Source organism: Deltaproteobacteria bacterium, assembly GCA_016930875.1.
Classification (GTDB): Bacteria; Desulfobacterota; Desulfobacteria; order Desulfobacterales.
Map to the genome: position 1 here is coordinate 1 of JAFGFW010000035.1, position 55,842 is coordinate 55,842.

45 protein-coding genes are annotated in these 55,842 nt (G+C 49.3%); 29 read left to right on the plus strand and 16 right to left on the minus strand.

All coding sequences use genetic code 11. The annotated features are described in order from the left end of the window. Positions 1-155: 155 nt before the first annotated feature. The 7 genes from JW883_03470 (at position 156) to JW883_03500 (ending at position 7,277) form a co-directional block, all read left to right on the plus strand. On the plus strand, positions 156-887 hold the full coding sequence (locus JW883_03470) for a UMP kinase (protein ID MBN1841327.1): 732 nt from the start codon (positions 156-158) through the stop codon (positions 885-887). Beyond that, a complete protein-coding gene (gene frr / locus JW883_03475; protein MBN1841328.1) occupies positions 880-1,437 on the plus strand; it encodes a ribosome recycling factor in 558 nt (185 codons plus the stop codon). The genes JW883_03470 and frr overlap by 8 nt, the downstream gene beginning before the upstream one ends. Continuing rightward, a complete protein-coding gene (locus JW883_03480) occupies positions 1,427-2,188 on the plus strand; it encodes an isoprenyl transferase (protein ID MBN1841329.1) in 762 nt (253 codons plus the stop codon). Before frr ends, JW883_03480 begins: the two co-directional genes overlap by 11 nt. A gap of 83 nt (positions 2,189-2,271) precedes the next feature. Next, a complete protein-coding gene (locus tag JW883_03485; protein MBN1841330.1) occupies positions 2,272-3,081 on the plus strand; it encodes a phosphatidate cytidylyltransferase in 810 nt (269 codons plus the stop codon). A 200-nt stretch (positions 3,082-3,281) separates the two neighbouring features. Continuing rightward, a complete protein-coding gene (locus JW883_03490) occupies positions 3,282-4,430 on the plus strand; it encodes a 1-deoxy-D-xylulose-5-phosphate reductoisomerase (protein ID MBN1841331.1) in 1,149 nt (382 codons plus the stop codon). Continuing rightward, positions 4,427-5,494: an RIP metalloprotease RseP gene (gene rseP, locus JW883_03495; GenBank protein MBN1841332.1), complete on the plus strand. Its 1,068-nt coding sequence runs from the start codon at positions 4,427-4,429 to the stop codon at positions 5,492-5,494. The genes JW883_03490 and rseP overlap by 4 nt, the downstream gene beginning before the upstream one ends. Beyond that, positions 5,487-7,277, plus strand: coding sequence for a glycosyltransferase family 39 protein (locus JW883_03500; protein MBN1841333.1), 1,791 nt, complete (start codon positions 5,487-5,489; stop codon positions 7,275-7,277). Before rseP ends, JW883_03500 begins: the two co-directional genes overlap by 8 nt. 6 nt (positions 7,278-7,283) lie before the next feature. On the opposite strand, the gene JW883_03505 is transcribed toward JW883_03500, so the two are convergent. Then, positions 7,284-8,489, minus strand: coding sequence for a geranylgeranyl reductase family protein (locus tag JW883_03505; protein MBN1841334.1), 1,206 nt, complete (start codon positions 8,487-8,489; stop codon positions 7,284-7,286). 602 nt (positions 8,490-9,091) lie between these two features. Between JW883_03505 and JW883_03510 the strand changes: the two genes are divergently transcribed. From JW883_03510 to JW883_03615, 22 genes are all read left to right on the plus strand, one after another. Continuing rightward, positions 9,092-10,321 (plus strand): GGDEF domain-containing protein, encoded by a 1,230-nt coding sequence (locus tag JW883_03510; GenBank protein MBN1841335.1) that lies wholly within the window; start codon positions 9,092-9,094, stop codon positions 10,319-10,321. A gap of 213 nt (positions 10,322-10,534) precedes the next feature. Further along, positions 10,535-12,409: a glycosyltransferase family 39 protein gene (locus tag JW883_03515; GenBank protein MBN1841336.1), complete on the plus strand. Its 1,875-nt coding sequence runs from the start codon at positions 10,535-10,537 to the stop codon at positions 12,407-12,409. Between the two features lie 109 nt (positions 12,410-12,518). Then, positions 12,519-13,076 carry a winged helix-turn-helix transcriptional regulator gene (locus JW883_03520; GenBank protein ID MBN1841337.1) on the plus strand — a complete coding sequence of 186 codons (558 nt, stop codon included), beginning with the start codon at positions 12,519-12,521 and terminating at the stop codon, positions 13,074-13,076. Positions 13,077-13,282: 206 nt separating this feature from the next. Beyond that, positions 13,283-15,199 carry an asparagine synthase (glutamine-hydrolyzing) gene (gene asnB, locus JW883_03525; protein ID MBN1841338.1) on the plus strand — a complete coding sequence of 639 codons (1,917 nt, stop codon included), beginning with the start codon at positions 13,283-13,285 and terminating at the stop codon, positions 15,197-15,199. Continuing rightward, positions 15,168-16,292 (plus strand): glycosyltransferase family 4 protein, encoded by a 1,125-nt coding sequence (locus JW883_03530; protein MBN1841339.1) that lies wholly within the window; start codon positions 15,168-15,170, stop codon positions 16,290-16,292. The genes asnB and JW883_03530 overlap by 32 nt, the downstream gene beginning before the upstream one ends. A 4-nt stretch (positions 16,293-16,296) precedes the next feature. Next, positions 16,297-17,109, plus strand: a complete 813-nt coding sequence (locus tag JW883_03535) for an ABC transporter permease (protein MBN1841340.1) — start codon at positions 16,297-16,299, stop codon at positions 17,107-17,109. A gap of 2 nt (positions 17,110-17,111) precedes the next feature. Beyond that, the gene (locus tag JW883_03540; GenBank protein ID MBN1841341.1) at positions 17,112-18,407 is read left to right on the plus strand and encodes an ABC transporter ATP-binding protein; all 1,296 of its coding nucleotides are present in this window, start codon (positions 17,112-17,114) and stop codon (positions 18,405-18,407) included. Continuing rightward, positions 18,394-19,218: a methyltransferase domain-containing protein gene (locus JW883_03545; GenBank protein MBN1841342.1), complete on the plus strand. Its 825-nt coding sequence runs from the start codon at positions 18,394-18,396 to the stop codon at positions 19,216-19,218. The genes JW883_03540 and JW883_03545 overlap by 14 nt, the downstream gene beginning before the upstream one ends. Before the next feature lie 50 nt (positions 19,219-19,268). After that, the gene (locus tag JW883_03550) at positions 19,269-21,143 is read left to right on the plus strand and encodes a hypothetical protein (GenBank protein ID MBN1841343.1); all 1,875 of its coding nucleotides are present in this window, start codon (positions 19,269-19,271) and stop codon (positions 21,141-21,143) included. Between the two features lie 270 nt (positions 21,144-21,413). After that, on the plus strand, positions 21,414-21,827 hold the full coding sequence (locus JW883_03555; protein ID MBN1841344.1) for a sulfotransferase: 414 nt from the start codon (positions 21,414-21,416) through the stop codon (positions 21,825-21,827). A 279-nt stretch (positions 21,828-22,106) separates the two neighbouring features. Then, entirely contained in the window at positions 22,107-23,144 is a 1,038-nt protein-coding gene (locus tag JW883_03560; GenBank protein MBN1841345.1) for a glycosyltransferase family 4 protein, read from the plus strand. Between the two features lie 288 nt (positions 23,145-23,432). After that, the gene (locus JW883_03565) at positions 23,433-24,443 is read left to right on the plus strand and encodes a hypothetical protein (GenBank protein MBN1841346.1); all 1,011 of its coding nucleotides are present in this window, start codon (positions 23,433-23,435) and stop codon (positions 24,441-24,443) included. Between the two features lie 17 nt (positions 24,444-24,460). After that, positions 24,461-25,279 (plus strand): class I SAM-dependent methyltransferase, encoded by an 819-nt coding sequence (locus tag JW883_03570; GenBank protein MBN1841347.1) that lies wholly within the window; start codon positions 24,461-24,463, stop codon positions 25,277-25,279. An 89-nt stretch (positions 25,280-25,368) separates the two neighbouring features. Then, positions 25,369-26,493, plus strand: a complete 1,125-nt coding sequence (locus JW883_03575) for a glycosyltransferase family 4 protein (protein ID MBN1841348.1) — start codon at positions 25,369-25,371, stop codon at positions 26,491-26,493. A 32-nt stretch (positions 26,494-26,525) separates the two neighbouring features. Next, the gene (locus JW883_03580; protein ID MBN1841349.1) at positions 26,526-27,341 is read left to right on the plus strand and encodes a class I SAM-dependent methyltransferase; all 816 of its coding nucleotides are present in this window, start codon (positions 26,526-26,528) and stop codon (positions 27,339-27,341) included. Beyond that, a complete protein-coding gene (locus tag JW883_03585; protein MBN1841350.1) occupies positions 27,334-28,347 on the plus strand; it encodes a glycosyltransferase in 1,014 nt (337 codons plus the stop codon). Before JW883_03580 ends, JW883_03585 begins: the two co-directional genes overlap by 8 nt. Beyond that, complete coding sequence (locus tag JW883_03590; GenBank protein ID MBN1841351.1) at positions 28,344-29,795, plus strand: glycosyltransferase; 1,452 nt, start codon at positions 28,344-28,346, stop codon at positions 29,793-29,795. Before JW883_03585 ends, JW883_03590 begins: the two co-directional genes overlap by 4 nt. Positions 29,796-29,872: 77 nt before the next feature. Next, positions 29,873-30,916, plus strand: coding sequence for a glycosyltransferase (locus JW883_03595; protein ID MBN1841352.1), 1,044 nt, complete (start codon positions 29,873-29,875; stop codon positions 30,914-30,916). An 83-nt stretch (positions 30,917-30,999) separates the two neighbouring features. Beyond that, complete coding sequence (locus JW883_03600) at positions 31,000-32,187, plus strand: glycosyltransferase family 4 protein (protein MBN1841353.1); 1,188 nt, start codon at positions 31,000-31,002, stop codon at positions 32,185-32,187. Then, complete coding sequence (locus tag JW883_03605; GenBank protein MBN1841354.1) at positions 32,156-33,649, plus strand: hypothetical protein; 1,494 nt, start codon at positions 32,156-32,158, stop codon at positions 33,647-33,649. Before JW883_03600 ends, JW883_03605 begins: the two co-directional genes overlap by 32 nt. Further along, positions 33,649-34,437, plus strand: a complete 789-nt coding sequence (locus JW883_03610; GenBank protein ID MBN1841355.1) for a hypothetical protein — start codon at positions 33,649-33,651, stop codon at positions 34,435-34,437. Before JW883_03605 ends, JW883_03610 begins: the two co-directional genes overlap by 1 nt. A gap of 37 nt (positions 34,438-34,474) precedes the next feature. Continuing rightward, the gene (locus JW883_03615) at positions 34,475-35,629 is read left to right on the plus strand and encodes a glycosyltransferase (GenBank protein ID MBN1841356.1); all 1,155 of its coding nucleotides are present in this window, start codon (positions 34,475-34,477) and stop codon (positions 35,627-35,629) included. A 25-nt stretch (positions 35,630-35,654) separates the two neighbouring features. Here JW883_03615 and JW883_03620 read toward each other — a convergent pair whose 3' ends face one another. The 15 genes from JW883_03620 to JW883_03690 all read right to left on the minus strand — a co-directional run bounded on the left by JW883_03620 (position 35,655) and on the right by JW883_03690 (position 55,472). Next, entirely contained in the window at positions 35,655-36,764 is a 1,110-nt protein-coding gene (locus tag JW883_03620) for a glycosyltransferase family 4 protein (protein ID MBN1841357.1), read from the minus strand. A 270-nt stretch (positions 36,765-37,034) separates the two neighbouring features. Further along, on the minus strand, positions 37,035-37,634 hold the full coding sequence (locus JW883_03625; protein MBN1841358.1) for a methyltransferase domain-containing protein: 600 nt from the start codon (positions 37,632-37,634) through the stop codon (positions 37,035-37,037). A 180-nt stretch (positions 37,635-37,814) separates the two neighbouring features. Next, complete coding sequence (locus tag JW883_03630; protein MBN1841359.1) at positions 37,815-39,233, minus strand: glycosyltransferase; 1,419 nt, start codon at positions 39,231-39,233, stop codon at positions 37,815-37,817. A gap of 95 nt (positions 39,234-39,328) precedes the next feature. Then, complete coding sequence (locus tag JW883_03635) at positions 39,329-40,519, minus strand: glycosyltransferase family 4 protein (GenBank protein ID MBN1841360.1); 1,191 nt, start codon at positions 40,517-40,519, stop codon at positions 39,329-39,331. A gap of 113 nt (positions 40,520-40,632) precedes the next feature. Then, complete coding sequence (locus JW883_03640; GenBank protein ID MBN1841361.1) at positions 40,633-41,580, minus strand: glycosyltransferase family 2 protein; 948 nt, start codon at positions 41,578-41,580, stop codon at positions 40,633-40,635. A 102-nt stretch (positions 41,581-41,682) separates the two neighbouring features. Then, positions 41,683-43,158 (minus strand): glycosyltransferase family 39 protein, encoded by a 1,476-nt coding sequence (locus tag JW883_03645; protein ID MBN1841362.1) that lies wholly within the window; start codon positions 43,156-43,158, stop codon positions 41,683-41,685. Positions 43,159-43,186: 28 nt separating this feature from the next. Continuing rightward, entirely contained in the window at positions 43,187-44,938 is a 1,752-nt protein-coding gene (locus JW883_03650) for a tetratricopeptide repeat protein (protein MBN1841363.1), read from the minus strand. Between the two features lie 58 nt (positions 44,939-44,996). Continuing rightward, positions 44,997-46,592 (minus strand): glycosyltransferase family 39 protein, encoded by a 1,596-nt coding sequence (locus JW883_03655; protein MBN1841364.1) that lies wholly within the window; start codon positions 46,590-46,592, stop codon positions 44,997-44,999. A gap of 10 nt (positions 46,593-46,602) precedes the next feature. Next, a complete protein-coding gene (locus tag JW883_03660; protein ID MBN1841365.1) occupies positions 46,603-47,337 on the minus strand; it encodes a glycosyltransferase family 2 protein in 735 nt (244 codons plus the stop codon). Positions 47,338-47,420: 83 nt separating this feature from the next. Beyond that, positions 47,421-48,398 carry a class I SAM-dependent methyltransferase gene (locus tag JW883_03665; protein MBN1841366.1) on the minus strand — a complete coding sequence of 326 codons (978 nt, stop codon included), beginning with the start codon at positions 48,396-48,398 and terminating at the stop codon, positions 47,421-47,423. A gap of 58 nt (positions 48,399-48,456) precedes the next feature. Beyond that, positions 48,457-50,226, minus strand: a complete 1,770-nt coding sequence (locus JW883_03670; GenBank protein ID MBN1841367.1) for a tetratricopeptide repeat protein — start codon at positions 50,224-50,226, stop codon at positions 48,457-48,459. After that, positions 50,219-50,980, minus strand: a complete 762-nt coding sequence (locus JW883_03675) for a glycosyltransferase family 2 protein (protein MBN1841368.1) — start codon at positions 50,978-50,980, stop codon at positions 50,219-50,221. The genes JW883_03670 and JW883_03675 overlap by 8 nt, the downstream gene beginning before the upstream one ends. Positions 50,981-51,093: 113 nt before the next feature. After that, on the minus strand, positions 51,094-53,163 hold the full coding sequence (locus tag JW883_03680; protein ID MBN1841369.1) for a tetratricopeptide repeat protein: 2,070 nt from the start codon (positions 53,161-53,163) through the stop codon (positions 51,094-51,096). A gap of 135 nt (positions 53,164-53,298) precedes the next feature. After that, positions 53,299-53,694 (minus strand): prepilin-type N-terminal cleavage/methylation domain-containing protein, encoded by a 396-nt coding sequence (locus JW883_03685; GenBank protein ID MBN1841370.1) that lies wholly within the window; start codon positions 53,692-53,694, stop codon positions 53,299-53,301. Positions 53,695-54,080: 386 nt separating this feature from the next. Beyond that, complete coding sequence (locus JW883_03690) at positions 54,081-55,472, minus strand: sigma-54-dependent Fis family transcriptional regulator (protein ID MBN1841371.1); 1,392 nt, start codon at positions 55,470-55,472, stop codon at positions 54,081-54,083. Positions 55,473-55,842: the final 370 nt, after the last annotated feature.

A 55,842-nucleotide genomic window follows, 5' to 3' on the forward strand; every position in this document is an offset into this window, starting at 1 on the left:
GGATAAATCAAAAAAGAAATCCTTATTATATCCAGTATCCAGTAACCAGCATCCAGTATCACGTGGCGCCTGGGTGGAATCATGAGGTTTTTCCAAAACTTGACATAAATTTTAAGATCTTCGTTTATGAAGACGTCTAGTGACCAATGACCAACATGTCCTCACCCAAGTACAAGAGAGTTCTAGTTAAACTCAGTGGTGAGGTCTTAACGGGCGACCAAGGTTTTGGTATAAGCCCTGAGATGCTCAACTATTTATCTGAGGAGATACGATCGGTTTACGATCTTGGGATTCAGATTGCCTTGGTTGTGGGGGGTGGCAACATCTTTAGAGGTGTAGCGGCCGCTTCTTACGGAATGGACCGGACCTCGGCCGATCACATTGGAATGTTAGCTACTGTTATCAATAGCATTGCCCTTCAGGATGCCCTGGAAAAGAAGGGGATTCAGACGAGAGTTCAGACGGCCATTGAGATGTCTGCTGTGGCTGAACCGTATATCTTAAGGAGGGCAACCAGGCATTTGGAGAAAGGCCGCACCGTGATCTTTGCAGCGGGCACCGGAAATCCGTACTTCACCACGGATACAGCGGCAGCGCTCAGAGCCCAGGAGATCCGCGCTGATGTGCTTATCAAGGCCACAAAGGTCGATGGGGTTTACGATGCCGATCCGGTTGCCGATAAGCATGCAAAAAAGATAGACAGCATCAGTTACCTTGAAGTTCTAAGGCGGCAGCTCAAAGTCATGGATTCAACCGCCATTTCCCTTGCCATGGACAACCGACTTCCGGTGGTTGTCTTTAACTTGAAGGTGAAAGGAAATCTTAGAAGGGTAGTGTGCGGGGAAAATGTTGGAACGTGTGTAAAGGAGGCCTCGGAAGGTGATTAATTCAGTTTATGATGATGCACGAGAGAGGATGGGCAAATCCATTGATGCATTGAAAAATGAGTTTAAGAAGATCCGGACCGGTCGAGCCTCCCTTGCCCTTTTTGAGGATATCAGGGTAAATTATTACGGAACCACGACTCCCTTGAAACAGATGGCATCGTTGTCTGTGCCTGAGAGCAGGCTTGTTATTATTCAACCCTGGGATCAAACGGTTATTGGAGAGATCGAAAAGGAGATTCTCAAGTCCGAGTTGGGGCTTACCCCCATGAATGACGGAAAGTTGATTCGTATTGCCATCCCCCCGCTTACCGAAGAGCGTCGAAAGGAACTCGTTAAGGTGGTGCGTAAGATCGATGAGGAGTATAAGGTTTCGATCCGCAACATCCGTCGGGATGCCAATGAGTTTCTAAAAAGCTTGAAGAAAGACGGGGAGATCTCAGAGGATGACTTTTTTAAGGCGCAAGATCAGGTCCAGAAGATCACAAATGAATATATACAATTAGCTGACCAGGTCTGCCAGGAAAAAGAGACTGAGATCCTTGAATTCTGATAATCCCGCCCTGCACCCCGAATCACTCCCGCAACACATCGCCATTATCATGGATGGAAATGGCCGTTGGGCCAAGAAACGCTCCCTGAACCGTATCAGAGGTCACAGGGAGGGCACCGAATCTGTCCGAGATATTGTGCGAGCCTGCCGGGAGATTGGAATCAAGGTTTTGACCCTTTATGCATTTTCAACAGAGAACTGGAATCGTCCCCCACAAGAAGTCGCGGCCCTCATGAAGCTTCTCAAGACGTTCCTGAAGTCAGAATTGCCCGAGATGATGGACAACGGCATTTGCCTGAACGCGATAGGTGATATCGAGCGGTTCCCGGACGATGTTTTAGATGTCTTGCACGAAGTCACGGAGACGACTCGAAAAAACCAAGGGATGATCTTGAACCTGGCCTTGAGCTATGGCGGACGCCACGAGATTGTGAGGGCTGCTCAACATATCGCAAGAGATGTCGAGGATGGCCGACTTCAACCGGAGAAGATAACAGAGGAACTTTTTTCCAGCTATCTTTATACGCATGGGATGCCGGATCCTGACCTATTGATTAGAACAAGTGGCGAGATGCGAATTAGCAATTTCTTGCTTTGGCAGATTGCTTATACTGAAATCTCTGTCACAGGGACCCTGTGGCCCGAGTTCAGGAGGGAAGAACTCATCCAGATCCTACGTGATTACCAAAAGCGTGAGCGTCGATTTGGGCTAACGGGAGACCAGATAAGAAAGGGTTCTGGCAGACCCTGACAAAAATTATCTACGTTCGGACAACCAACCCACAACTCCAAACAAATGCCTTCAGCTGAAAACAACACAGGAGATCGAAACTTTTGGGTTCTGCGCACATTAGACGCGTGTTTACCGCTGCGGTGGCTATTCCCCTTCTGATTGTGGTGATTCTGAAAGGGGGGAGAGACGGTTTCGCACTCATTGTCGGCTTGACAGCAGCTCTGGGCATTTTGGAGTATTATGCCCTGTTTTTTCCCGGGGGCTCTGTGATTGCAAGAGGGGTAATGTTGGTCCTCTGTCTAGCCGTGATCGGAGCCTTTCACAGGGAGGGTATTGGGGCAAGCCTTGGTGTTTTGGTCCTGGTTTTCCTGTGCACTGCTGTAATGTGTCTGGCACGATCCAGAGCACGGACTTCCATTGTGGCACTACTGTCAGGGCAGATTGTGGGCTTTATCTATATTCCTTTTTTGCTCGGCCACTTGATACTGATTCGAGGCTGGAACAACGGGATAGCCTGGACTTCTTTTTTGTTGGCAGTTGTATTTGCCGGGGATACGGCTGCCTATTACGTTGGCAAGGCCTTTGGACATAAGAAACTCGCCCCGAGCATAAGCCCCGGCAAGACAGTGGAAGGCGCTGCAGGCGGGCTTGCCGCCAGTCTCCTGGTTGGCGCTTTGTTTAGACAATCTTGGCTGCCGGAGCTTTCTTGGCCCTTGTGTGCGCTGCTGCTACTACTCCTGGGTGTGCTGGCGCAGGTCGGGGATCTGTTTGAATCGATGCTGAAACGGTCAGTAGATATTAAAGATTCAGGAAGGCTCCTGCCCGGACACGGTGGAGTGCTTGACCGCATTGATGGTTTACTTTTTGCGGCGCCAGTGCTTTACTATTTCAGGACATATCTTTTGTTGTAGTTGAATCAATCCTCATCCGGTATCCGGCATCAGGTTTGATGGACTCGTAAAAAGTCCGCAAACAGACGGCACAGTAAAAAGCTCCAGATGCAAGGCGCGCGAAGCTTAAGGAATGAGACGTACTTACGGTACGTCGCAATGACGAAAGATGAAGCGCAACGCCGCAGATGGACTTTTTACGAAGCCGTCAGGTTTTAATGATGAAACACCTCGCTATATTGGGTTCCACGGGCTCCATCGGCAGGAATGTCCTGCGAGTTGTGGAAGAGTTTCCAGACCGATTTTCTGTTGTTGCCCTGGCGGGTGGTCGCAACATTGACCTTCTGTGCGAACAGGTGAAACGCTTTTCTCCTCAGGTGGCCGTAGCGGTAGATGATGTTTCTGCCCGTCGCCTCCGGGATAAGCTTGCGCCGGCGGACAATGTGGAGATCCTCTACGGCGAACAAGGGTATAAGGTTGCCGCAAGCCTGGGTTCGGTTGATCAGGTGGTTTCTGCCATAGTGGGTTCAGCAGGGCTTCTTCCTACACTGGCGGCCATTGAAAGTGGCAAGCAACTGGCTCTGGCTAATAAAGAAAGCCTTGTCATGGCCGGGGAACTCTTGATGCAGACCGCCCGGGAAAAAGGGGTGTCTATTATCCCTATTGATAGCGAACACAGCGCCATTTTTCAATCCCTTGTCGGACACCGGAGGCAAGACCTGGAAAAGATACTTCTTACGGCTTCCGGCGGGCCCTTTTTGGAAAAACACGGGCAGGACCCAGACACTATTTCACCGGAGATGGCCCTTCGCCATCCCACGTGGGAGATGGGGCCGAAGATTACAATAGATTCAGCCACACTGATGAATAAGGGCCTTGAGGTCATTGAGGCAAGATGGCTCTTTGACGTGTCGTTTGAGCTTATCCAGGTCGTGATTCATCCCGAGAGTCTGATCCATTCAATGGTGGTCTACCGGGACGGTTCTGTTATTGCACAACTCGGATTACCCGACATGAGGGTGCCGATTGCCTATGCCCTGTCTTACCCGGAGCGGCTTTCTCTGGGAGTGCCTGCCCCTGATTTTTTTAAACTGGGAGCCCTCACCTTTCGAGAACCAGACCTGGAGAGGTTTCCTTGCCTCGCCATTGCTATCGAGGCCTGCAGAGTTGGCAAGACCTATCCGGTGGTGTTAAATGCCGCAAATGAGGTGGCTGTCCGTGCCTTTCTTGACAGCCGGATCGGGATTGGTCGCATTGCGGAGACAATTCAGGAAACCATGGACAAACACAAGCCAGTGCCCAAGCCAGGGCTTTCAGATATCCTGTCGGCAGATGTCTGGGCACGGCGCGTGGCTGAGGAAAGCTTATGACCACTAACATTGTTTCGTTAATAATTGTGCTGGGTGTGCTGATCTTTGCACATGAGTTCGGCCATTTCATTGTGGCAAAGGTCCTGGGAGTGGGTGTGGAAAAGTTTTCTTTGGGGTTTGGTCCCAGGATTTTCGGGAAGAAGATCGGGATGACGGATTACAGAATCTCAGCCATACCCCTTGGGGGGTACGTGAAGATGGTAGGAGAGGCGCCGGATTCGGAGCTTGATGAGTCCATGATTGCACTGTCCTTTTCACATAAGAGTGTGCTCAAGCGGAGCCTTATCGTTCTGGCAGGTCCGGCGTTCAATTTCTTCCTGTCAGTGGCAATATTTTTCGGATTTTTTGAGATCTCAGGTCTTCCCATCATGCAACCAGAGGTGGGTAGCGTGCAAGAGGGAATGCCCGCTTATGTGGCCGGTGTCCAAGCCGGTGACCGTATTGTGGCTGTGGACGGCGAGCCTGTGACGCAGTGGGATGAGATGGCAGAGATAATCACACAAAGGGGTGGTAGTACCCTTGAGTTTGAACTTTTGCGTGACGAGACCATTATTTCCTTGAGAATCACTCCCAAACAGATTTCCTCTCAGAACGTATTCGGGGAAAAGATAGACAAGTACGTCATAGGGATAACTGCTTCAGGCGAGTTTACCATCGAGCGACTCAATCCTATTGAGGCAGTAGTCGAAGGAGTGTTGCAAACATGGCAGATCGCAAAGCTTACGGTTTTGTCTGTTGGGAAAATACTTGCAGGCACGCTTTCAGCCAAGACCATCGGTGGCCCCATCATGATTGCCCAACTGGCAGGTGAACACGCCAAGGCAGGCATGGCGAATTTTATTTTCTTCATAGCTCTTTTGAGTGTCAATCTTGGCATCCTCAACCTGCTGCCGATCCCTGTCCTGGATGGGGGGCATCTCATGTTTTTCTTTATTGAGGCTGTCACCCGCAAACCCGTAAACCTGAAGATGCGGGAAGTAGCCCAACAAATCGGCATTTTTGTTATTATCCTGCTCATGGTCTTTGTGTTCTACAATGACATTGCGCGCGTCCTGTTTGATTAGATCACAGGAAGAATCCCCCCAAGATTATAAGGCATATCTTATTGTCTTTTTGGTTGCCTTTAGCGCCCGTATCTTTTTTCTTACCTGTATTGATGAGCCTACCCTTTTCTTCAAATACCCTTTCTTTGCAGACAAACTGATTGCCGCGGCAGATATCGGGGAAAGGCTAGTGGATTTGAGCCCTTTCTATCTATATTTTATGGCCCTCCTTAAGAAAATCCTTGGCATTGACTGGAGCTATGTGAAGTTCGTTCACTCCTTTGTGGGGGCCATGAATTGCGTGTTGTTATTTGCTGTTGGAAGCCGGGTGTTTCGGAGAGAGGTGGGTTTTCTGGCGGCGCTCATGAGCGGTATCTATGGGAATTTGATAATACTTGAATCGACGCTTGAACCGATGGTCTTTGTCCTATCGTTTAATCTTCTGACTGTCTATTTCCTCCTGCGTGTGAGGGAGGATTTTGGTCCTCTGGGTCGGCGTTGGGTTATGCCCTTGCTTGGCGGGGTTTTTGCCGGTCTTTCTATCATAACAAAACCCAACTTCCTGCTATTCCTGCCCTTGGGAACGGTTTGGCTCATTTTTTCTACGCACAGGAATTCGGCTCTTAGAAAGAGGCTCTCTTATGCCTTGGTGTTTTGTGGCGCTGCCCTGGTTATCATGATGAGTGTTACTGCTAGAAACTATATCAAGCTTCACGACTTTGTTCTGGTGACAGCAGATGCAGGCAAGGTGTTTTTTCACGGAAATGGCAAGGGCGCCACAGCCTTGGAAGGAACCGGGCTCCCGGATGAAGGTTTTGCCGAAGAAGGGGCTGGGGAGCCGGATTATGCACATGTGTTGTACCGGAAGACAGCGGAGAAACATGCCGGGGGAAAGCTTTCTCCTTCTGAATCGTCCAAGTTCTGGGCAAGGCGGGCTCTTAGCGACATCCTGAGTGATCCGGCTTCCTATGTGACTCTGGAAGTCAAAAAGCTCTTCTATTTCTTTAACGATTACGAAATGCACTATATTGCATCGGCCTACAAGGAGTATAAGGCATCTCGATCATTGCCCTTTATCAGATACGGAGTCATTGCTTCGCTCGGCCTTTTGGGTATGATGCTTTCATTCAGGGATTTCAGAAAGCTGTATTTGGTTTACGGGGTTGTGTTTATTTATGTTTTATCCGGTATGATTTTCCTGGTTCAATCAAGATATCGGACTCCGGCCGTGCCCTATCTGTGTCTCTTTGCAGGACAAGCCCTCTTTATCTTAAAGGAGATGGTGGTGGAAAGAAGACTAAGAACCGCCGCTGTGCCTATGATCTTTCTGGCGGTATTGTTCTTTCTGACGAACTTTTTCTACAGGGGTGAAATCATTAGTGTGGATCAATGGCAGCAGGCGACCAAGATCCACTATCAAATGGGTGGCCATCGGCTTTTTAGAGAGGGAGCATATGAAGAGTCGATAGCGGAATTGGACAAGTCTATAGCCATGGCCCCCAATTTCAGCCCTGCTTACAACGTAAGGGGCAAGGCCTATTCTATTCTCGGAAAACATAAGGAAGCGCTTGAAGATTTCAAGAAGGTCATCTCTTTGAGTCCGGGACTTCCAAAAGGATACAGGAATTTGGGTTTTCTTCATTTGTTGCAAGGAGATAACGAAGCGGCCAGGTTTTATCTCCTCAAGGCTTTAGTCTTAGGACCCCATGATGCAAAGGTGAAAGAGGCCCTCTCAACGCTCGAAAGCCAGCAAGAAGCCTTTCATGAAGAGACTCAAGGCATTTTGCGGAAATCCTCTTTTTGAATTCATCTAACTCCATAGAGATTTCATTATGCCCCCAAGGGAGAAGGCCTTGCGTGGGTCAAGCTCGCGCACAGTCATATCGAGGACTGCCTGCCTCAGGTAGCTATTTTTCAGCACTCCGCTGGCTATGAAATCGTTCAACCAGGCCTTAGACATGCATCGCTCGGCCGTGACATAGCCAACGTATTTGGGACGTAGCGTCAAGTCGAGTGCTTTTTTGAAACGACGAACCACATCAGTCTTTTCGTGGGAGAGGGCGTCATGGATAATCTTTGCGGCCAGTTCACCGGTCTCCATCGCTTTTCCGATACCTTCCCCGGTGAAGTTAAAGGTCGATCCGATAGTCTCGCCCGTGGCAATGAGATTGCCTTTGCCGGGGACAACGCTTTCTGGCAGTCCGCATCGGAGAGGAGCTGCCACCAGGTTACTGACCATCTTTCCCGACCGCATCACTTTTTGAGCCGGCGGGAATACCTTAACGAATTCATCAAAACGTTTATTCAGACCCAGCCCTGATTTGCGTCCCTTGGTGTAGAACGCGATCACCCCTACGTTGTACAAATCGTCTCCCATAGGAAAGACCCAGCCATAGCCCGGCAGTACGGGGCGCACACACGAACCGACAAGGCAATCCAGCTTTTCCTTTGACGCCACATAACAGCGCGTTGCAACAGCGCTGGGGAAGGCCCGGTCGATCAACCGTAATGATTTGGCTAAGCCGATTTGGGCGCCTGTCGAAAGGATGACATAGCGAGCATGCAGGGGTTTGCCAAGGCCGTCAACATGGACCGCACGGATATTCTCTCCTTCAACATAAAAACGCACAATTTTCCCGCAACAGAATATGGCCCCAGCCTCAACCGCCCGTTTGGCAAGAAGGGAGTCAAAATGTCTTCGTCGCAAGGTGATGTACGGGCCAGGAACTTCAAGGGTCATTTCACTGGTGCTATGTGCGCGGGCCATTTGCACTTCATGCCCCGCCCATTGGACAGTCTCATAGAGGCCAATTTTTTTCAAAAAGCGTATGGAATCGTGACTTAACCCGTCCCCACAAACCTTTTCGCGAGGAAAGGTCTCCTTGTCGAGTAATAGTGTCTTGTGCCCTTTGCCTGCAAGATATCCTGCCGCAACAGAGCCGGCCGGGCCAGCGCCGGCGACAATCACGTCCCAGCCAGTCTCTTGTAGTTCTTCGATGGGTTGTTGTTCGACCACTAGTTCCTTAGTTGTGAAATTCGTACTTGCCTATTTCGTGCTGTCGAAAAATCGGAATGGAAAATGGTGAGACAGATCTTAGACAGGTTGATTTGAAATGCCAATATTTATTTTTACATTGAAAACCTGGTCCTCTGGGCCAGGTCAGAGATAGATGTCTCTGCCTTGGATTTTTGTATCTAAAATCTCAAATTCCAAGCGCCAAATTTCAAACAAATCTCAAATTCCAATATTCAATGACCAAAACCTTCCAGGACGAGACATTGTTTGGATTTTCGAATTTCGGTCATTGGAAATTGTTTGATATTTGTAATTTGATATTTGTAATTTCAATAATTCAATGAACTTCCAACAAAGCAAATCCCCTCTGGGGATAACCAAAGCTTGGTCCTCTGGGCCAGGATTTTTACTTCTCAAGATGCGACTCTCTATGTTTCACGGTAGCAGATGGAACCTCCCTGGCCTGGCCGTCGGATTTCCGGCACGTGACTTGCATTACTCCTATCTCATGCTGGATGCCCATAAGTCACATTTCCCTCAAAGGTAATGGCGAGGAGGTATTGACATGGGCCACATCTCTCTGAAAAAAGGAGCCTGAAAGAGTGCATTTCGTGGCTGTCCGGGCCGTCTTCTCATTTCTTGTGCCTGGCGGATTGCTTTTAACAGCAGCGTGGGTGATCCTGCATATGGGCTTGCTGGAAGAATCGTTGCCCACGTTGGCGCACATCTATTTCTATGTGGTAGCGGTTGCCGGGGGCATGTTTGGCTGGCGTTTTAGCCGAAGCCGCCTGGTGTTTGCCATCATCGTTCTGGTTCTCGCTGACACGGCATTAGTGCATTTTGTTGCAGGCAGTTCTATGCACCAGGGAGTAGGGCGAACCGTGTTCAATGCCGTTGCCTTTTTGCTCCCCTTGAATCTGGCGCTGTTCTCAATGGTAAAAGAGCGGGGGATTCTGACCTTGCGGGGCATATGGCGCCTAAGCTTCGTTCTTCTCCAGCCAGTTGCTCTATTTCTGGTATGGAAGTACCAGCGATGGGACATGGCGTCCTGCTTTGGTTTCAAATTCGTTCATACACCCTTTCTGACCCCCATTCCCCTGGCCCAGCCGGCACTGTTGGCCTTTGCTGCAGCGTTTCTTCTCCTCACGTTTCAAATTTTCAAGCGCCGGGCGACTATTGAGTGTGGTTTCTTCTGGGCTTTGATCTCAGTACTTCTGGCTTTTGTGGCGGGCAGCGTTGGACCTCTTTCCACAGTCTATCTTGCCACTGCGGGGCTTATTCTCGTCGTCTCAACGGTTGAGAGTTCTCACGGCATGGCATTTCGAGACGAGTTAACCGGGCTGCCGGCGCGGCGAGCCCTGGATGAGGCCCTACTCAAACTTGGCGGTTCCTACACCGTGGCCATGGCCGACATAGACCGCTTCAAGCAGTTCAACGACACGTATGGTCACGATGTGGGTGACCAGGTTTTGCGTATGGTCGGCTCAAAACTTGCCAAGGTAGCCGGCGGTGGGAAGCCTTTCCGCTACGGAGGTGAGGAATTTGCCGTGCTTTTTCCTGGTAAGCTCGGGGATGAATCCATTCCCTATCTGGAAAGAGTGCGGAAGGCGGTCGCCGAATCAGACTTTGTCTTGCGCAGTCCGGACCGCCCCAGCATCAAGCCCGATAGGCCGACGGGGATGACGGGCCCTCGTAAGACGGTTTCTGTCACCATCAGCATCGGCGTAGCTGAACGAAACGAACGCAACACAAATCCACAGCAAGTGATCAAAGCAGCGGACAAAGCCCTCTACGGCGCCAAAAAGGCCGGACGCAATCGGGTTAAGGCCTAGCAGATCTTGCCTACAGTAGTTGATTTCCTGAATATCCAACCACCCGACAGCAAATCCTTTAGAGATGACAACGGACATAATGCTGACTGTCTTGTCCGGAACGAATCTTGTATATTGAATGAGACGTGTGTTAATCTGTAAGTTGAGTATATGTTCGAGATGGTCTCCGCCAGGTGATTATTACGGGGATAGGCTTTCGCATAGGAACAAAACATGCTTGGCGCACTGACACAGCAAGCACTGAATGTATTATTTCTCGGATGCACAAGCCTTGTTGCCATTGGTCTGGGGCGACTGGTTCTGTGTAGGACCGGCATAAGATTTGTTTCTTCTGGGGAATGGGCTGTTTTCTGCGCCGGGCTGGGTTTTGGAATCCTCAGTTATGCGGTCTTCTTGCTCTGTGCCCTGCAACTCCTCTATCCTGAGGCAGTCTATATCCTTTTCGGCCTTTGTTCGGCCTTGGGCCTTGCAGGGTGGCTCAGGTGCCGATCTGGTTTGGACAAAACAACCTTTTCCGCGACAGAGCTCACGTTGTGGGACAAGGCGTTCTTGATTGTTTTGGCCACATGCCTGTTTTTCGCCTTCTTGTTCGTGCTTACCCCGGCTATTGGCAAGGACGCTCTAATCTATCACCTGGCAGTCCCCAAACTATTTGAGAAGCATCACGGATTCTATTTCATCGAAGGAAACATATTCGCTAACTACCCGCTGAGCAGTGAGATGCTGTATGCCATGGCTCTTGCCCTGCGTGGTGATGTCCTTGCCAAAGGGATCCATTTTGTCATTGGTTTATGCATCCTTCTAGGCATGTGGCAATTTGCAAGACAACATGTCTCTGAGTCCCGTTTTGTGCCCCTTGCGCTTCTTATCTTTTGCAGCATTCCTTCCGTCTTTGTCACCTCTCACATGGCCTACAACGACCTGACCGTGACTTTGTATGCCTTTTTGTCAGTATACGCATTTTTGAACTGGTTTAGCAGAAAGGAAAATGCGTGGCTGATCTTGTGCGGAGTGTTTTCCGGGCTGGCTCTGTCAACGAAGTACACAGCGCTTTTCTCGCCGTTTTTGGGATGCCTGGGGATCTTGTGGGCTTCTCGGCGCCACGGAAGGGCTACTCGGCAGGCTCTCCGGTCGCTACTAATATATCTCGCATGCGCCCTTGTTGTTGGCAGTCCTTTTTATATCAAGAACTGGATCATGACCGGCAATCCGTTCTATCCCTTTCTATACGGAATATTCGGAGGCAGGGGATGGGAGCCCGGTCAAGCGCGGCTCTATGAACAGTTTGTTCAAACCCTGGGCATGGGGAGAGGGTTTTTGGACTATCTGTTGCTGCCATGGAACGTGAGCGTAAATGCCAGGATGGCGAGCCCGCACTTTGACGGTGTTCTGGGGCCTGTGTTTATCCTGACGTTACCTTTTGCCCTTGGAATGCGAAAGATCTCCTTTGGGGCAAAGATCTCAATGGCCTATTGCTTATTTACTTTCATGTTCTGGGCCTCATCTGCGCAACAGATTCGATATCTCATCCCCATTTTTCCGTTCCTGGCCATTATGACGGCCTATATCCTCGGGTACTATCGCAGAAAGAAGGTCGTGTTTGGTGTGCTGATGCTTTTTGTTACCGGTAGTCTGGGATTTAATGGGTATCATATTGCCGGGGATTTTCTGAGGATAGGACCAGCAGGTGTTATTACAGGTCACGAGGAGACAGATGCTTTCTTGAAGCGTACGGTTCCCTCGTACAAAATGTTTCAATATGTCAACGCTAACTTACGCAACGACTCCAAACTTTTCCTCATCTACATGAAAAATTTTGGGTACCTCTGTGATCGCCTATATTATTCGGATTCCATGTTTGAGTCCTATTCCATCCAAAAAATCCTGACCCGGTCTGAAACAGCCACGGATGTCTACAATTCTTTAAAAGAAAGAGGCTTCACCCACATTTTGTACGATATCAATTATGTTTTCGGAAACATGAGCACCTTTTCTGCAGAAGAAAAGAGCCTCTTTTTGACCCTCCAAAAAGACCACCTCGAACTGATCAAAGCCGATCAGGAGCGATACTATCTGTATCGCGTTTAACAATAGAACTAAAATAGCTGGCACATTTTTCGCATAATTAGCCTAACAGTCTTGACTAGCTTGCCTTGGCATGTTATGAGTAATTAATCTACTCATAAAGAGGTGGGAATTGGAGAATCTATTCGCAGGACTGATATCCTCAAAAACAAGAATTAAACTGCTTGTACGCCTTTTCTTTAACCCAAAGACGCGATCGTATCTTAGGGAGCTTGCAAAGGAATTTGGCGTATCCACCAATTCAGTTCGCGAGGAACTCAACCAGCTTACCGATACCAACCTATTGAAATCCGAAAGAAACGGACGTCAGGTCTTCTACATGGCCAATGAGGACCATCCATTGTTTCCTGAACTCAAGTCCATGGTCAGCAAGGTCATGGGCATGGATCAGGTCATAGACGGTATTGTTAACCGGCTAGGTGACCTGGAGCGGGCGTATTTAATCGATGATTATGCTGAGGGCAAGGACACTGGGATCATCGACCTGCTGCTCGTCGGAGAGATCGACCAGTATCATCTGACCGATCTGAGCAGAAAAACAGAGCGATATATCAAGCGAAAAATACGCTCCTTGGTCCTGAGCCGTGAGGAGTACAATGAACTCCTTCCAGAGCTGAAAAAACGTCCGCGGATTCTGGTCTGGGAGGCCAAGGAGGGGTTGGCTACGTGACCCCGATATTTTCGGTTTTAGGCTATTGGCAAAATGGAAATTCCGCCTGTACGTAGCATATCTTCGGGCTGAGGTCGAGAGCTCGGAGTGACAAAGAAATGCTGTCTATTCAATAGGTTAGATATCCTAGTGTTATGTAGCTGAAGGGGCGGAGCTGGGCAAAGGTCTCGAACGGAACGAATGACGACGCGAAGATGTGCGGCTTTGTGGGAATACTAAGATTTGACGGCCAGAAGGTGGAGGCGGAAGATGTCGCCAGAATGTGTCGGGCACTGCAACATCGGGGGCCGGATGATAGCGGCATGTATATCACGCACAAGAATGAACATAAGCAAGAGCGCAAGGCGTGGGTTGGACTAGGCCATCAGCGGTTGAGCGTTATTGACCTCTCCCCGGCCGCCCGTCAGCCAATGTCGAACGAGGATGGTTCTATCAGAGTGGTCTGCAACGGAGAGATATATAATCACAAGGCCCTTCGCCAGTCCTTGATCAAGAAGGGGCATCGTTTCAGATCCCAATCAGACACAGAGGTTATTCCACATCTTTACGAGGAATTCGGGCCAGGGTGCGCTGATCATCTGCGAGGCATGTTTGCCCTGGCCTTGTGGGATGGGCCGGAAGAAACCATGTTTCTGGCCAGGGATCGAATGGGACAAAAGCCCCTTTATTATTACTCAGACGCCCGTTTTTTTGCCTGTGCCTCGGAGATCAGCGCCATCCTTCAATTGTCGAGACTGGATCTTGCAACGGATAAGGAGGCGATAGATTGCTATTTCAAGTACGGATACATACTGGGTGATAGAACTCCCTACAAAAGGATTCGGAAGCTGCCGCCTGCCTTCCGGATGTTGATAAGGGATGGAAAGATATCGACTGAGCGGTATTGGGATGTGCCCTTTCCAACGGCTTCATCTTGCCGCGCCACACATCAGGATTTCGTGGAGGAGTTTGACGCCATCCTTTCTGAAGCGGTGGGCCTGAGGTTGGAAAGCGACGTCCCGTTGGGTGTCTTCCTGAGTGGGGGGCTAGATTCCTCGGCCATTGTTTCAAAGATGGTCGGCGAGATGGGTCAAGGCGTCAAGACCTTTGCCATAGGGTTTTCTGAGGCATCATATGATGAAAGCTCTCACGCGAGGGAGGTGGCCAGCCTTTTCGGGACCGAACATCGAGAGTACACGGTCAACTTCTCCATCCGGGAGCTTTTGCCAAAGCTGGCGAGGCATTTCGGGGAGCCTTTTGCTGATTCTTCCGCCATTCCCACCTATCACCTTGCCCAGGCGACGCGTCAACAGGTGACGGTGGCCCTTTCAGGGGACGGTGGCGATGAGCTCCTTTGTGGTTATAACCGGTATCTGGGGAGAAAAATCCTTGAGTATTATTTCCTCCTCCCGCAAGTCATTAGAAAAGGAGTGATAGAGAGACTTCTCGCGAGGTTCAACGTGGGCAGCCAATATTATGGAAAAAGCCTCATCAAACAGATCAAACTCGTAATTGAACAGGCATGCAGGTTGGAAAATAACCGGCTTGATGTTTTACCTCAGATTTTTGATCGCTCTCTTAGGCGGAGACTTTTGGGTTGGGAGACAAATGTAACTGGTTATGAGGGATCCTTTGACCAGGTCAGGCAGTATGCCCTTTCGGGGAATCATCTTGATGCCATATCCCAGATGATGTGGACTGATCTTCATACCTATCTTCCTGATGACATACTGGTCAAGGTCGATCGGATGAGTATGGCACATTCTCTTGAAGTAAGATCGCCGTTCATGGATCACAGACTCGTGGAATTTGTGGCAAGGCTGCCTATCGAGCAGAAGCTAAACGGTTTGGCTACAAAATATCTCCTAAAGCGGACCATGAAGAACAAGCTTCCTCATCACATCATCCACAGGAAGAAACACGGATTCATGGTCCCCCTGGCAAGATGGTTCAAGAGAGATCTCAAGCCGTTGGTGCGTGAGCACCTGTTGGACCGAGAGGCGCCTTTCGATCGGGCAGTGGCAGAGGGATTCCTGAGCGAACACTGGAAGGGCAGGGCCGATCATTCTCACAAAATCTGGGCATTGTTGATGTACGCCTTGTGGAAAAACCGTGAACATTCTGGGTATTTACTACAAGCATAAGCCGGGCGGGTTTTGCAAGCGCTTGTATCGATCATACAAAGCTCTGGCAGAGGCCGGACACAAGGTGCATTATATCTCCACGGAGATATTGCCGGTTCGTCACAAAAATATCGTTGCGCACGTCATGAAGCTTCCCTTTAGAGATACAGACAGTATGTTCTTCTGGGTTGTTTTTACCGTGTGCGCTATGTTTCATGCCTGTTGCTTGTGCAGGCAACTAAACATAGGCATGGTGTTCGCTGTGGGTTCATACTACGCCTTTGTCAGTTGCCTCACCAAGATGCTCAACAAAACAACATTGATAACTTACATTCATGCCCGCGACACAGATTACTCTCTCGTGATCGGCAGGCCATTGTCTCTAGTCAAGTTGCAGGCACTGTACGAGCACCTATCTTTTTCGATTTCTGACGTTATTCTGACCATCAACAGCAGCATAAAAAAAGATTTGGAGCACAGATATCCTCACTCAAGGATTGAGGTTCTCCCCAACAACATAGAAGTATCGGAGATGTCGGGGTCGGATTTCAGGAAGGAAATCCGTGTCGCGGCTGGCACATTTCTCATTGCAACATCTGGCGTTTTTACCAAGGGTAAGAATATTGGCTTTTTGATCAGGACCTTTTCTCGGGCTCAACTTGAGAATGCCCTGTTGATCATTGTCGGGGATATCTCCACACGGGATCTTTTCGAAAAGCAAAAGCTGGAGGCCCTGGCAGAGAATCTGGGAATCCCTGATCGGGTCATCTTTACGGGATGGAGAGCAGATGGGTGCGATGTTATTAGATCCATAGATCTTTTTGTGCTGCCCTCCGTGAGTGAAGGATGTCCCCTTTCCCTGCTTGAGGCATTGGGACTCGGGGTGCCTTGTCTGGGAAGTCGCATTCCTGAGATCAAAGAGATCCTGCACTATGAGGAACTTCTGTTTGATTCCAAAGATAGAGAAGAACTGAGTCAAAAGCTTGTATCGTCAAAGAAAGAGGAGAAATTGGTTCTGTGGCGGAAATTATGTGAAAAGCGACGCCTCGTTTACACCTTTGATTGGGACAAGAGGTTCATAGAGACTTTGAGACATGTAGGTGTGGCGGTTTGAGGAAATGAAGTCAGAAGCAGATGCCGTGTATATTTGCCCCACGGACTCCAGGGTAGAGTTGCACAGATTTTTCAACCTTCTGTGGGCTCTGGTCACGCGTGAATTAAAAGGGCGCTATCGCCGGTCACTCCTCGGGCCTGCGTGGGCAGTTTTTCAGCCACTATTCTACATGGTTATCTTTACTTTTTTGCGAGGGGTTCTTGATATTTCCAGCGAAGGTGTGCCTTACGTGATCTTTACTTACAGCGCCTTGGTGCCGTGGACCTTTTTTTCTAACTCGGTTATTCGGTGTGGCCCCAGTATCTCATCCAATGCCGGAGTCCTAAAAAAAATTGCCATTTCCCGCGAGGTATTCCCCCTCGCTGGCGTGGTCACCTCGCTCGTTGATTTCTTTATTTCGTCTCTTATTCTGGTTGGGATGATGATCTGGTTTCGAGTCCCCATAGGGATTTGCATACTCTGGCTGCCAGTTCTGGTGCTGCTAGTAGGCCTTTTGGCTTTGGGTATTGGATTCGGAGTGGCCGCTGTAGGCACATACAGACATGATGTTCTCTTCGCCATGCCGCTTTTGATGCAGTTCTGGCTACTGGTAACGCCTATTATGTATCCCATCGGCAAGGTGCCTGAGCGGTGGCAATTCCTTTACAGCCTCAACCCCATGGTCGGGATCATTGAAGGATTCAGGACGACTATTGTCAAGGGCATGGCGCCAGATCTTGGGCTTTTGTTCATCTCGTTGCTCGGCGTTGTGGTGGTTTGGGCAACAGGGTGGCTCCTTTTTCGTCACATGTCCCAATACTTCGCGGATGTGCTGTAGTCATGAACGATGTTACTATTCGAATTGATGGGCTCTGGAAGCGTTATGGGCTTCCCGTGCCTGCCGTGATGAGAAAGGGCATCAACTGGTTTCACGCAATCCGCAATCCGCAATCCGCAATCCGAAACACAGATGACGGTCCTTGGGCGCTCCGAGACATCAGCCTTCAGGTGAAGGCTGGCGAGACTCTCGGCATCATTGGACGCAATGGCGCAGGCAAATCCACCCTACTGAAGGTGTTAGCCGGGGTCACCCCCCCCACAACTGGGAGGATAGAGGTCCGGGGTCGGCTATTCGCCATGATTGAACTCAATGCCGGCCTCCACAAAGAACTGACGGGGCGCGAAAATGTTCGACTGCTGGGAGCTGTCATGGGGCTTGGTCGGAATGAAATCGAGGCGAAGATGGCCGAAATCGTGGATTTTTGCGAATTGGGTGAGTGGTTTGACCGTCCTGTCAGGAAGTATTCCAGTGGAATGCTCGCTCGCCTAGGGTTTGCCGTGGCTGTGAGTGTGGATGCGGAGATCCTGCTGGTCGATGAAGTGCTAGCTGTAGGAGATTTGGGTTTCCAAAGAAAATGTTACAGACGCTTTGAAGAACTGAGAAAAGAGGGGGCCGCCACATTGTTTGTTTCACACAACATGAGACAAGTCGAGCGGATTTGCGACCAAGTGCTTTTCCTCGACAATGGCCACCCTGTAGAGATGGGTTCTCCCGGAAGAGTCTGCCTCCGCTATTACAGAATGAGTGCTTCGGACGGCATGAGATCGGAGCATCGGGCATTGTCGGAAGTGGCAACGTGGGAGAGTTCTGGCGAACTGGAGATCAAAGCCGTGGAGATTATGGATCAGGAGAAGCGATCAGTCCAGTTGGTGAGGACCCTCGATTCTATACGTATCCGAGTCCATTTCAACGCCGAGGAACGGATCGTTAGGCCCGTAATCGGTGTCACCGTGCTTACAAGCGATATGATCAAGCTGTTAGGTATGGGCACAGGACACAACTATCAACTGCCAGTCTGTCTAGAAGGCAACGGCTTTTTTGAACTCTTTATCCCTAATCTCAGTCTTCTCCCGGGGGTCTACTCGGTGGGTATCACTGTGAAGTCGCAAGACTCGCGAAAGATATATTCCGGCCAGAACTTGGCGAATTTCTCTGTCGAACACTCGATCGTAAACAAGAACTCATTTGGGATGGTGCATACTGATTCAGAATGGAAGTTTTCGGAAGGTTCATTCCGGACACATATTGGCGAGTCACAAAGACATAGGGTAGGAGACCCCAGTGAGAAGGGATAGGAATACGGGCAGCAACGAGTACAGCGTTTGTGGAGCCTACCATGCTGAATTGAGGATGCCACCCACGTGGCTCCCAAGATACTTCAGGAGACTTCACATTGTTCAGGAAGTCCTATCTGCACACCTCCCTGAAGAAGCCTCCATTATTGATGTCGGTGGAGGAGAGGGAGCCCTGGTCGAAGGGCTGGTGGAACGCGGATTCAAGAACATTGTCGGAGTCGATCCATATGCGCCCTTTTCCAATGGGAGAATGGTGAAAGGGGATATTCTTGCTTTGCCTTTTCATGGCGCGGCCTTTGATGCAGTAATATGCCTTGACGTTCTTGAACATGTCCCGCTCCATCTCCAGCTCAATGCAGCTCGTAGCCTGGAACGACTCCTGAAGCCAGGCGGCTTTGCTCTGGTCTCGGTTCCGAATATGGCCCATCTAAAGTCGCGCATAGACTTTCTGTTTAAAGGGCAACCTTGGCGAAACAAGCTTCGGAAACATCCTGGTGAACTTACCATGCTGGAAAGGCTGCAGGTTTTGAGGGAGGCGGGTCTTCTTCTGGCTGACAGCGTGGGACTACATCTTACGTTAAGCTACAACCCGACTCCCAAAGGCCCTCTTGGCAGACTGATCTCCTCCATCATGTTCAGCGTGGCCATGCCGCCGGCCCTGTGTTGGACCGTAGTCCTTCTAGTTTACAAAAAGCCGAGACCTCAATGGATAGGAAACATTCCTGCAAGGAGCAGAAAGTGGAGTCCCTTGAGGGCGGCCCTGAAGAGCTACGCTCCTCCAAAGGAGGACCCGACATCATTTCTAACATAGAGTATTGCCTGTGGACGGGACGGTTTTGGCAATGTTCCTTATGAGGCAACATGGCAAGTAAAAAATCGATTAGATCGGCGAACAGGGTTGGCTTTGCCGTTGGCACTGGCCGTTGTGGCACCACATTTCTTTCAAGAGTGATTGAGTTAGAGCCAGATGTGGCCCACGCCCATGAACGAAATCGGCTGAACGAGAGCTTTCATCGGTACTGCAAGTGGTATGGACTGCCCGTGGACGATGAGGGTTTCCTGCACACGAAGGGAAAAGAGATAGAGGCGGATCTGAAAGAGAAAATCTTTTCTTTTGAAGCCAGTGCCCACCTGTCTCTGTCTGTCGAAGAACTCCACAGCCGATTTGCAGCGAAGTTCGTCCTTTTGGTGAGAAGCCCGGAAAAGGTGGTGAATTCATACCTTCGCAAAGGCTGGTACCGTGAACCGATATTCAGGTCGAATCTGCATCAGGCTCTCGGGTATCAGGAGTGTGATAGATTTCAGCACTTCCTGGGGCGAATCGTGCCCTCTGGGGAAGCCTTCAAAATATGGACAGAAATGACTCGTGTGGGAAAGCTCTCTTGGTTCTGGAACGTCCTTAACGAAAGGGTTCTTCAACAATTTGCGGCAATACCCGAATCGCAATGGCGTGTGGTAAAACTGGAGGAACTGAGTTACAGGACCTATCTGGACATAGCTGCGTTTCTTGGCTTTGAGAGCAGGATGGGCGCGGAAGCTTATGAAAACGTAGCGCGAGCAAGGCCAAATGCGTTGCCTGGCGGCAGAAGTATTACCGATTGGACGGAGGCGGAAAAGAGGGAATTTGAAATGTCCGTTGCCCCCATGGCTGGAAGGCTGGGCTACGAATTCCGAGTCGACACACTTCTCAAGGAGAAAGAAAAACAAAGACCTCGAAATCAAGATCTTGAGAAGAAGGAGGGTACCATCGCGGTCACCGGGACCGCCCCGGGACCGGAGATAATAACGATAGTCATTCGCAGCTGTGGCGAGCGCACTGAAAAGGCTTGTTTTCGCTCCCTTGCACAACAGGTCCCTGAACAAAACATAGTTGTCATCAGGGAGTATCCCTTTGCAAAGGCGTTAGCCGAGACATTTAAGATAGGCCTGGAAAGGGGGCGTCCATGGACCCTTTGCGTGGATGCCGATGTACTGCTTCGAAAGGGGGCGGTAAGAGAATTCCTGCGCGCAGCAGCCCAATCGGACGAAAAGACCTTCGAGATACAATATAATGTCTTGGACAAATTTTTCGGAGGTCCAAAGCCGGCTGGGAACCATCTTTACAGAACGCGTCTGCTTCGTCAGGCTCTCGACTTCATTCCAGAAGACACTGTGACCATGCGGCCGGAGACTTCTGTCATCAAGGCCATGGGAGAATTGGGATTTCCTTGGGTTCAGGAGGCCACAGCCATCGGCTTGCATGACTACGAACAGTATTACAGAGACATTTATCGAAAAGCACTCGTTCACGCATGCAAGCACAGAAAACACGTCTCCCATTTAAGGGCCTTCTGGCGCAACCAGCCCAGAGAGGACAGAGATTTCCAGGTGGCACTGTGGGGGCTTCAGGCTGGGCTTGTTCATCACCAAAGGGTTACGTTGGACGCGAGGATGTTTCGCGAGGATGTGGATATACTTCTGAATCTCAAAGGTTGGCAGGAAAAAGGGGAGCTCTTGGGGGACCGAAAATTGGACTTGGAAGTAGGGGAGTTCATGGATGCTTTTGATCCTCCCGAGGCGTATTGGGCCTGGAAGAGACTTGTGAGCGAGGTTGGGTCAAAGGGTAAATGTGAACAATGGGGATCCGAGCTCAGCGCGGTGTTGGACAGGACTGGGTGGTTGAGGATCTTGCCATGGCTTGCCGGTTGGGGCATGGCCCGCGTGGGTCGGGCAATCCAAAGGTGGATAGAAGGGTAGAGATGGCCGTGACCTGCGTGGAGGTTGAAAGAAATCATGTGGTTTGAGAAGAAGATATGTTTCTGTGTTGGACTTCAAAGGTCAGGGACAACCGCCCTCTCGCGTTTTTTACTGTCTCAACCGGGAGTCACACAACCCGACACAGTCGATAAGAGGAAGGCTAATCGTGAATGCTGGGGTGCTTTTGAAGTAACTACGCAACGGAAGGGGACCGACGTAGGATAACCGCAAGACCTTTCCTTTTGGCAAAGGTCTGAAAGCAAGCTCCGCGTGTACTCCTTTATGCGGCCCGGGAAGGTGCTTTTTGTAAAAACGCTTAAGAACTGTGTCCGCATACTGGCTCTAAGACAAATCTTCCCGGAGGCGAAAATACTCTTCCTATATCGGGATCCGAGAGCGATTTTGAAATCATGGTGGCAGGCAAAAGGCTATCATCACCTTACGTCTGGTTACCACCGTCATCCTTACTATGCCAAACAGTCAGATGGCAAATTCTATTGGCAGCCGCCACCTCTGGAAGGAGAAGACCTTGCGGGATACTCCTATGACGAGATAGTTGCTCGGGCTGACGCTGCGACGGAAGGGCCATGGTGGAATACATACGAGTCTTTTTTGCCATCGGGTTTTGCAGCTCAAGGGCGCTTTGGAATATCATCTGGACAATTCGGTACTGCTTCGTGGTGACCATTACATGAAGATAGCCTATGAAGACCTTTGTGAAAACGCGGTGAGTGTTCTCACACGGATGTTTGAGTTTATGGGAGTCTCGTGGACGGGGGACGATACACGTGCGAAGTAGTTCTTCTCAAGTCGAAACTACAAATACAAGGCGCTGCCCGAACAGATGCGTGAATTTGCTGAACAGGAACTAAGAGAAGTGGGTCTTCGCCTGGGTTACGAATGGTGAGCAGTCGGCCTGACAAAAGAGGGGATACGCCCCTACGGAAGAAGATCTGTGTTCCCATGCCCTATCGACCAGAAGGCGGTCGGCACACCTTTGTGGCCAATCTTAAGAGGTATCTGAAAGAGAAAAACATCCCTTACACGGAGGACATGGAGGATCGCTATGATGTTTTGTTCACCAATTCATGGGTTGTGCCGTACGAAGAAATAAAGCGAGTGAAGGCGAGGCGACCTCAGCTGCGGGTGGTGCACCGCGTCGATGGGTCTGCTCAAGACTATGGACGATTTGACGATGCAGATCACCTTCAGGCTCGGGTGAATATGTTAGCCGATGTCACTATTTTTCAAAGTGTGTATTCGAAATACAGCACAACAAACAAGTTCACCGTCGTTCAAGGAGATGGCCCCATCATCTATAATCCGGTTGACGTGGACGTGTTCTGTCCTGATGGTCCGTTCTATCCCCTGAAAGGCGAGACGAAAGTCTGCAATGCCGCGTTTAGCATGAATCCGAAAAAGGGTACTTGGAAAATCGGCGAGTTGGCCCAGAAGAATCCTGATGTCTTTTTCGTACTATGTGGACATTATCCAAACTTGCCGCGATTGCCAAACATTCAGTCTTTGGGCCATCTAGAGAGATCGGAACTGGCGGCTGCCATGCGGTCTTGTGACATCTTCCTGCATTTGGCAGAGAATGACCCCTGTCCGAATGTTGTTTTGGAGGCAATGGCAAGCGGGTTGCCGGTCCTGTATAAGGACAGTGGTGGGACGCCAGAACTTGTGGGCGAGTGCGGAGTCATATTTTCAGACCATGGTTTCCGCCAGCAGCTTGTGATGATCGTGGCAGAGCGGAAAAAGCTATCCACAGCTGCACGGGAGAGGGCGGTCCGAGAATTCTCGCCTCATCGGATTTTTCCCCAATATCTTGAAGCCATGTTGGAGGCGAAACGGCATCCAGTGCCGACGCGGGCAATGCTACTGCGATTGTATCTCAAAGGATATCCCGTCGTAAAGAGTCCCTTGGAAGAAATCAGTCAGTATGCCCGAGTTATGGTAAGGCCCTTGCTACGGCTTTTGCATGGTATATTGAAACGTTGAAACCTCCTCCGCGTGGTCTCCGATTTGACGATGAGGCTTGTGCGAACAGGTAATGTCGTCAAAACACCCGAGTCGATATCCTGCGAGACGGAAGGTTGGCGGACATTATTAGCCTTTTTTCATATCCTGGGAACCTAAGAAAAGCCACTTCCACTTGTTTGTATGGATGTCAGGAACCTGCCAAAGGCAAGACCTGCCCACTTGATTCTGCCACGCTTGGATGTCCGTCCTGGAGCTCAGTCTGACAACCCTAAACAGTTCAGGAGCGATTTACGATCTCCTGGACCGATGGCAAGTGAACTAATGGATCGTGTTGTCTGGTTCATTCCTGTCAGCTACCGTGACTATAACAATATGCCGGCCTCGGTGTGGATCCGCTGCCAGCAGTTAATCCCCTATCTGGAACAGCGGAACATCCGTTGCGCAGTAAATCAGAGTGATGATGAGGCAGAGATAGCCGTGTTCGTGCGCTGGCAGGACGAGCAAGCCTATAACCTAGCTCGGCGGATGAAGCAGAAAGGGAAGAGAATCGTTTTTGACCTATGCGTGAACTACTTTGACGAAACTGGACTCTTCGACGGCGGGTATGGGACAACTGCCAAACAAGTTTCAGAAGCACGACGCATGATTGAGATGGCCGACACAGTCACGTGTGCTTCAGCCTACATCGCTGAGAGAGCGCGGGAATTTCACTCCTGGGTTGAGTATCTGCCCGACTCCATTGACCATCGACACTTTTGCTACCGCAAGCCAGTTAGAGATTTTTACCGGCCGAGACTCCGTGCCATCTGGAGCGGAACGGCTTCCAAGGCCCGAGAACTGGAGCCTATCCTCCCTCTTCTTCAACGGATGGGTATGGAACTGGTGATCATTTCGGATCGCGATCCGGGTCTGAAGTCATCCGGATGGATATGGGAACGGAATGTCCAGTATCACTTTGTGCCATGGCGGTACGAACTCTTTCCCACATCCATCTTAGAGGGCGAGGTTTGCGTTGTTCATCGCAAGGTCAATGATCCATATAATCAAGGGCATAGTTCATTCAAGATCGGGGTCTTCATGGCGCAGGGCGTTCCGGCCATAGCTTCTCCTGTGCCGTCTTATCAAGAACTGCTGGGAAACGGGACTGGTGGGCGTTTGTCGTCCTCCATGGAAGACTGGGAAGCGGCTTTCAACGAGGTTGTAAACGATAGAGATATTTTGGCTCGATGGTCCCATGAGGCATGCCAGACAATGGAAGCATACAGAACTGAGCGCATTGTGGAGCAATACATTAGACTGTTCAACCAGCTTAGCTAGAGATAAGGGGCAACTCCGTGGGACAGCCCACCTACAAAGCCAGCCGTTGTGTTGAAAATGGACGCCTTGTTTACCATATGCACACAGCGGATGTGGGCTTTTGGGAACAGCACTGGCACAATCACTTTTCAGCCGATATCTATGGCAAGGCTGAAAGGGGGTGGCTGGCAGAGTGGTTCGAGATGCCCTTCACTGTTTGGCTGCCGCGTCAAGGCCTTATTGTAGAGGCGGGGTGTGGTCTCGGGCATCTTGTTTTGGCATTGAGGACGCGCGGATACGAGACAGAAGGCGTTGAAATGGCATCGGCCACGGTGGAATTGGTAAAAGACTGCCGGCCGGATCTGCCGATCCGAGTTGGTGATGTTACTCGTCTCGATGTGCCAGACGGGTACTATGGAGGTTACATCTCTCTGGGGGTAGTCGAGCACCGCAGGGAGGGGCCTGACATCTTCTTAAATGAGGCTTGGCGCGTCTTGAAACACGGTGGCGTTGCATTGGTCTCTGTGCCATGTTTCAACCCTTTGCGCCGTTTGAAGGCTAGATTCCGACTTTACCGAGGTGCTACAGAAGGCCTCCAGTTTTATCAATATGCCTTTACGGAAAGAGAGTTCAACGATCTGATGAAGGATTGTGGCTTTGAAGTCGTTGATACCGTGAGCTATGACCCGTTCAAGGGTTTGAAAGATGAAATCCCGGGGCTTCGTCGCATACTGGAGTGGCGCTATGTGGGATCGCGCCTCAAGCGACTGCTTAAGATTCTGTTCAGGCATTGTCCAGGATTTTCACAACGTGTAGGCCACATGCTCCTCGTGGTGGGGAAAAAACATGCGAAGTAGGCGATCTACGAGATGGGATATGCACCGATTGGTCTTCTTCCTTGAAATAGGCCTTTCCTAAAGGCATGGGAAGGAAGTGGGATTCTGGAATGCAAGGTTGCCCTGTAGCCATGCGTCTTGTCCTCTTCTTTACGTCAGGTATATCGCTGCGAACTTGGGACACGATAGGCTCCCTCGACCGTGAAGTTGCCCTCTACAAAGCGATCCTCCCGAAGTTGGGGGACGTCAAGTTCGTGACCTACGGAGACCGCCGAGACCTTCTCTATGCCAGACAGTTGGGGGGAATAGACGTCGTTTGCAACAGATGGAACCTGTCAAAGCATTGGTACATGCGTCTTTTGTCACAAGTGTACCCCCGTTTTTGGGGTAAAGACGTACTGGTTAAGAGCAATCAGATTCCAGGATCAGACGTGGCACTGAGAGCCGCCCAGAACTGTGGTAAGAAGTTCATCGCCCGCTGTGGTTACCTGCCTTCCAACATAGCCAAGACACGTCAGGACATGGGGCCCAGTGAGATCCAACGCGCTCAAGAGCTGGAGGAGACGGTCTTTAGAGGCGCAGATCGTGTTGTCGTTACAACACCCATGATGCGGCGCACCGTGGTCGACAGTTATGGTGTTGAAGGCAGCAAAGTGAGGGTCATCCCGAACTACGTTGATGTCAAGCGATTCAAGCCCTCATCAAGTTCAAAGGAGCCGAAGCTGTTGTGCTATGTCGGACGACTGGAACCTGAGAAAAATGTTGAAGCGTTGCTGAATGCCGTTGAGGGGCTGGACATTGAACTGCATATCATTGGCGGCGGCAGTTTGAAAGATCGGCTCACAGCCCAAGCACAGAAAAAACTATTGCCGGTCCGATTCATAGGCAATGTGCCGAACAACGAGCTTCCCACCTACTTGAGCAATGCCTCTGTCTTTATTTTGCCTTCTCACATAGAACATCACCCAAAGGCACTCATTGAAGCCATGGCCTGTGGACTGCCGGTCATAGGGACGGATGTATATGGCATCCGGGAACTCATTGAACACCGCCAGACTGGCTATTCGTGTGACACCTCTCCTGAGGCACTCCGGGAAGCCATTGCAGACGTGATGGCCGATGCGGATCTGAGGTTACGTCTTGGGCGGAATGCCAGAGAGTTCGCAGTGGAACACTTTGCGCTGGACAAGATTGTAGATATGGAGCTGAGCTTGTTGGAGGAGCTGATCGGGTAAAGCTCCGTGGCCAGCGAATGGTGCCAAAACTGATGCCTCATCGTACAAGTCAATTATTAGATTTATCCTTGCGTCGAGTTGCCAGATTCACAATTCGTCGGCTCATGGACCTGGCTTCACGGGTCGTGACTGGGTGCGTGGCTGGCCTGCCCGTTTCCTGGTTGGAGCGTGCTATCTGTGGCCTTGTTGAAAAAAGAGCGGGGCGTTTGGCGGCGGATGAGGCCCTTCGGTTCTTGTTTCGATTGGATTCAAGGTTCTATGCCCTCCAGGGACAAAAGGCCGTGGAATATGGTGGCGGCCTCCACACCAAGCATCGCCACATCGGGTATCACGAGTTCTTCATTTCCAGAATCCATAAGGGCGAGAGAGTACTCGACGTGGGATGTGGCGTAGGCGCTGTGGCCTATGATGTAGCTGAGCGGGCCGGAGCCCAGGTCGTGGCCATAGATTTCAACGCCCGGGCTATTGAAGAGGCCAGAAAACGCCGAAGCCATCGCCGGGTTGAATACCGTGTTGGCAATGTCTTGGAGGATGCTCTCGATGGACCTTTTGACGTTGTTATCCTGTCCAATGTACTAGAGCATTTGCAGGAGCGTTCGGCATTTCTTCGTCGTCTGAAAGAAGCAGCGAAACCCTCACGCATTCTGATCCGCGTGCCCCTCTTCGAACGGGATTGGCGTGTTCCTTTGAAGCGCGAGTTGGGCATGGAATGGCGCTTAGATCCGACCCATGAAATTGAATATGCCGTGGAGTCCTTTGACGAAGAATTGGGCTCAGCAGGACTCATTCTTTCCCACAGAGAGGTTCGATGGGGAGAGATTTGGGCAGAGGCGGTCGCACGTGGCTGAACCTATGGTGAGCGTACTGATGAGTGTTTACGATGGGGAACGCTATTTGCGTGATTCAGTCGAAAGTATGCTCAACCAGACCTTTGCTGACTTCGAATTTGTCATTGTAAACGATAGCTCGACCGATGCGTCGCGGGCCATCCTGGAAAGCTATGATGATTCGAGGATTTTGCTTCTGCATAACCAGAAGAACAGGGGCCTGACATACTCCCTGAACAGAGGGTTAGCCGCGGCAAAGAGCGAATATGTGGCGCGGATGGATGCTGACGACATCTCCGTGCCTCAGCGATTGGAAAAGCAGGTGTCTTTTCTTAGAGCACATCCAGAGATTGGCATTCTGGGTTGCTCCTGCGACAACATCGATTCAGAAGGTCGACGTGTCGGATCCAGCACCATGCCGGAAACTGACCTCGCGGTCCGCTGGGTCAGCCTTCTTGGAAATCCTTTTATACATTCTACGGTGATGATTCGACGTGGCATCCTGGTTAGCAACGGCCTGAAGTATGACGAGACCTTTGAGACAGCGCAGGATTACGACCTCTGGACCCGGATGCTCCAGCACACACGTGGTGCGAATCTGGGCGAACGGCTTATTCGATACCGTTTGTGTGACAATGTGACTAGGAAACAGCGGAAGAGCCAGTTACAGAACCATGATATCATTGCCGTGCGAACGATCCGAGAACAGCTACCCGACTTCATCGTCAACCCGGAGAGAATTAGTGAATTGGGTAGACTCTTTATTGGGGGCGATTATAGCACCCGTGAAGTTGCAGGAAAACGTGTCGCATTAGCCAACCTGTATCTCAACATGTTTGAGAAGTTCATGGACCGCTGCGACTCAGAGCCAAGCGGCAGGCGACTGAAACGTGACGTAGCGGCAAGGGCGGCTCGCATTATTTTTCATCGGCCTTTGCAACAGGGATGGATGACCACTCTGATGCGTCTAGCCATTCTTGAGCCCACCTTCGCACTCCCATTTTTTCCCAACTTGAGCAAAAAATGAACATTCTGCAAGTCAACGCCTTTGATGACTTTGGAGGAGCTGCGAGAATTGCGTGGAACCTGTTTGAAAGTTATCGAGGCCGCGGGCACAGGTCGTGGCTTGCCGTGGGGCACAAGGGATCGAACGATCCCAACGTCTTTCCGATCCCTAACGATGCCAGTAGAGATGCCTGGGCCCGGTTATTCATCCGGATGGGAGATTTTCTTGGTCCGCTGAGAGAGAGGATCAAAGGGGCGGGGTTGCTTCGCAGACTTCTGATGGGTCCAGTGGGCCAGACCCGTAGATGGCATTCGATTAGAGCCGGTAGTGAAGACTTTGATTTTCCTGGGACGGGTAAGCTCTTGGATCTTTTGCCGGCTCGGCCAGATCTACTGCATGGCCACAACCTCCACGGTCGGTATTTCGACCTACGAAGGCTGCCATGGTTCAGCGCTCAATTCCCTGTTTTCTTGACTTTGCACGACGCCTGGCTTCTAGGCGGACACTGCGCCCATTCCTTTGACTGTGAGCGCTGGGAAATGGGATGCGGGCATTGTCCGGACTTGACGATTCCCCCAGCCGTTTCTCGGGATGCTACGGCTGAGAACTGGCAGCGAAAACGCCGGATTTATGCTTTTAGCCGAGTGTATGTGGCCACGCCATCCCGCTGGCTTATGCGTAAGGTGGAGCAATCCATCCTGGCGCCGGCAGTCGTCGATGCCAAGGTCATCCCAAATGGTATAGACCTCTCCGTGTTTTGCCCAGGTGATCGTCATATTGCACGGCAGGCCCTGGGGATACCGGAGGGCGTGCGGCTGCTCCTTTCTACTGCCAAGGGGAAGCGGCGAAATATATGGCAAGATTACGAGGCGATGGAAGATGCCATTGCAAAGGTTTCCGATCGTCTCCCCCAGACGGCAATATGGACTATTGTGCTCGGCCGTGATGAAAGACAGACGCGTGTTGGGCTAGCACAGTTTCACTACCTCCCGCGTGAAAAGCGGCCTGATGCACTCGCACTTTATTACCAGGCGGCCGACATTTACATGCACCCTTCCCGAACCGACACATTCCCGTCTGCGGTTCTGGAAGCCCTTGGTTGCGGTATCCCGGTTTTGGCTACTGCTGTCGGGGGCATTCCAGAACAGGTGAAAGGATGCAGTGCCGTATCTCAAAGAGATGAAGATGATGAATTCAACACATTCTCCGTTGATGAGGCCACAGGAGTTTTGGTGCCATCCGGAGAAGGAAGTCACATGGCCGGAGCCCTTGAGTGGCTGCTGGAAGACAACACTTCACGGCATCGCATGGGTGAAAATGCAGCTCGCGATGCTCGTAGGCGTTTTGATCTCAACAGACAGGTGGACACGTATCTACAGTGGTATGAAGAAATCGTTGAGGCACACAGCCCCAAATCCTCGGTCCTTACCCAGACAACCTTATTGGAGACTCCCGGTTCGACGCCATAATTTCAACCCGGAAGGGTTTAGTAGGCGAAAAAGATCTTTTCAAAGGTCTGTCACAGACTCGCAGACAATGAGATACAATGGTGTGCAGTCGAACTCCAAATGACCTCCCAGTGCCTCCGCACGGTAAGACTTGCTGGCCATGGACAAAGGACAGCCCCCGAGTTCCCGAGACCATGCCCAACGGGCGCCCTTGGCCGAAGATTAGTGTGGTTACGCCATCGTACAACCAAGGAGAGTTTATCGAGGAGGCCATTAGGTCCGTGTTGTTACAAGCGTACCCGAATCTGGAGTATATCATCATTGACGGCGGCAGCACAGACAACACGGTCGAAATCGTCCGGAGGTACGAATGCTGGCTGAGCCATTGGGTAAGTGAAAAGGACAGGGGTCAGGCTCACGCCGTGAACAAGGGCTGGACATGGAGTTCCGGCCAAATTCTGGGGTGGCTCAATTCAGATGATGTTTACGCGCCAAAGGCGCTTTTTGCGGTGGCCGAAGCGTGGCATGAGGCAGGCAAATCAAGCATGGTGTACGGAGATGCCCTTTCAACAAACGTCTTTCTGCGGCCCCACTCAAAGAAGAGTATGAACGGGTATTCTTTGAAAACCATGCTCCTTGGGAAGTCTATGCCCCAACCCGCAGTTTTTCTATCCAAGGACTTTTTTTCTGAAATCGGGCCCCTGGATGAGACCCTTTACTACGCGCTTGATTTTGAGTTTTTCCTTCGTGCCTGGTTACACCCCAGTGCGGATTCGTTCTGTTACGTCCCGCGAGTATTGGCGTATTCACGCAGATATGGCGAGACCAAGTGCCAAACCGGCGGCACTGGCCATGCCAAAGAGAATGTCGAGGTATTGAGAAGGATTTGGACAGACGGCATGCAGCCCTATCATGTCTCCAGAAACTGGCGTATGGCGTTTTCTATGGCACTTGCCCGCCAGGTTGTGAGGTACTTAGACAGCGGCAATTTTTCTGAAGCGCTCAGCGTATTTCGGGAGGCGTTTACGTGGTCCCCCTGGATGGTCGCGAACATGGCGAAGCCCCTGGGATACTTTGTCCTTGGAAAGCTTCGGTCCCAGCCTTCTCGATGGGCAGTAACGGAAAGCACAGGGGATCTCTAATTTCCCAGAATATCGTAACTCTAGATTCTTTCCCGAGTTCTCTCGTCGTTTCTTTCATGTGTGCCACTCCTCGGTGATACCCAATGCAATTAAAGATTGCCTATATGACTAACAATGGGAAGATCCCATCCCGCAAAGCCGACGGCGTGGCGGTAATGAACACTTGCAGTCAATTGGCTCGTCATGGCTTTGATGTCGAACTTGTAGTGCCGAGAGGACAGGTCCCCTCCTGTGAGACATCATTGCAGGGAAGGACGATTTGGGACTTTTACCAGGTTCCGGAGAGTTTCAAGATAACTTACTTTCCTTGTCCTTACTTCTGTTCTTTGCTCGGACACGCCGGATATGGCATGCTGGCAGTATCTTATGCAGCGCTTAAGGGCAAATCGTTGATCTATTCGAGACACATTGAACTGGCTTATCTGGCTGCATTATACGGGAGAATATCCATTTTCGAATCTCACAATTATCTTAAAGTCAGCCAACACTCCCTTCTGCCCCACTGGATAAGAATGTTGAGAAACCGCGCGCGAAGGGTCGCTATGGTGGTAACAACCCAGGCCGGAGCAAAAGCCTATGAGGACCGGGGGGTACCACGGGAACGCATACTAATCGCCCCGAATGGTGTTGATGTCAGGCGGTTTGTACTGACCGAATCAAGAGATGTGATTAGGAGATCGCTTAGGCTTCCGAAGGTAAAGACGATAGTCGGATTTAGCGGGCATCTGTATGAGGGAAGAGGTATTGAAGAATTGCTGGAATGTGCCAAGTTGTTGGATAGCCTCTTTTTCCTCATCGTAGGTGGTGAATCCGATGATATTCAAAGATGTGATGCTCTAGTTCAAGATCTGGGTTTGTCCAATGTTAGATTTGCTGGCTTTGTTTCCCAGTCGGAATTGCCGGGTTACGTTGCGGCGTCTGACATTCTCGTCATGCCCTATAGCGAAGCCACTCCAAGCCATAATTACATGTCACCCATGAAGATGTTTGACTACCTGGCAAGTGGACGTCCAATAGTGGCTACAGATTTTCCAGTAGTCAGGGAAATCCTTCAGGATAGGCGAAACGCCGTCCTTGTTCCGCCGGGTAGCGGTAAAGCCTTGGCTGGTGGCATTGAGTGGTTGCTTCAGCATCCAGACTCAGCGAAAAATATTGGAGAACAGGCCAGACGAGATGCAGAAGGCTACTCCTGGGAGAACCGGGTTCGGCGAATCGTGACGTGGATGAGGGAAATGTTTTTTGAACATGCAGCACAATGCGGCGCGTCCTGACGAGATGATTGAGCCTCTCAAGCTATGCAAGTCCTTTTTCTTGACCCTTTCGCAAGAAGAAATAACGTATTGCCACTGGAAGAGCAATTGTCGTCTCACCAAGGCCTTGGCGGGAGAGACAGACCTTGACCTGTTGATTCATGGGGATGAAAAGTCCAGGTTTGAGCAGGCCCTTGAGATGTTTTCTTTCAAGAGGGTTATTTCTCCGCCGGAAAAGCAATATCCAGGCACCGAGGACTATCTGGGCTTCGATTATGATACTGGAAAACTGCTTCATTTGCACGTTCACTACAAAGTTGTCTTGGGCAGAAGGCACGTAAAGGAGTATCATTTGCCAATTGAAGGCGTAATTTTTGACAATCTTAGGGTCCTCCGGGACGTCAACGTGCCTTGTGCAGAGATAGAACTGCTTTTGCTCAGCATACGGGCAAACATGAAACTTGGCCTTACGTCAGTTTTTAGGGGGCTGATCAAACCAGGTATTGACGTTTATCCTGAAAACGTCATGGCTGAGTTCAGGTTTTTGTTGAAGCATTATGACGAGAGGAGATTTTTCGATTTTTTGTCGGTGACTCACCTTCCCCTGTCCCAATCCATATTAGCGTCCTACCTCAATAGACTAAGAAGGGGGCACCCTACGATAGGAACTGTCATGAAGGTAAGGACCCACATCCTCAAAGGGCTTAAGTCGTATCGGGAGTCTTCTACTATTTTGGTTTTCCCAAGGAGATTTGTCGCCGGTTTACGAGCCTTCCCGCTGGTCAGAAGACGTTTCCCGCCAAGGAAGAAGACAGTGGCAGGGGGAGGGAAAATATTCGTTCTTGTTGGAGCAGACGGGTCCGGAAAATCGACCTTGACAAAGGATTTAAGTGAATGGCTGTCCTGGAAACTTGCTGTGAAGACTTCCTATTTTGGGATACCGAAAACGATCGGTGTCCGGCTTGTTGTCTTGGTCGCTAATTTTTTTAGACTGCTGAAAAAGCTATGTCCCATCGAAATGTTGATCCGTCCACTCGACTTGGTGGCGAAAGAGGCAAGCGCCAGGCGCTGGGTTTTCATTGCCAGGAAACGCTTGAGCGTATTCGCAGCATCTCGGCAGTTTGCCTCTATAGGCAGGATAGTGGTTGCAGATCGTTATCCCCTCCCCGCATTCCATGAGATGGAAGAGCCGATGGATGGGCCCAGAATAAAAGGAGAGCTTCGTGGGCAGACCAGCAGACTATCTGAACAGGAAGAGAGCTATTACTCCAAGATTCAATTGCCAAGCAAGGTGTTTGTTTTGCAAACCAGGGTTGACAAACTTCGTGAACGAAAGGGAGATGTGGAACTGAGAGTTCATGAAGCCAAGGCAAGGGCAGTCGATGCACTTGAGGATTCACACGTCATTGATGTGATAGATGGAAATCTGCCTTATTCAGATGTTTTGTTAGACATAAAGAGAAGAATCTGGGAATCGTTATAATGTTTCACGTAGAATTTTTCGGTATGCCCGGTGCAGGCAAGACGACCCTCAAGAATGGTATGATAAAGAGGCTCAGGCTGAAGGGCCAGAGGTGTTTGGATGTTGAGGATGCTCTCTTGTCTTCACTCAAGAAAAGCAGAGATGATATCATTACCCACTTTGTGTTCCGAATTCTTCCAGATAATGTGGGAGCAAAATTCCTGAACTCCCTTTTTATCAGGTCAAGATGTAGATTTGTCGCCCAAAACCGTTTTCTGTCATATAAAGGCACATCCCTTGAGGTCATACTGAAATCCGAGCCCTTTCGACTAATGTCAGCCGAAGCACGTGAGCTTGCTCTTTCAAGATTTCTGCGGACAGCCATAGACTACCAGACGATTAAAGAATACATTGAAGAAGCCGCTGTGGTTCCCTTTGATGAAGGATTCTTCCAGAGAGGAACCAGCTTGTTCGTTTCGGCTTCACCACACAGGAAGGCCCTTGCTGCTGAGTCTGTGTCTCCTTACTTCAACGCTGTGCCGTCGCCGGACCTTCTGATACTTGTGGAAGCGGATCATGGAGAATGTTTGAAAAGGATAGAAGCGCGAGGCCAACCAGGCCGGTTGAATCAAACGAAATGTTCATCAGCAACCTGGTTCCTCGCAGGCTGTCAGGAGTATGTTAGTCACGCATTGGAATGGGCAAAAGAGAGTGGGAGACCTCTCTTGAGAGTTGAAAACAACGGTTTGCCCCGGGAGGTTGCTACAGTGTTGTCTGACAAGGTATTTGACAAGTTGACGCCTGAATAGATGGAGCGCCCTCTTCCCTTTCAAGAAGAGAGATGTCATGGCATATTCAAGGAAAAAACCCCACGTTTTGGTAGTGATGATGCAGCACAGTGGAGGAGGGGCGGAAAGACAGAGTATTCTCGTTGCCGAGGCAGTGAAGGAGGCCTTTGAGGTTACTATGGCAGTTGCAAAGCCGGTCCCTGATGCCTGGCGGATGTCAATGGAGGCCAAAGGCTTTAGTGTTACTGTTTTGCAAGACAAAGACACATTTCTGCAAAGAAGACTGCGCCATCGTCGGCTTGTCGAGCTTTGTGCAACATTAGAGCCTGATCTGGTCTATTCAAGATGGATCAAACTGAATGTTGGCCTAGCCAAAGCGAAAGACAGAGGTGACTTGAAATGCGGGGTCATCATTCAGGTGGCTAATACGTTATCGAAGTTGCTGGATAGCACTAGGCTTAGCAACCTACTGTTTAAAAAGAGTATTTGCTCGTATTACCCAAAGGCAGATTTGATTTTGTGCAATGGGAATCTGGCTCGGATAGACCTCATTAATGAATTCGGGTTAGGTCCGGAGAAATGCCTTTATCTGCCCAATCTTCTGGAAGTGGGTCGAGTCCACTGTGGCATTCGTGAACATGGGCGGTCAAGGCAAGATGATCACCTTCGAATAGTGAGTGTAGGCCGGCTGATCGCTCAAAAGGATTACACAACTCTGCTCAGGGCCGTAGCAAAGATATCCGGAGATGTTCCGCTTAGCGTGGAGATTTTCGGGAATGGTCCTTACAAAAGGAAGATTGAAAGAGATATTGTGAAGTACAGGCTTGGTGACGTAGTGATGCTAAAAGGACCTGTTTCTAATCCGGAAACTTTCTTTCCCGATTTTGATCTTTTAGTTTCGTCTTCATTGTACGAAGGTATGTCTAACGTCATGCTTGAGGCAATGGCAGAGGGTTTACCGGTCGTGGTTAGCGAGGTTTCTGGTTCCCGAGATGTTCTAACAAATTCATCACAAGGGGTTGTTTTCCCACCTGGAGACGCGGATAAGCTTGGCAGCATATTAAAATCTCTAGCCCTCGATCGGGAACGGTTGATTATGCTCTCAAGGGAAGGCAGCAGACGAGCGGCAGACTTTGTCGTTCCCAAACTGAGGAAAAAGTATGAGGAGGTTTTCCTAAGTGTGCTTTCAAAGGATTGGACTGACACAACATGAAAAACGCGATTCTCACTTGTACCGATCAAAGGGCTGAGAGGGTCTCCTCCCACGATTGAGCTATTTTGGTTATATCATGCTTCTGAATGAAATATTTAAGGCAATTATGCTTAAACACATTGTACAGATCATCATTGGAAACCAATAAATGGAGATTCGTCTTTAGCCTGGCATAATGGCCGTCGCAAGCCGCTCCAAGTCTGTTGTTTCTGATAAAGCCGTCCGGGTCAACCTGTAATGACAATATTGGTACACCCATTCGTGCTGCCTGAATAAAGGTATTAGGGAAGCCCTCCTTTGATGACGTGTTCACAAGGAGATACGATTTCTCAAAAAGGTTATCAATTTTCTCAAAAGGGAGTTTTTCCACAAAATGTAAATTCGACATTCTCCGAGTTTGATTTTCTATCCTTTGCCAAAACCCCAGGGCCTTGGGAGATTTGGGCATTACCATGAAAAATCTTTCCCTCGGGAAATCCACCGCTAGCTTAAGAAAAATCTCAGGCTGTTTCCATGTTTCACCCCTGGCGACCCACAATATATAGCGTCCCCGAGCGGCATTTTGTATTCTCCTAGCAGGATATCCCGGAGGTATCATTTGACACCTCTTGGCCACAAAGCTCTTCTTGACGATCTGCAATTGTTCTGAGCTTTGAGCGACAACGAAGTCTGTCATCTTAAAGCCGGCGCTGAATAAGCGACCCTTAAGCCCTTGGTCCCTGACAAAGGTTCCGTCAATATCTCTCGAGTGGGCTATGCTGAAGATGAACCTTTTCTTCAATAACTTGCAGAATGCGGCAATGAAGGCGGTATCAACGCCTGCGGAACGCTGTATGACAATATCCGGACGAAGTTTCAGTAGGTCGGTCCAGACCTTGAGAGGTTGTTTAAACAGAGAAAAGAAATTCAACCTCAATTGATACGTTTTTCGGACATTCACTCCATGAATTGTCGCGTCCCTTTGCCCAAAGTCCCCTACCAGAAAAAACACGGAAAAACGGTCGTCCTTGGCCAATTCTTTGGCCAAAAGGAAAAGTTGAACTTCAGCCCCTCCGAAGACGTGATCAATATCTTTGTAAAAAAGCGGAGCAGCGGATGGTGAGAAAAAGCAAACCCTTTTTTTGTAATTCGTCATCTGTATGTCCGAGGCCTCCGCAGAATGAGGAGCTTTCTTAGTTTTTGAGAAATAGACTGCTAGCTGGCATGTTAATCATATTGACAATGGCGATCACTGCTCGGGGTCTGCATTTCACCAAATCTGCACCGCACTTGCAGCTTGTGCCAAAAAACACATCGTTTATTCATAATGTTATCAACGGCTATTCTCTGAAGACGAAAATTGTATGGTCATACAAGGCTCTCATTTTGTCCAAACTGCAAGAAAGATTTCCTCCCAGATGGTATTTCAATTTTTCTCGATAACTACGAAAAGACGAAAAGCAATGAATCTGTCCAGGGGACGCAATAGCTTCTCCAGATACTGAAGGACTGGCCAAAGGAATAATGGGCATAGACTAGGATTATGGAATCCACCGCTTAAAGGATAAATGACAAAATCCGTCTTTTTTTCGCGGATGATTTTGAGACGAGGGAAATCCTTAATAAACCGTTCTCTATATTTCTTGAATATCAGTGTGGGTATAGCCTGGTTGCCATGAAACGGGTCCTTTTCTCTCTCCGGACGACTCATTTTGAATGGGTCAATCTGCCAAACCATGCCTTCGGTGTGGAGGAACTTATAGACAAAAAAAGAGGTCCAAGAGATATAGGGCTCCATCGCAATAATCCTCCCTTTTTTTGTCAGTACCCTTTCTGCTTCAGAAAAAAAACGAGCCGGTTCCGTAAGGTGGTGAATCACATCGAAAAGGACTATGTTATGCAGGCTCTCATCTTTAAAGGGAAGAACATGGGCGTCCAGTACGGCATCCAGCCATGGAGCAAAGAGAATATCGGAACTAATTGTATCAGGGAAAAACTCTCCTAAATTCCCGCTGCCTCCCCCCAACTCAAGACTATTTCCGGGCCTTAGAGCATTTACAATGAGACGATACCATGTATGGTACAGCCTTTCTAAGATTTTTTTGGATCTCCATATCCGCCGCCGCTCAGCTAAAATATCAAGCGACGCTCGAGCTGTTGTTACACCCAAATGTGAAGATCCAAAATTCAAATGCAACCCGGTTTTCTAAATGGCTTTGATCTTTCGATAAGCGAATATAGTCATTTTCAGCAGAAGCCACCCATGTCGGAATCGGCTGATATTGGTGCTGCCATAGGTCCTTTCACGATATCGTATGGGGACTTCCACCACCTTGAGATTCTGTTTCACTGCCCCGAAAATCAGATCAAAGTCACCAAAAGGATCAAAGTCTCCAAAATAGCTCCTGTTGGCCCGAATCTTCTCATAATCTTCTCGAAAAAGAGCCTTTGTTCCACATAGAGTATCCTTGAATCTCTGGTTCAGGATCCAGGTGAACATTATGGAAAAGAATTTATTCCCAAGAAAATTCAGGAATCTCATGGCCTGCTTTTCCATGGGGTATATGAGTCGGCAGCCATTGATGAACTCCCCGTGATTTTCCACAAGGGCCCTGTAGAACTTGGGCAGGTCTTCAGGGCGAACACTGAGATCAGCATCGAGTATCATCAGAATATCGCCTTTATCGGAGTTGAATCCTTTTCTTACCGCGTCTCCCTTCCCCTCACCGTCCTGCACCATGAATTTGATATCCTTATGGGGTTGTTCCTTAATAACCCTCTCCACCTCTTCCTGGGTACCATCCGTAGAACGCCCATCAACAAAGATTATCTCCTGATGTTTACAAAATGCAGGGATTCGTTCCACTGCCGCCCTAATATTACCCTTCTCGTTTCGACAGGGTATCACGATCGTTGTGGAGAGGTCTTGTTTCTCTGTTTGACCCACCGGTCGGGCGACTATATAGCGGCACAGACATAGCTTTCTCAAGCCTGGAAGAGAAGCAAGATATCGGTTAACAAAATCACTGAACCACGGGATTCTCTTTGGAACAAGCAAACGGCATTCGGATTTTACCACCTGAAATTGTGCCAACGACAACAAGTTGCATATATCCTCGGAAGATAGCCAGTTCTGGTATTGCTGGGGCATCTTCAACCCCAAAGCCTCTCCTATGTTAAGAATCGGTTCCCAAAGAAAATTGTAATAGGATACGATGACGCGGCTACTTGGACGGCAAAAGGTGTGAAGCCCTCTGAAGGTTGCCTCGATATCCATGAGATGCCCCACAATGTCAGGCATTATCAATATATCAAAAGTCTCTCCCCAGCCTTCTACTTGTTCCATATCAGCTAAGCGAAATTCTAATTCGGGATATCGCTCCTTTGCTATTCTCAGCATTTCTGAACTGAAATCTATTCCAACTCCACGTTTCGGCTTCAAGGCAGCCAAAAGATGTCCAGTGCCACAGCCAAGCTCCAGTATTGAAAGGCCTTCCGGAACCAGAAATCGGAAATACCTCTCTTGGTTATCATAATAGTATCTATTCCGCTCTTTCCAGTATTGACATTTCTCTGCCAGGGCATCAAAGCGTTTCCTAATTTCCTCTTTCCTTTTATCCTCCACTCTTTAAGCTCCCCTGACTTGTCCCTTCGGCCTTTCCCACTGCCTCTTTCCTGCCACTTCTCACCTAACTCTTATCACTCATAAGTTTCAGACGTTCATGTGCTCAGCAAGTGCTTATAGAGACAGTAGTATCTCTCCGCACAATTTTTCCACGTTAAACCCCTTGCCCTGATCAATTCCTTTCCTGCCTTTCCCATCTTTTTTCTGATTTCCTCAGAAGAAAACAACTCTAGGATTTTGCTTGCCAAGGCTTCCGGATTTTCAACCGGTACGAGAAATCCGTTTGCTCCATCCTGTAGAAGCTCTCGGATGCCGGCAATATCGGTCGCAACCACTGGGAGCTGGCTTTGAAATGCCTCCAACAGCACGTTCGGCCTTCCCTCAAAAAGACTTGGCAGGACGAAGACATCAGCGCATGCGAGCCAATAGGGGATGGTATGAGTCTGTTGGTAGCCATAAAAGATAATTCTTTTCTCCAAGTCTAGTCTTGTTGCCATGTTTTCTAAGTGCTTTCGATCATCTCCGTCGCCTATTATGAATAGCCTTGCCTCCGGGTACTCCTTAACGACGAGGCTCCAGGCCTGCACAAGCCACCGAACCCCCTTAAGTTCTGTCAGACTACCCACATAGATTGCCTTGAGTCCGTCTTGGGGTACGCCATACCGGAGTTTGTGTCCTTCCAGATGCTCCATGTCGATTCTTACCTTGGATACCCCGTTGGGAATTAAAAACACCTTTTCAGGTCTGACAACGGGCTCATCTTTTAGAAAATGAGCGAATTCGTCGCTCACCGTGGTAAAGAGATCAACGCGTGGGAAGAATATCCGTGATAAGATATGAAAGGCGCCTCGTTTCTTCTCGTAAAGATTGATATCTTTCCCTCTAACCGTTAAAATGAGAGGCTTTCGCAGGAGCAGCTTGATAAATGTACACATGTAGCCAGTCGGGATCCAATTCGCGTGAATAAGATCGCATCTTCTTGCTGCAGACAGCACGTTTGTGAAAAACGTAAAGAGAAAAAAAGGTAGAATAAGAACAAGCCATGGTCTTTTCCTAATATTTGCCAGGATGCCTCCATAGCCGTAAGCAATGCCTTGATGACTTTTCATAAAGTAATTGAAGCGCCTTATTTCAACGTTCCCATGACGTTCATCTCTCTTCGATTGCGCATCGTTGGGAGCCACGATCATCACTTCAACATCGAACTTTCCCAATTCTTTGCAGATCTGATACAAGAAAGCGCCCGCAAAATCGCCTTCATATCTGGGATATGATGTTGTTACCATGCAAACCTTCATGAACTACCTTTATCTGAGTCGTCTCTTCCCCATTTAAGATTGGGATTTCAAAAAATACTGCTGTAGGCAAGATACAAGATATAGACAAACGGACACATGGTCTATTTGAGATTTTTATTGTATTCCATATCAAACCACATGGCAAAGAAAAGGGATTGCAGGCCGGATATGAACAAAAACGAAGCAAAGAGAGCGCTCGTTGCAGCAACCGGAGTCCCGGTAGCCCTCAGGATCAACAGGTAAAGCCCGAGAAGTGTGCCGGCCGGCGTGAGAGACAGGCCCAGAAAGTAGAAGAAAACCAATGGATGAAAATCTCTGATGATATACTTGTATGTGAGTCTCTTAAAGAACCCTTGAAGGAGAAGCAGTGTAATGAAAGGCCCATCCTTCCATATGCGGATTCCGGATTCTTCACCGATATCATAAACGGGCTTTACCTCTACGTCTCTTACCCTCATGTTCTCAATATTGAGTTTAACAAGCATATCGTTTGGCATGCCATAACGCTTGTGAATGGAATTAAGGGGGATATGCTGCAAAGCCGTTCCGGAAATGGCTGTGTAGCCACATTGGGAATCAGCAACCTGCCAATATCCCGAGGCTACTTTTGTGAGGAGAGACAAAAATGCGTTTCCAATGTATCGAACTTTGGGGATCATGCTCCACGCTTCGCCAGTGAAGAGACGGTTCCCCTTTGCATAATCCACTTCGTTACGGCAGACCGGCTCAATAAGGTCAAGGAGGTCATCTGGGTCCATCTGGGCATCACCGGCCATCACCGCCGTTACGTCGACTGCCATGGCCAAGGCCTTCTTATAACCGCTGACAATAGCCCCTCCCACGCCTTGGTTAGAGAGGTGAACAACTAACTCTATCCTGGAATCTGATTCAATGAGGTCTTTTACAATGCCGGCAGTCCGGTCCGTGCTTGCGTCATCCACCACAATAATGGTGTCCACAAACGCGGGAACAGCCGAGATAGCCTTTGCAATCAGCTCTGCTTCGTTGTAGGCAGGTACGACGACCGCTACAGTCTTGTTCAAATGCATAGTTGCTCTAACGTGTTTTGCAGATTTTACCCAGTTTGCATTCATCCAAACGTGAGCGGAATATAGTTCCAATTGTCACTTATAGCAAGTCATGTGCCAATTCTATTGCGAATCAGACCGGGCAGCTTCCTGGAGGTACTGAACTCCCATGCCAGGACTCTGTACCCAGTAGTTAATCAGAAGAGAGTAGTTCAGGTCAGCACGCGATTCCCTTTCAAGCGGTTTATAGGTTATGATGAAATTGTAGATGACCAGGCAGTTTATGGAAACGAGGACACACATCAGTCCGCAAAAGATAATGTTGAGAATCCGTTTCCTGTTAATCCCTTTCAGGAGTTTCATCTCACGGATTGCACAATAGGGGGCCAGCAATGTGATTGGCCAGAGGTTCCAAACATGGCGAATCTGCATTCCGATCCATTGTGCGGAAATGCGATACACAGCAAAGAACATAAAGAAAAACGAGGTGAAGACAAGCATCTGGTGCAATATCTGTTCGCGGGGTGGTCTTCTAAAGCCAAGGAACGCTGTTCGAATCCCCATCAACACGTTGAAAAAAACCCAAAGCACAAAAAGTTGCAGGGAGACAAAAGGCAAGGTTAGTTGCTGCCAACAGAGATCCGCGAGGAAACTGCCGGGGAGTATCTCCAACATAGCGTGTATAATTGTGCTAAAGGAGCGGGGCGAGGGCTGGATCCACGCGGGCGTGAGTATTTTAAGGAGGGCTTCCCCAGTCGGACTCCCATACCATATCATTTGAGAAACGAAAAAAGGCCCGCTAAGCAAAAATATGGGCAAAAGAACGGCTGGTAAGATCCTTAGATAAGCCCGGCCTCGATGCCTGTCAAGAATGGAGTCTAATATGATAACGACAAAGAGTGCACTAGCCGTGAGTAATATAGTCATCTTGGTAAGGCACCCCAGGGCGAAGAAGGTTCCGACAACAAGCCCCTGTTTATGGGAAGGCCTGTCGTCCTGAATGCAGTTGAGAACAGTAAGAATGAGAGCTAGACTCAGCACGTAGACAAGGCCGTCATTTGAAACGACAGAGAGTATCTGAAGATTGTTCGGCCAAAGCGCCGCCACAAGGAGAATAATGCTTGCCGCTTGCGGGCTTTCCGGCATGAGCAGGCGCAGGATTTGGGCGAAGAGGAGAAATGCAGCGATTCCAAAGATGATTGACAGGGCGCGAAAAAGGCGAAGCGTTCGGCGAGGAGGATCAAAGGGGAAAATCTCGCCCGGATCATCATGAGCCAGAAAAGGGAACCTGGGATTCTTGTCAGGATTGACGGCCAAATGATCGGGGAAAACCACCGGGAACATCCTGGCAACCAGGGCTGATAGATGATAATAGAGCGGTGGCTGGTAGACCTCGATGCCATATCGGCGAGGGTCAGACCGGTCAATGGGATGGATTTTCTCTCCGTTGTACACTGTTTCGATGTATCGAAGGTGTTCTGGTTCGTCAGCCCCTTCAAAGGCAGGCATGAGCATAGCATACGAGACAAGGAAAAGGACGTGCAGGGCGAGCAGGAAAGAGAACGAGCCTATCGGTTTGATCTGAATCCGCGGCGCCATCTATTGATCTCCCTGCCACACAGTCATGTCATCGAGATTCTTGCTGCTTGCTTAGAGCAATTGCAAGGTTGTTTTGTGCTTCTGCAAAATCGGGCTTGATCCGGACCGCCTCTGTAAAATGCGCGATGGCTTGATCAAGTTTCCGCTTTCTTGCCAAAGCGATTCCAAGATTGTTGTGCGCGATCGCAAACCCGGTATTGATCCGGAGCGCCTGTGAAAAGTGGACGATGGCTTCATCAAGCCTCTCCTGCCGGGCCAGAGCGCTTCCCAGGTTATAGTGCATCCCGGCATGATCGGGTTTGATACTTAGCGCCTCTGTAAAATGCGCGATAGCTTTGTCAAGGTTTCCCTTTGCGGCCAATGCATTGCCGATGTTGTTGTGTATTTCTGCATCATGCGGTTTGATCCGGAGCGCCTGTGAAAAGTGGACGATGGCTTCATCAAACCTCCCCTGCCGGGCCAGGGCATTTCCCAGGTTGCTGTGAACAAGATGATTGTCAGCCGCTACATTGAGCGTGTGTTCAAAGAGCGTGATGCTGTTGTGCCAGCGCTGCACCTGCAGCCGTGTGCACACAATGAGGGTGGAAAGCAATATTCCCGCCAATACGACAACCAGGATGCCTGGCAACCTGCACTTTGCCACTAACTCGTTAAGCCCCCAGGCAATAATCAGAAAGAGCCCGATGAGTGGCACATACGTCCACCGGTCTGCCATGGCCTGTGATCCAGCCTGTATCAACCCGATAACGGGCACAAGAGTTCCAAGATACCACAGCCACCCGACAATGAGATAAGGCCGTTTTTGCGCTGCCCTTACCGCGACAAGCGATACGCACACCAGCAATAAGCCTGCCCCGACTGCCTGCCAGACCGGCACGCCTGCAGGGTGTGGATAAAATACGGCCATGTTGTGAGGCCAGATCATCTTTCCGATGTAGCCTGCATAGCATACCAGAGCATTGGCGATGCGGGCCTGCAATGGGACGGATTCCAGGGGCACAACCGCTCCAAGGCGTTGGTGGGCCGTAAGAGTCAAGAGACACGAAATTCCTGCAAGGGCAATCAACGGGGTCTTTCCCAGGATCAAACGAACAAGGTGCGACCTTTGATGGTTGAACCCCGTGGATTTGCGCGGTTGCTCGGCATGGCCGGGCCGAAAGCGGCCCAGTGGCCAGTAGTCAAGCAAGAGCAGTACAAACGGCAGTGTCACAAGCGTTGGTTTTGCCATGAGGCCGAGGGCAAAGACAAGAAGGCATAACAGGTATCTGCCTGTGCCAGGAGATTCCGTGTAACGGATGTAAAACCCAATTGTCAGCATCCAGAAAAGGGTGGCAAGAACATCCTTGCGTTCAGACACCCACGCAACGGATTCTACGTGCAAGGGGTGCAGCGCAAACAGTGCCGCAACAAAGGCGCTTCGCCAGAGCGCGCCTGTCATACGTGTGAGAATCAGAAAAAGCAACAGCGTATTTGCTATGTGAAGCAGCAGGTTCGTCAGGTGATACCCGCACGGGTTCAGCCCGTAGAGATATCCGTCCAACATGAGTGACAGCCATGTCAATGGAATCCAAAAGCCAGCCTCCGTATTAGTGACAGCCCAGACAGCGCCTTTGCTCGTCAGCCCTGCCTGCACATGACGATTCTGTGTAACGTATACGTCGTCATCAAAGTTGATGAATCCATGATCGAGCACCTGCCAGAAGACGGCTGCGGTTGTGACGGCCAGAAACAGGACGGCTATGACGGATAGATGACGACGATTAATGCTGATAGTTCCCATTGTGATGGAATCTTTCCCGGGGCTTGATCATCATTTGGGCCAGTTTATGCTTTAGATCTCACACGGCTTTTTTGCCATTCTCCAGCCCGTCTCTTTGTTTCCAGGTATTGTGCATCTCCCTGTACTTGGTCTCTTTCTCAATGTTTTTCTGCTGGCTGAACATCTTTACCAGGTTAAGCAGCGGATACTCAAAGTCCGGCCTAAATTCCAAGGCCTTCAGGAACGACCTCTCAGCCTCCGGGATTTTACCCTTGTACCAATATACAACCCCAAGCTTATTATACGGATCAGCATAGTTCAATTGCGCTAACGGGGTGAAGGTTATCCAGAAAAGAAGCGCAATCAGAATACCGCTCAGAACAAGAGGCTTGGCCGCTCTCTCCTTGCACCACCCGATTACGGCAAGAACGCCGACTGCGGCAAGAATAATGAATATCGGAATGGCGGGTATTCGCAGCCGGGATATAACAAAAATGATCAATACAGACAGAAAAGAGGTCAAGAAAAAGAGGTGCAACACCATTAATTCCCGGCTCTTTCGCAGGGTAACGGCAAACCCCAACACGGACAAAGGGAAAACAAGACCAAAGGTCAAGACCGGATGCTTCAGCACTGCAGAATAGTTCCGGTTGAAGTAGTAGTTGAAATAGGTGGGCATTTCCACGTCATTGAAGAAGAACTGCGTCTTTTTCAGCATTAGCTTCAGCTCTTCATGCGGATTTTCAATGATGAACCTGAGTCCCTTTTTATACCAATAGCCTGACACTTCTTTTGAAGAGAGCGGCCTTTTAAGATCTGCTTCAGCCTTTTCTTTATATTTCAGCAAGATAGCCCCAGTGAACCTCAACTCTTCGTTAAAGGTAGGGCTTGCCCCCTTGTGATGTCCAAAATAGAAGTTATGACCTCCGGACGGGTTGAGGAGAAGAACTTCTCCTGATACCGCATAGTTTCTGGCCATAAACAGGCCGGGCATTATGAATACCCCAATGCAAAACCACGCATAGGATCGGACACGGTGTGCGACCTTCAATCCGTTCTTGCCAAAAAGAAAGTAGAGCGCAAGCAGGGCCGGAAATAGAACCATATTTGGCCTTCCCATGATAGCAGCCCCCACGAAAAAACCGGCAAGACACATCTTTTTCGCCCCGGCTTGCTCGTCTCTCATGATGATAAGAATGGAAACAAGACAGAAGAAAACAACCCATGAAAGGACTATGATTTCTGCGTCATAAAATATGAAGGGCCCATACAGGGTGGCTATCCCTCCTGAAACAAGGGCGGCTGTTTTTCCGAAATAGTGTCTGGCAATTAGGGCAATCAAGCAGCAATTGATGCTGCCGATAAGAATCTGAACAAGGCGCACTGCATAGAAATCGATGCCGAATGTTTTGAACATCCCTGCCAGGATATAGGAGTAGATCGGGCTGTTGTCGAAGAATATCTCCGTTCCTCCCAGGATATCTTCGTCAAGGATCTTAAATGCCGTCTTGACATAAGCCGCGTGACCGCCCAGAGGAATGTCAAAAGATGGGTAGGATGTGTAGCTGTTCAGGTGGATGAGACGAATGGCAAAGGCCACAGCAAAAACGAGGAAGAGATAGAGGGTGTTCCTTCTATCCGATGATTCTTGCACTGTCTCGGACTGGTTCCTCATGTTCCAACCATCAACGGCAGCGAGCGTAACCATTCTTAACATTGTAGCAGCGTATTTGTAGGATCTCTGTAAGTGTTTTGATGCAAGCTGGCCCTATTCGAACCTTTGAGTCGAAAGAGTGATACCAATCTACGGGTATTTCGCCGATCCTATAACCGAGTTTTTGGGCAACAAAAATGATTTCGGCATCATATCCCCATCTTTCAATCTTTGATCGAGAAAAAATGTCTAGAGCAGCGTTCTTTTCAAAGCCCTTTAGTCCGCATGTAACATCTGAGATTCTCAGGCCGAGGCTAAATCGGGTAAACCATCTAAAGACTTCCCCCAAGAATTGTCTTAACGGATCTTCACGGACCTTCATGGATGACTCTGGGAGGTGCCTCGATCCTATGACCACTGAAATTCCACTATCCAGCTTTTTCAAACATGTGCCGATAAAATGCGCCGGCACGGCCAGATCAGCGTCAGTATAGACCATATACTTTCCAGTGGCGTTCAAAATGCCGCGTTTAACTGCATGTCCTTTGCCTTTGTTCTTTTTGCAGTTGAAGGAATTTGCTTGCGGAGTATTGTCGAGAATCTCATCAACAATGGAAGCTGTACTGTCCGTGCTTCCGTCATTAACCAGAATAATTTCATAATCCTTTCTCAACGTGTCCAGGTATGACTTGATAGTTTGAAAATTCTGCCTGAGGCAGCGTTCTTCATTATAAAGGGGCATGACAAGGGACAAATAGGGCATCATCCTATTAAACTCGCTTTTCCCAGCTCCAACCGGGCTTGTTCAAAGAACTGCCATACAAGACTGCATGGTGGGGCCATTTGGAGCTATCCTGTTTTTTTGAGGAAGAGGGTCACGGTGCTCCCGGATTTCAACAATGAGAACAAGCTGGCACTGCAGAAAGCTATGACTGTCAAATGGAGCAAGAGTGAGAGCCCAATGATTTTCCTCAAAGGATTAGAAGTAATGCAATCTTTGTGCCTGCGAGCGCCCTGAATGAGATCAAAAGGAAAGCGCCGGCCGAATCCGAGCATGGCGTACGGATAACAGAGGCTATCGATGACGTTATACTCCTGTGAGAAGTGACGATGGTGAATGACCCGGTAGCCTCTGGTCTGAAAAAAGGCGGCTAGGCGCTTCATGTCAAAGTGGATCACATGACGGGGTAGATCCAGGTGAAGCCAGGACGGACCTGACAGGCGGCTTTGAAGGCTTTCCATATGGGGCGCTGAAATGACCAGGAGCCCTCCAGGGGCAAGGAGGCGATCTGCCATCTCCAGGGCTTTGCCAGGTTCTGGCATGTGCTCCAGAGAATGCCAGAAACAGATGGCCTGATATGGGTCTGACCGGCGTTGAGTCGGTTCCTCCAGTGTGCGGAAGATCTGCTGATTCAGATTCCTGCTTGCCCGGTCGCCCGCCACGGTATCGAGTTCGATGCCGTCAACTCGATATCCCCAGCTCTTCAGAAATTTGAGCATCAGCCCCCTGCCACAGCCCACATCCAGGACACGGCCCTGTGGTATCAACCTCCGCACTGCCCTTGCGCGTAAGTATCGAAAGAACCTGACTATGGCTTCCACCGAACCGACGAATTTTCCCCCTCCTTGGCCGTAGTAGTCCACGTCATAGTATCCGGACAGGGTCTCAGAATCAGGCATGGGATGGATAAAAGATGTCCCACAGTCGGAACATTGATAAAGTGACCAGTCTCCCGGCACAACATGCTGGTAGCCAGGGCGGGGCCGCGTGCTTCTTGATTTACACAACGGACATATAGGGCGCTCGTCATGGGTATCCATTGTCATTATTCAACCTACTGTTCTTTACCGTACAGGATTTGCTCGATGGTAAAGAATTCAAGCTCTAGTCCTTTGAAACCGAATTCGACTGTTCCCTAACCGCCTTGGCGCGATCACCCATACGACGATAGGCAACTGCCAGGTTCTTTCTTAGCTGAACGGAATCCGGTGTTATGCTAAGGCCCTTATTCAGAGCAGAAACGCAATTATCATAATCGCCCATCTCCCCGTATGTCGCACCGATATTTGCCCAGAACTGAGATTCATCCGGCAAGAAAACAATTGCCTTCCTATAATGCTCCAAAGCCTCTGTGTGCTCGCTTAAATGGAAGTACGCCGTTCCAATATTGTTATGCCATTCTCCGCGTTTCTTGCGGTTCATGGATAATGATTTGGCCTGTTCCAGCAATGAAATGGCCGCTTCCGGCCGACCAGTTTCCGTTAACAAGGCGGAGTAGTTGATGTAGTTTCCGGCCTCGCCTGGATAATACTCGATGGCCATCTTGAAATACCTTTCAGCCTGCTGGTAATCCTTGCTATTAAAAAGATTTTCAGCCAGTCCACCGGCGTAGAAATAGTTGTTGAAGTGAAACACCTCCTGTCTGAAAAAGGCGTCTTCGTCATGCCACAGGTATTTATTGAGGACAAAGGAATAAGTTCCCGCATAGACAAGCACAGGGATAAGAATACTTATTGTGAGAAAACGGTTTCTTTTCAATGATCTTCCTATGAACGGCGTCGCGGCAAGGGACAGGAATATCATAGGCAGGTAAAGCCATCTCGTAGATATCAAGGTGACTGCAGAGGTAGGAATAATATTCAAGATCGGCAACAGGGCGACAAGGAAGGAAAAGACCGAAAATGTCAATAACTTGTTTTTCCTCATTTGCCACAAAACAAGGCCCAAAAGGGCCATACCGCAAAAACTGGCTATGGCTTGCCAGTTTAGGTAATCTGCTGGATAGCCAACAATAAAACTGTGAAGCCCGTAAGGGGCGAAAACAAGTTTCAGATTCCAGGCCACAAGATAAGTGGCAAAATAAACCCTCTTCCAAAAGTCTGCCGCGTCCGATGGTGTCAGCCATGCACCTGTTACCATCTTTCTGAGGAGAAAATAAGCAGTTAGAACCAGAATAAATGGAAGGTAGCTAATCAGCTCTTGAGAAATGTCTCGTCTTTTTCCGGACAGAAATCTATTGTAGAAAAAGATACAAGGAAGCACCAACAGACCAAACTCCTTGGAAAGAACAGCCATAGCAAAGAAAAGCACAGATGCTATGAAGCTCAGAGAGATCGCACCTTCCCATCTTTTCAAGTAACAATACACAGACGAAATCACAAAAAGCGTTACAAGTATGTTGTTTCTGGCGGAAATCCATGACACGGATTCGGTGTTGACAGGGTGGATGGCATAAAGAAGAGTCACCCAAAAAGCCGCCTGACGATCATTGACCAGAAACAGCAGGAACCTGAATAAGAGAAAACAGGTCAGAAGGTGGAGAATCAAGTTTGTGGCCCTGAAGCCTTGAGGGGTCATCCCCCACAACCTGCAATCCAGCCAATAAGAAAGGCTTGTTAGCGGTCTGTAGTACCCGGTGTGCGAGTTCCTTGTTCCTTGACTGTCGGTTATTCCATCTTCTCTGGCTAAGTGAGAATAGATAGGCTGTGCCTCCCTGATGTATCTGTTGTTTCTTATCAGAGAGTTGTCATCCAGTATGAAGCTTCCTGTAAAGGTCGGGAGATAGACAACTGAAACAACAAGGCTGATAAGAATATACGGCAAGAAGGCTCGGTTTGTACTAATAGAGGACGTATGGAGATCTTTATTAGTCAATTTCTGCATCGTCAAGGGGTGCAAAGAGGCGACTACAGTACATTCCCCACCGGTGTAACCGAAACGCCATCGAGGTCTTGACGACTCCTATGCCATAAAGGACAGCTTTAGGGAAGCTGATCGAAGAGGAATCCTCCATATAGCGTGTGGGGCAAGTAATCTCCCCAATGTCGAATCCGGCATATATAATCTGCGAAAGCATCTGGTTGTCAAAGACAAAATCATCATCATTGTTTTCCATGGGGAGTGTTTCCAGGAGCTTCCTGGAAAATGCTCTGTATCCCGTGTGATACTCCGACAGCTTGTATTCGATCAAAAAGTTCTGAAGAAGCGTGAGTATGCGGTTGGCTACGTACTTGTACCGTGGCATACCTCCCTTGAGTGCGCCCACACCAAGGATACGCGACCCCAGTACACAATCAAAGAGCCCTTCGGCAATGAGGGACGCCATGGCAGTGATGAGTTTTGGTGTATATTGATAGTCGGGATGGACCATGATGACAATGTCTGCCCCCAGTTTCAGGGCCTCCTTGTAACAGGTCTTTTGATTCCCCCCGTAGCCACGATTTCTGGCATGGACGATGGTATTGATTCCAATAGAGCGGGCAATTTCAGCTGTTCTGTCCCGGCTCTTATCGTCCACAAGAATGACGCTGTCTACGATATCTTTTGGAATTTCCGCATAGGTCCTCCTCAAGGTCTTTTCCGCATTATAGGCGGGCATGACTACTACTATATGTTTTCCTGTGAGCATAAGCGCGCCCCCTCCAGGCAGTTTCCCAGAATTGACAGGATCTCACATATCATGGTTCAACTATTGACGCATTCATGAAAAGTCGATTTTGCTCAAAATCGTTCGCAAAAGTATCATTGCGAGTTTGACACTTGTATTTTGGACAAGATGTCTCTCACCGTGGCCGCCTGGTCATAGTCCGGGTCTGCGGCCAAGGCCTTTTTGAAGTAAAACCCTGCCTGTTGCATATTCTTGAGATGCTTCAGGTAGATCATGCCAAGGTTGTGCATGGCTTCAACATCCTTTTGATCAATTTCCAGAAGACTTTTGTATGTTTGGACTGCCATTTCAAATTGTCCAATCATGCTGTAAGCAGTGGCAAGGTTGAACATGGCTTCCTGATTTTCGCCGTCGATCCCTATGGCTTTCTGGAGCGCCGGGATGGCAAGATCGTAGCGTTTCTGCCTGGCCCATGCAAGGCCCAGGCTGCTGTATGCTCCAGTCGACTTTGGCCTGAGGATAATCGCTTGCTGGAGTGCACTTACCGCACTTTCTGACTTTCCCATGTCCATGTAAAGGAGCCCGAGGTTGTGATACGATGCAGCAAAATTCGGATTGATCCTTATAGCTGCCTGGTAGTGTTTTAGTGCGGCCGCGTGGTTTTCGTCTTTTTTGCTCAAGGTTGCCAGGAGATCATGAGCTATGTAGTTGTTGGGATTCAGTGTCACGGCACGGTTCAGACTCTGTAGCGCCAAATCGTGTTGCCCTGTCTCAAGGTACACCATCCCCATATTCGTATATATTTCAGTGGGATACGGCGGTGTCAAGGTCAAAGCCTTTTGAAAGGCGAAGATTGCGCGGTCGTATGACTTGCCGTGGAGATAGCTGTTCCCAAGGTTGAAATGGGGCCGATAATGGTTTGGGGATTTTCTTGCTGCATCTTCCCAAAATGCGACAGGGTCGTTCCATAGCATGTTCCTCTCATATGTCCAGAACGAAAAGACGACCATTAATACCGTCATAGCCGCAACAACGATTTTGGGTTTGCTGAAACTCATAAATCCCACCCACGCAAGAGGCAGAAAAAACAGCATGGAAGGAAGATACACGCGATGCTCGAACATCGGTTCTATGCTGGCGGCCAAGGATTCTATCGCCATGTTCGCAAAGAACCAGATCACACAGAAGGCCACAAGCCGATGGCGTTTGGCCATAACAATTGCTCCGACCAACAGGGCAAGAAGACCAGCAAAGGAGACAAAGGTCGTAAAAGGACTAAACAGGCTGTGAGACACGGAAACATCGTGATTAAGGTTAAGCCTTGCCGGGCAAGGAAAGAGCAAGAGGTTGATATAGGCAAAGATGACCCTGCCCTGGGTCAGTAAGCGCTCAAAAGCCGTGTATCCGCGAACAGGAGATATGGCGGTTAGGAGATTGATGGGGCTGTAGTGATACACAAGATATACGGTCGTCAGCAGTCCGGTCAGACCTGTCACGACATAGAGGGAAGATCTTTTCAGCCACGCCAAGTCCAGGTCCTGAAAAAAGAGCCACTCATATGCAAATATCAAGACAGGCATAGTGAATCCGATCTCTTTGGATGCGATGGAGAACAACCAGAATAGGGCAGCAAACGCAAAAAGACTCACGCGGGCAAAACCTTTTGTGCTCTGTCGGCCATATACATAAAAGAGGAATGAACATAAGAAAAACAGGGTCGCCATACTGGTCATGCGCTGAACGATGTAGGTGACTGACTGAATCTGCACGGGATTGACAAACCAAAGGAGGCTGGCCACGGCTGCAATATGCATGGGGCGCTGGCATCTGTGACGGAGAGGCGCCAGGGTGATCGTCTTGAACAAAAAGAGGTAGAGGAGGATACCGTTTATCACATGGATGGCAATATTGACCAAATGATACCCTGGCAGGCCAAGGCCATGCAGATAGTAGTTCAGGGTAAAACTGAGGTTGGCCAACGGCCTGTAGCGGGCAAAACCGCTAAATGACGCGCTGACAAGCTCAGTGAGGGATAATGATTTTATGGCGTACAGGCTATCCTTTACGTTGATGAAATCATCCATGTAGAAAGGGACCTTTAAGGTATGGCCATAGATGAGCACACCAAAGAGTGTGATAATCAGGAACACCAAGATGTGTGCGGAAAGAGCCGGGCTGGAAAGGGGGGGGCTTTCTTCTGACATGGCCGTGACGCCCGTGTCCCAAACAAAATTCTAGAGTGAAGTCATAGGCCTGCTGGCCTTGTAAAAAAGCGAAAAGGAGATAAGCCTTTCATGCTATGCGGCCTATCTCCTTTTCAAATAGAATACCTGATAGCTCTAATTATGGCTGATCGCGCCGTCGTAGGCAACCGAATATGTCCTGTCTCCTGAATTGTGATAAGAGGTTGCGTTGAAGCTATCCTGGGTGCCGCCGCCCCCAACGGTCGTGATGACGCCCGATGATGGCCGGAAACCATAATCATACAGTTCGTCGCCGGCGGCATCATGAAAGATAGCCTGAATAGTGGAAGTTGGGTGATCAGTGAAGTATGCCTGGGATGCTGTGTAAAGGTTTTTTATATCAGCGTTAGCTGATGTGTTGTAAGATCGTTTTCGATAGCTGATAAAGTTCGGAATAGCGATCGCTGCCAGGATGCCGATAATGGCAATAACGATCATCAACTCAATCAGGGTAAAACCTTCTTGATTCTTTTTGGTAAGTTTTTGAAGCATTTCTCATACCTCCTTTAATAGAATCGCTATGCGATTCTATGTAACGCGGCTTGGCCGCTTAAAAATTGAAATCCATCTAAAATGACTCGTAAAATCCAAAGATTCTATTTGTTGCCATCCTGATTTTTCGCTCACCTCCCTTCGGTCTTAGATAAGTTGTTGTTTGTCAATGATTACGAAAAAAATTGTTTCATGCCATAAATTCTTTCCAAATAGGCTGCATACGGGAGATAGCAAAAACCGTACCTGACTCGCCAAAAAGAATAAAATATCTTTTAACTAATTGATAATATATAATATCGCCAGGGAATTAACCAGACTGAAAAAAATCTGAGCCAAGAAGCCGCTTACAAAAATTGTCAATAACCTGACAAGCTTTGTACGTCCTATTCAAGCCCGAGCTTCTCGATTCGATAACGCAAAGATCGGAAGCTGATTCCCAGAATCTCTGCGGCCTTTTGTTTGACACCTCCTGAGTCCTCCAGGGCCTTGAGCAAATATCCCCGTTCCACATCAGCCAGCACAGCGTCCAAATCAAAGTCAGACGCCGGTATTTCAAAGGTAAAGGGCTTGTCCTTTTCTCCGCTTTTTTGGGCCCGCTTGTATGTCGAAAGGGCAAGGCTTTCAGGGAGAATGATGTTGGTAGTAGCCATGGCGACACTTCGCTCGATCATGTTTTCAAGTTCCCTGATATTTCCCGGAAAATCATACCGTGAGAGCATGTCAAGGGCGTACGATGAGAGCTTGTGGATTGATTTGCCCATATTCTTGGTATATTTTTCCAGAAAATGCTGGGCCAGCGCGGGCAGATCCTCCATCCTTTCTCTTAGAGGAGGAGTGTCAATGTGAATCACGTTTAACCGGTAGAAGAGGTCCTCTCTGAAATTTCCGGCAATGACCTCGTCTTCGAGGTTTTTGTTGGTTGCCGATAATATTCTGATGTCCACTTCAACATCTTGGGTCTCTCCCACGGGTTTGAAGGCCTTTTCCTGGACAACCCTGAGGAGCTTGACCTGAACAGCAGGGGTAAGTTCGGCGATCTCGTCAAGGAAGACCGTGCCGCTGTTGCCAGCTTCAAAAAGCCCTTTTTTCTGGTCAATCGCCCCCGTGAAGGCCCCTTTTCGATGGCCGAACAGCTCGCTTTCCATCAACGTGTCAGGGATGCCGGCGCAGTGAATGACTGTGAAAGGTTTGTCCTTTCTGTGGCTGTTTTCATGGATGGCTTGTGCAATCAATTCCTTGCCCGTTCCGCTTTCTCCTGTAATCAGTACGTTGGTTTGGGCATCAGCCACCTGCTTAATGGTATTGTAGATCTTTATCAAGGCTGGGCTGTTGCCTACAATGCGCCCAAAGTGGCGTTTCTCTTTGAGTTCAGCATCCAGGATTGTCTTTTCCTGTTCAAGGGTTTTCCTGTTCAAGGCGTTCCTGATTGTATGTTTGACCTCGTCAACGTTGAAAGGCTTCGGAATGTAATCATAGGCGCCTTGGTTCATGGCCTCCACTGCCGTCTCAGTGGTTGCAAATGCCGAAATCATAATCACCACGGTTTCAGGCCAGCGTTTCTTTGCTTCACGAAGTACAGTCAAACCCCCAACAGGACCCATCCTGATATCGCACATGATCAGGTCGTAGTTCTTCTTTTCGAGCATACGGATAGCCTTGGAGCCATCCTCTGCACACTCCACATTGTATCCTTCTGATGTGAGCATGACCTCAAGCATCTCGCGCATGCTCAGTTCATCGTCAACAACGAGTAGATTTGGCATGGTGTTGGTCATTTGGTTTATGCCGTACGGAATTATTTTGAAAGATGAATGTCGAACATATTAAAAGATGAACGTCCAACATCGAACATTGAACGTCGAACGTCGAATAATGATGTCGCTTCGCTCCGCAATTTAATTGCATTTGTTTTTAAAAATCCCACGCCAAACCTTGAATGACTATTCCTTTTTCTTTTTAGCCGTTTTGATACTGGTATTTGGCAACTGTTCGACAATCTTTATGATTCGTACCGAATACTCGAGCAGCCTTTCTTCCAGCTCATAAGTCTGTTTCTTCATCTTTTCCCATTCAACATTCGATGCCTGTCGAGAGCCTCAAGGTCGAGCGATTGGACGTTCGATGTTCGATGTTCATTTTTTTGTA

Coding starts and splice junctions, on each gene's coding strand:
- JW883_03600 (MBN1841353.1), top strand. CDS start 31,000: ATGCAATTAAAGATTGCCTATATGACTAACAATGGGAAGATCCCATCC.
- JW883_03470 (MBN1841327.1), top strand. CDS start 156: ATGTCCTCACCCAAGTACAAGAGAGTTCTAGTTAAACTCAGTGGTGAG.
- JW883_03565 (MBN1841346.1), top strand. CDS start 23,433: ATGGCAAGTGAACTAATGGATCGTGTTGTCTGGTTCATTCCTGTCAGC.
- JW883_03690 (MBN1841371.1), bottom strand. CDS start 55,472: ATGACCAACACCATGCCAAATCTACTCGTTGTTGACGATGAACTGAGC.
- JW883_03665 (MBN1841366.1), bottom strand. CDS start 48,398: ATGACAATGGATACCCATGACGAGCGCCCTATATGTCCGTTGTGTAAA.
- JW883_03660 (MBN1841365.1), bottom strand. CDS start 47,337: ATGATGCCCTATTTGTCCCTTGTCATGCCCCTTTATAATGAAGAACGC.
- JW883_03540 (MBN1841341.1), top strand. CDS start 17,112: ATGAACGATGTTACTATTCGAATTGATGGGCTCTGGAAGCGTTATGGG.
- rseP (MBN1841332.1), top strand. CDS start 4,427: ATGACCACTAACATTGTTTCGTTAATAATTGTGCTGGGTGTGCTGATC.
- JW883_03490 (MBN1841331.1), top strand. CDS start 3,282: ATGAAACACCTCGCTATATTGGGTTCCACGGGCTCCATCGGCAGGAAT.
- JW883_03635 (MBN1841360.1), bottom strand. CDS start 40,519: ATGGTAACAACATCATATCCCAGATATGAAGGCGATTTTGCGGGCGCT.
- JW883_03685 (MBN1841370.1), bottom strand. CDS start 53,694: ATGCTTCAAAAACTTACCAAAAAGAATCAAGAAGGTTTTACCCTGATT.
- JW883_03575 (MBN1841348.1), top strand. CDS start 25,369: ATGCAAGGTTGCCCTGTAGCCATGCGTCTTGTCCTCTTCTTTACGTCA.
- JW883_03680 (MBN1841369.1), bottom strand. CDS start 53,163: ATGTCAGAAGAAAGCCCCCCCCTTTCCAGCCCGGCTCTTTCCGCACAC.
- JW883_03675 (MBN1841368.1), bottom strand. CDS start 50,980: ATGCTCACAGGAAAACATATAGTAGTAGTCATGCCCGCCTATAATGCG.
- JW883_03655 (MBN1841364.1), bottom strand. CDS start 46,592: ATGAGGAACCAGTCCGAGACAGTGCAAGAATCATCGGATAGAAGGAAC.
- JW883_03590 (MBN1841351.1), top strand. CDS start 28,344: ATGAACATTCTGCAAGTCAACGCCTTTGATGACTTTGGAGGAGCTGCG.
- JW883_03615 (MBN1841356.1), top strand. CDS start 34,475: ATGGCATATTCAAGGAAAAAACCCCACGTTTTGGTAGTGATGATGCAG.
- JW883_03560 (MBN1841345.1), top strand. CDS start 22,107: ATGCCCTATCGACCAGAAGGCGGTCGGCACACCTTTGTGGCCAATCTT.
- JW883_03650 (MBN1841363.1), bottom strand. CDS start 44,938: ATGGGAACTATCAGCATTAATCGTCGTCATCTATCCGTCATAGCCGTC.
- JW883_03550 (MBN1841343.1), top strand. CDS start 19,269: ATGGCAAGTAAAAAATCGATTAGATCGGCGAACAGGGTTGGCTTTGCC.
- JW883_03640 (MBN1841361.1), bottom strand. CDS start 41,580: ATGCATTTGAACAAGACTGTAGCGGTCGTCGTACCTGCCTACAACGAA.
- JW883_03610 (MBN1841355.1), top strand. CDS start 33,649: ATGTTTCACGTAGAATTTTTCGGTATGCCCGGTGCAGGCAAGACGACC.
- JW883_03535 (MBN1841340.1), top strand. CDS start 16,297: ATGAAGTCAGAAGCAGATGCCGTGTATATTTGCCCCACGGACTCCAGG.
- JW883_03645 (MBN1841362.1), bottom strand. CDS start 43,158: ATGGCGCCGCGGATTCAGATCAAACCGATAGGCTCGTTCTCTTTCCTG.
- JW883_03515 (MBN1841336.1), top strand. CDS start 10,535: ATGCTTGGCGCACTGACACAGCAAGCACTGAATGTATTATTTCTCGGA.
- JW883_03595 (MBN1841352.1), top strand. CDS start 29,873: ATGGTGTGCAGTCGAACTCCAAATGACCTCCCAGTGCCTCCGCACGGT.
- JW883_03620 (MBN1841357.1), bottom strand. CDS start 36,764: ATGACGAATTACAAAAAAAGGGTTTGCTTTTTCTCACCATCCGCTGCT.
- JW883_03580 (MBN1841349.1), top strand. CDS start 26,526: ATGCCTCATCGTACAAGTCAATTATTAGATTTATCCTTGCGTCGAGTT.